This is a genomic window from Streptomyces ambofaciens ATCC 23877, assembly GCF_001267885.1.
GTDB classification, from domain to species: domain Bacteria; phylum Actinomycetota; class Actinomycetes; order Streptomycetales; family Streptomycetaceae; genus Streptomyces; species Streptomyces ambofaciens.
In genome coordinates, this window is record NZ_CP012382.1 from 8,246,129 (window position 1) to 8,302,239 (window position 56,111).

53 protein-coding genes and 6 pseudogenes (2 of these 59 running past the window's edge) are annotated in these 56,111 nt (G+C 69.2%); 33 read left to right on the plus strand and 26 right to left on the minus strand.

From position 1 onward, the window contains the following. The 3 genes from SAM23877_RS35870 to SAM23877_RS35880 form a co-directional block, all read left to right on the plus strand. A protein-coding gene (locus SAM23877_RS35870; protein WP_053125687.1) for an STAS domain-containing protein crosses the window boundary here: on the plus strand, window positions 1-107 show its 3' portion. Its footprint begins 277 nt before the window's first position; the window shows 107 of its 384 coding nt (coding positions 278-384); the start codon falls outside the window, past its left edge; it ends in the stop codon at window positions 105-107. Window positions 108-255: 148 nt separating this feature from the next. Then, complete coding sequence (locus tag SAM23877_RS35875) at window positions 256-498, plus strand: DUF5133 domain-containing protein (protein ID WP_053125685.1); 243 nt, start codon at window positions 256-258, stop codon at window positions 496-498. Window positions 499-787: 289 nt separating this feature from the next. Beyond that, window positions 788-1,477 (plus strand): GAF and ANTAR domain-containing protein, encoded by a 690-nt coding sequence (locus SAM23877_RS35880; protein WP_053125682.1) that lies wholly within the window; start codon window positions 788-790, stop codon window positions 1,475-1,477. 93 nt (window positions 1,478-1,570) lie between these two features. Here the strand turns inward: SAM23877_RS35880 and SAM23877_RS39895 are convergent, their stop codons facing one another. The 9 genes from SAM23877_RS39895 to SAM23877_RS39900 form a co-directional block, all read right to left on the minus strand. Further along, window positions 1,571-2,083 carry an ATP-binding protein gene (locus tag SAM23877_RS39895; RefSeq protein WP_063796808.1) on the minus strand — a complete coding sequence of 171 codons (513 nt, stop codon included), beginning with the start codon at window positions 2,081-2,083 and terminating at the stop codon, window positions 1,571-1,573. A gap of 626 nt (window positions 2,084-2,709) precedes the next feature. Further along, the gene (locus SAM23877_RS35890) at window positions 2,710-3,057 is read right to left on the minus strand and encodes a hypothetical protein (RefSeq protein ID WP_053125678.1); all 348 of its coding nucleotides are present in this window, start codon (window positions 3,055-3,057) and stop codon (window positions 2,710-2,712) included. 743 nt (window positions 3,058-3,800) lie between these two features. Continuing rightward, window positions 3,801-4,079 (minus strand): hypothetical protein, encoded by a 279-nt coding sequence (locus SAM23877_RS35900; protein ID WP_159041950.1) that lies wholly within the window; start codon window positions 4,077-4,079, stop codon window positions 3,801-3,803. 694 nt (window positions 4,080-4,773) lie between these two features. Beyond that, window positions 4,774-5,706 (minus strand): urease accessory protein UreD, encoded by a 933-nt coding sequence (locus tag SAM23877_RS35905; protein ID WP_244902873.1) that lies wholly within the window; start codon window positions 5,704-5,706, stop codon window positions 4,774-4,776. Next, window positions 5,703-6,401, minus strand: coding sequence for an urease accessory protein UreG (ureG, locus tag SAM23877_RS35910; protein WP_053125672.1), 699 nt, complete (start codon window positions 6,399-6,401; stop codon window positions 5,703-5,705). The genes SAM23877_RS35905 and ureG overlap by 4 nt, the downstream gene beginning before the upstream one ends. A gap of 28 nt (window positions 6,402-6,429) precedes the next feature. Then, window positions 6,430-7,104 carry an urease accessory protein UreF gene (locus tag SAM23877_RS35915; protein WP_053125670.1) on the minus strand — a complete coding sequence of 225 codons (675 nt, stop codon included), beginning with the start codon at window positions 7,102-7,104 and terminating at the stop codon, window positions 6,430-6,432. A gap of 76 nt (window positions 7,105-7,180) precedes the next feature. After that, complete coding sequence (locus tag SAM23877_RS35920; protein WP_053125668.1) at window positions 7,181-9,019, minus strand: urease subunit alpha; 1,839 nt, start codon at window positions 9,017-9,019, stop codon at window positions 7,181-7,183. Next, a complete protein-coding gene (locus SAM23877_RS35925; RefSeq protein WP_063796763.1) occupies window positions 9,003-9,665 on the minus strand; it encodes an urease subunit gamma in 663 nt (220 codons plus the stop codon). Before SAM23877_RS35925 ends, SAM23877_RS35920 begins: the two co-directional genes overlap by 17 nt. Before the next feature lie 1,327 nt (window positions 9,666-10,992). Then, window positions 10,993-11,157 (minus strand): hypothetical protein, encoded by a 165-nt coding sequence (locus tag SAM23877_RS39900; RefSeq protein ID WP_159041949.1) that lies wholly within the window; start codon window positions 11,155-11,157, stop codon window positions 10,993-10,995. Window positions 11,158-12,206: 1,049 nt separating this feature from the next. On the opposite strand from SAM23877_RS39900, the gene SAM23877_RS35935 reads away from it, so the two are divergent. The 4 genes from SAM23877_RS35935 to SAM23877_RS39905 all read left to right on the plus strand — a co-directional run bounded on the left by SAM23877_RS35935 (window position 12,207) and on the right by SAM23877_RS39905 (window position 15,514). Continuing rightward, window positions 12,207-13,010: an alpha/beta fold hydrolase gene (locus SAM23877_RS35935; protein WP_053125662.1), complete on the plus strand. Its 804-nt coding sequence runs from the start codon at window positions 12,207-12,209 to the stop codon at window positions 13,008-13,010. After that, on the plus strand, window positions 13,010-14,296 hold the full coding sequence (locus SAM23877_RS35940) for a PP2C family protein-serine/threonine phosphatase (RefSeq protein ID WP_053125660.1): 1,287 nt from the start codon (window positions 13,010-13,012) through the stop codon (window positions 14,294-14,296). Before SAM23877_RS35935 ends, SAM23877_RS35940 begins: the two co-directional genes overlap by 1 nt. 467 nt (window positions 14,297-14,763) lie before the next feature. Then, window positions 14,764-15,252, plus strand: a complete 489-nt coding sequence (locus SAM23877_RS35945; protein WP_053125658.1) for an ATP-binding protein — start codon at window positions 14,764-14,766, stop codon at window positions 15,250-15,252. Window positions 15,253-15,352: 100 nt separating this feature from the next. Continuing rightward, the gene (locus SAM23877_RS39905; protein ID WP_159041948.1) at window positions 15,353-15,514 is read left to right on the plus strand and encodes a hypothetical protein; all 162 of its coding nucleotides are present in this window, start codon (window positions 15,353-15,355) and stop codon (window positions 15,512-15,514) included. Window positions 15,515-15,783: 269 nt separating this feature from the next. On the opposite strand, the pseudogene SAM23877_RS38705 reads toward SAM23877_RS39905, so the two are convergent. The 4 genes and pseudogenes from SAM23877_RS38705 to SAM23877_RS35960 all read right to left on the minus strand — a co-directional run. Further along, window positions 15,784-15,978 (minus strand): annotated as a pseudogene (locus SAM23877_RS38705) (phosphopantetheine-binding protein); the annotation flags it as partial. 145 nt (window positions 15,979-16,123) lie between these two features. Further along, window positions 16,124-17,011, minus strand: coding sequence for a septum formation family protein (locus SAM23877_RS35950; RefSeq protein ID WP_053125657.1), 888 nt, complete (start codon window positions 17,009-17,011; stop codon window positions 16,124-16,126). 96 nt (window positions 17,012-17,107) lie between these two features. After that, a complete protein-coding gene (locus SAM23877_RS35955; RefSeq protein WP_244902872.1) occupies window positions 17,108-17,449 on the minus strand; it encodes a DUF6087 family protein in 342 nt (113 codons plus the stop codon). Window positions 17,450-18,198: 749 nt separating this feature from the next. Then, the gene (locus tag SAM23877_RS35960) at window positions 18,199-20,241 is read right to left on the minus strand and encodes a TerD family protein (RefSeq protein WP_174532277.1); all 2,043 of its coding nucleotides are present in this window, start codon (window positions 20,239-20,241) and stop codon (window positions 18,199-18,201) included. A 575-nt stretch (window positions 20,242-20,816) separates the two neighbouring features. Here SAM23877_RS35960 and SAM23877_RS35965 point away from each other — a divergent pair. The 4 genes from SAM23877_RS35965 (at window position 20,817) to SAM23877_RS35980 (ending at window position 23,988) form a co-directional block, all read left to right on the plus strand. After that, window positions 20,817-21,002, plus strand: a complete 186-nt coding sequence (locus SAM23877_RS35965; protein WP_053125651.1) for a hypothetical protein — start codon at window positions 20,817-20,819, stop codon at window positions 21,000-21,002. Continuing rightward, window positions 20,999-21,700: a restriction endonuclease gene (locus SAM23877_RS35970; RefSeq protein WP_053125649.1), complete on the plus strand. Its 702-nt coding sequence runs from the start codon at window positions 20,999-21,001 to the stop codon at window positions 21,698-21,700. The genes SAM23877_RS35965 and SAM23877_RS35970 overlap by 4 nt, the downstream gene beginning before the upstream one ends. An 868-nt stretch (window positions 21,701-22,568) precedes the next feature. Further along, on the plus strand, window positions 22,569-23,105 hold the full coding sequence (locus tag SAM23877_RS35975; RefSeq protein WP_053125647.1) for a hypothetical protein: 537 nt from the start codon (window positions 22,569-22,571) through the stop codon (window positions 23,103-23,105). Window positions 23,106-23,331: 226 nt separating this feature from the next. After that, window positions 23,332-23,988 carry a class I SAM-dependent methyltransferase gene (locus tag SAM23877_RS35980; protein WP_053125645.1) on the plus strand — a complete coding sequence of 219 codons (657 nt, stop codon included), beginning with the start codon at window positions 23,332-23,334 and terminating at the stop codon, window positions 23,986-23,988. 410 nt (window positions 23,989-24,398) lie between these two features. Here the strand turns inward: SAM23877_RS35980 and SAM23877_RS35985 are convergent, their stop codons facing one another. Beyond that, on the minus strand, window positions 24,399-24,713 hold the full coding sequence (locus SAM23877_RS35985; RefSeq protein WP_053125643.1) for a hypothetical protein: 315 nt from the start codon (window positions 24,711-24,713) through the stop codon (window positions 24,399-24,401). 525 nt (window positions 24,714-25,238) lie between these two features. Here SAM23877_RS35985 and SAM23877_RS35990 point away from each other — a divergent pair. Then, window positions 25,239-28,544: pseudogene (locus tag SAM23877_RS35990) on the plus strand (RHS repeat-associated core domain-containing protein). A 380-nt stretch (window positions 28,545-28,924) separates the two neighbouring features. On the opposite strand, the pseudogene SAM23877_RS35995 reads toward SAM23877_RS35990, so the two are convergent. Continuing rightward, a pseudogene (locus SAM23877_RS35995) lies at window positions 28,925-29,462 on the minus strand (transposase); the annotation flags it as partial. Between the two features lie 357 nt (window positions 29,463-29,819). Between SAM23877_RS35995 and SAM23877_RS36000 the strand changes: the two are divergent. The 7 genes and pseudogenes from SAM23877_RS36000 (at window position 29,820) to SAM23877_RS36020 (ending at window position 34,100) form a co-directional block, all read left to right on the plus strand. Beyond that, window positions 29,820-30,180 (plus strand): annotated as a pseudogene (locus SAM23877_RS36000) (hypothetical protein). After that, window positions 30,177-30,837 (plus strand): annotated as a pseudogene (locus SAM23877_RS36005) (nucleotidyl transferase AbiEii/AbiGii toxin family protein). The pseudogenes SAM23877_RS36000 and SAM23877_RS36005 overlap by 4 nt, the downstream one beginning before the upstream one ends. A 749-nt stretch (window positions 30,838-31,586) precedes the next feature. After that, window positions 31,587-31,955 (plus strand): annotated as a pseudogene (locus SAM23877_RS41665) (RHS repeat-associated core domain-containing protein); the annotation flags it as partial. Between the two features lie 58 nt (window positions 31,956-32,013). Next, complete coding sequence (locus SAM23877_RS36010; protein WP_053141961.1) at window positions 32,014-32,193, plus strand: hypothetical protein; 180 nt, start codon at window positions 32,014-32,016, stop codon at window positions 32,191-32,193. Window positions 32,194-32,212: 19 nt separating this feature from the next. Then, window positions 32,213-32,803, plus strand: coding sequence for an RHS repeat-associated core domain-containing protein (locus SAM23877_RS36015; protein ID WP_244902871.1), 591 nt, complete (start codon window positions 32,213-32,215; stop codon window positions 32,801-32,803). Window positions 32,804-32,815: 12 nt separating this feature from the next. Next, the gene (locus SAM23877_RS39910; protein WP_159041947.1) at window positions 32,816-32,953 is read left to right on the plus strand and encodes a hypothetical protein; all 138 of its coding nucleotides are present in this window, start codon (window positions 32,816-32,818) and stop codon (window positions 32,951-32,953) included. Between the two features lie 601 nt (window positions 32,954-33,554). After that, complete coding sequence (locus tag SAM23877_RS36020; protein WP_079029934.1) at window positions 33,555-34,100, plus strand: AAA family ATPase; 546 nt, start codon at window positions 33,555-33,557, stop codon at window positions 34,098-34,100. 118 nt (window positions 34,101-34,218) lie between these two features. On the opposite strand, the gene SAM23877_RS36025 is transcribed toward SAM23877_RS36020, so the two are convergent. After that, window positions 34,219-34,776 (minus strand): CGNR zinc finger domain-containing protein, encoded by a 558-nt coding sequence (locus SAM23877_RS36025; protein ID WP_053125639.1) that lies wholly within the window; start codon window positions 34,774-34,776, stop codon window positions 34,219-34,221. A gap of 79 nt (window positions 34,777-34,855) precedes the next feature. Between SAM23877_RS36025 and SAM23877_RS36030 the strand changes: the two genes are divergently transcribed. Beyond that, window positions 34,856-35,728: an alpha/beta fold hydrolase gene (locus SAM23877_RS36030; RefSeq protein WP_244902870.1), complete on the plus strand. Its 873-nt coding sequence runs from the start codon at window positions 34,856-34,858 to the stop codon at window positions 35,726-35,728. Window positions 35,729-35,730: 2 nt separating this feature from the next. Then, the gene (locus SAM23877_RS39915; RefSeq protein ID WP_159041946.1) at window positions 35,731-35,904 is read left to right on the plus strand and encodes a hypothetical protein; all 174 of its coding nucleotides are present in this window, start codon (window positions 35,731-35,733) and stop codon (window positions 35,902-35,904) included. Window positions 35,905-36,019: 115 nt separating this feature from the next. On the opposite strand, the gene SAM23877_RS36035 is transcribed toward SAM23877_RS39915, so the two are convergent. Next, complete coding sequence (locus tag SAM23877_RS36035; protein WP_053125634.1) at window positions 36,020-36,886, minus strand: NAD(P)H-binding protein; 867 nt, start codon at window positions 36,884-36,886, stop codon at window positions 36,020-36,022. Further along, window positions 36,883-37,329, minus strand: a complete 447-nt coding sequence (locus SAM23877_RS36040; RefSeq protein ID WP_053125632.1) for a nuclear transport factor 2 family protein — start codon at window positions 37,327-37,329, stop codon at window positions 36,883-36,885. Before SAM23877_RS36040 ends, SAM23877_RS36035 begins: the two co-directional genes overlap by 4 nt. Before the next feature lie 135 nt (window positions 37,330-37,464). Here SAM23877_RS36040 and SAM23877_RS36045 point away from each other — a divergent pair, with 135 nt between their 5' ends. Beyond that, entirely contained in the window at window positions 37,465-38,310 is an 846-nt protein-coding gene (locus tag SAM23877_RS36045; RefSeq protein ID WP_053125630.1) for a helix-turn-helix transcriptional regulator, read from the plus strand. Window positions 38,311-38,675: 365 nt separating this feature from the next. Here SAM23877_RS36045 and SAM23877_RS36050 read toward each other — a convergent pair whose 3' ends face one another. After that, window positions 38,676-39,386, minus strand: a complete 711-nt coding sequence (locus SAM23877_RS36050; protein WP_053125626.1) for an HAD family hydrolase — start codon at window positions 39,384-39,386, stop codon at window positions 38,676-38,678. Between the two features lie 398 nt (window positions 39,387-39,784). Between SAM23877_RS36050 and SAM23877_RS36055 the strand changes: the two genes are divergently transcribed. The 4 genes from SAM23877_RS36055 (at window position 39,785) to SAM23877_RS36070 (ending at window position 42,706) form a co-directional block, all read left to right on the plus strand. Then, window positions 39,785-40,396, plus strand: coding sequence for a ScbR family autoregulator-binding transcription factor (locus SAM23877_RS36055; RefSeq protein WP_053125622.1), 612 nt, complete (start codon window positions 39,785-39,787; stop codon window positions 40,394-40,396). Window positions 40,397-40,429: 33 nt separating this feature from the next. Continuing rightward, the gene (locus SAM23877_RS36060; RefSeq protein WP_053125620.1) at window positions 40,430-41,299 is read left to right on the plus strand and encodes an MBL fold metallo-hydrolase; all 870 of its coding nucleotides are present in this window, start codon (window positions 40,430-40,432) and stop codon (window positions 41,297-41,299) included. Between the two features lie 214 nt (window positions 41,300-41,513). Next, on the plus strand, window positions 41,514-42,278 hold the full coding sequence (locus SAM23877_RS40645; protein ID WP_218922749.1) for a hypothetical protein: 765 nt from the start codon (window positions 41,514-41,516) through the stop codon (window positions 42,276-42,278). A gap of 35 nt (window positions 42,279-42,313) precedes the next feature. Then, on the plus strand, window positions 42,314-42,706 hold the full coding sequence (locus SAM23877_RS36070) for a hypothetical protein (protein ID WP_053125618.1): 393 nt from the start codon (window positions 42,314-42,316) through the stop codon (window positions 42,704-42,706). 212 nt (window positions 42,707-42,918) lie between these two features. Here SAM23877_RS36070 and SAM23877_RS41670 read toward each other — a convergent pair whose 3' ends face one another. Next, complete coding sequence (locus tag SAM23877_RS41670; RefSeq protein ID WP_159041945.1) at window positions 42,919-43,437, minus strand: transposase; 519 nt, start codon at window positions 43,435-43,437, stop codon at window positions 42,919-42,921. Between the two features lie 196 nt (window positions 43,438-43,633). Continuing rightward, window positions 43,634-43,858 carry a transposase gene (locus SAM23877_RS42270; protein ID WP_079029931.1) on the minus strand — a complete coding sequence of 75 codons (225 nt, stop codon included), beginning with the start codon at window positions 43,856-43,858 and terminating at the stop codon, window positions 43,634-43,636. Between the two features lie 221 nt (window positions 43,859-44,079). Between SAM23877_RS42270 and SAM23877_RS36080 the strand changes: the two genes are divergently transcribed. Together SAM23877_RS36080 and SAM23877_RS36085 are read left to right on the plus strand one after the other, a co-directional pair. Further along, a complete protein-coding gene (locus SAM23877_RS36080) occupies window positions 44,080-44,700 on the plus strand; it encodes a GNAT family N-acetyltransferase (protein ID WP_244902869.1) in 621 nt (206 codons plus the stop codon). Between the two features lie 193 nt (window positions 44,701-44,893). Next, window positions 44,894-45,358 carry a hypothetical protein gene (locus SAM23877_RS36085; RefSeq protein ID WP_053125610.1) on the plus strand — a complete coding sequence of 155 codons (465 nt, stop codon included), beginning with the start codon at window positions 44,894-44,896 and terminating at the stop codon, window positions 45,356-45,358. Between the two features lie 393 nt (window positions 45,359-45,751). Here SAM23877_RS36085 and SAM23877_RS39490 read toward each other — a convergent pair whose 3' ends face one another. The 3 genes from SAM23877_RS39490 to SAM23877_RS36100 form a co-directional block, all read right to left on the minus strand. Further along, window positions 45,752-46,168: a carboxylesterase family protein gene (locus SAM23877_RS39490; RefSeq protein WP_107408627.1), complete on the minus strand. Its 417-nt coding sequence runs from the start codon at window positions 46,166-46,168 to the stop codon at window positions 45,752-45,754. A gap of 315 nt (window positions 46,169-46,483) precedes the next feature. Further along, window positions 46,484-47,395 carry a pyridoxamine 5'-phosphate oxidase family protein gene (locus tag SAM23877_RS36095; protein ID WP_107408705.1) on the minus strand — a complete coding sequence of 304 codons (912 nt, stop codon included), beginning with the start codon at window positions 47,393-47,395 and terminating at the stop codon, window positions 46,484-46,486. 96 nt (window positions 47,396-47,491) lie between these two features. Next, window positions 47,492-47,947 carry a VOC family protein gene (locus tag SAM23877_RS36100; RefSeq protein ID WP_053125604.1) on the minus strand — a complete coding sequence of 152 codons (456 nt, stop codon included), beginning with the start codon at window positions 47,945-47,947 and terminating at the stop codon, window positions 47,492-47,494. A gap of 151 nt (window positions 47,948-48,098) precedes the next feature. Between SAM23877_RS36100 and SAM23877_RS36105 the strand changes: the two genes are divergently transcribed. The 3 genes from SAM23877_RS36105 (at window position 48,099) to SAM23877_RS36120 (ending at window position 51,024) form a co-directional block, all read left to right on the plus strand. After that, window positions 48,099-48,671, plus strand: coding sequence for a CGNR zinc finger domain-containing protein (locus SAM23877_RS36105; protein WP_053125602.1), 573 nt, complete (start codon window positions 48,099-48,101; stop codon window positions 48,669-48,671). 570 nt (window positions 48,672-49,241) lie between these two features. Continuing rightward, window positions 49,242-49,757 carry an NUDIX hydrolase gene (locus SAM23877_RS41675; RefSeq protein ID WP_053125599.1) on the plus strand — a complete coding sequence of 172 codons (516 nt, stop codon included), beginning with the start codon at window positions 49,242-49,244 and terminating at the stop codon, window positions 49,755-49,757. A gap of 880 nt (window positions 49,758-50,637) precedes the next feature. Next, window positions 50,638-51,024: a hypothetical protein gene (locus SAM23877_RS36120; RefSeq protein WP_053125584.1), complete on the plus strand. Its 387-nt coding sequence runs from the start codon at window positions 50,638-50,640 to the stop codon at window positions 51,022-51,024. Window positions 51,025-51,028: 4 nt separating this feature from the next. Here SAM23877_RS36120 and SAM23877_RS36125 read toward each other — a convergent pair whose 3' ends face one another. Next, on the minus strand, window positions 51,029-51,505 hold the full coding sequence (locus SAM23877_RS36125; protein ID WP_244902867.1) for a hypothetical protein: 477 nt from the start codon (window positions 51,503-51,505) through the stop codon (window positions 51,029-51,031). Between the two features lie 376 nt (window positions 51,506-51,881). Between SAM23877_RS36125 and SAM23877_RS41680 the strand changes: the two genes are divergently transcribed. Continuing rightward, entirely contained in the window at window positions 51,882-52,346 is a 465-nt protein-coding gene (locus SAM23877_RS41680) for a DEAD/DEAH box helicase family protein (protein ID WP_053125580.1), read from the plus strand. Window positions 52,347-52,555: 209 nt separating this feature from the next. On the opposite strand, the gene SAM23877_RS36135 is transcribed toward SAM23877_RS41680, so the two are convergent. Then, the gene (locus SAM23877_RS36135) at window positions 52,556-55,216 is read right to left on the minus strand and encodes a DEAD/DEAH box helicase (protein WP_079029930.1); all 2,661 of its coding nucleotides are present in this window, start codon (window positions 55,214-55,216) and stop codon (window positions 52,556-52,558) included. A gap of 713 nt (window positions 55,217-55,929) precedes the next feature. On the opposite strand from SAM23877_RS36135, the gene SAM23877_RS36140 reads away from it, so the two are divergent. Continuing rightward, window positions 55,930-56,111, plus strand: partial view of a hypothetical protein gene (locus SAM23877_RS36140; RefSeq protein ID WP_053141967.1) — the 5' portion only. The gene runs 115 nt beyond the window's last position; 182 of the gene's 297 nt are visible here — the first part of the coding sequence; the start codon lies at window positions 55,930-55,932; its stop codon lies off the right edge, out of view.

Consider the following 56,111-nt stretch of genomic DNA (forward strand, 5'->3'; position numbering starts at 1 on the left):
TCCGCGTGGCCGCCCCCGCGCAGCAACTGAAAAGGCTGCTGCAGCTCACCGCGGCCGACACCGTCCTGAAGATAAGGGAGACGGTGGACGAGGCAGCTGCCTGCTAGAACGCCCCGCACCCACCACAGCGCGGCTCTCTCGCCCGGCTGACACCAGCCGGGCACAAAAACGCCCTCACACACAGACAAGGAACCGCCCCCGGCGCCCTCGCCGAGGCGAAGCACCCGACATTTTGCTCGAGGGAGAGATGTCACCATGATCCTTCCAGCGGAGAAGGAGCTGCGGGCCGCTCTGGCCCGGTTCGCCCAGACGCGCATCGACCACGAGGTGTGTCCCACCGGCTTCACCAGCAGGGCACTCGAAGACGCCACCTACACGCTGTGCGTGATGACCGGATCCCGCACCGCCGAACAGGCCCTGCTCACGGCGGACACCCTGCTGGAGCAGTACACCCACCGCACCGGCGACTCGCGTGAGGACGAAGCTCTCGCCGCCTGAACGCAGAGCGGCGCGAGCCCCCCGCAGCCGGCTCCCACCAGAGGTGACCCGCTGCTGAGACGTGCCGGTCGCCTCACGCGCGGAGGCCCTGCCGGCTGCCCCACCGCCTCCCGTGCCACTGCCTCCCCGTCCTACTGCCTCTCCGTCTCGCTGCCTGGCGAGTGACGGTGTGGAGGGCGCGCACCGCCCTATCGCCCCGGCTCAGGCTGCGCATTCGACGGTGGACGTGCCCTGGAACGTTAGGGTGAGCGGAGGGCTCAACGGGCACGCCGAGGCGGGTGGTGGCGCAATGCAGTGGCAGAGGTTCGCTGAGCAGATGGCTGTCCTGGCGCGGGATCTGCTGGAGAAGAAGTCGGTCCAGGAGACGCTGGACGCGATCTCGGTGGCAGCGGTGGATCTGGTCGAGGGCTGCGACGCGGCCGGGATCCTGGCGGTGCGCAAGGGCAGGGCGATCACGCTGTCCTCGTGCGGAGAGATGGTCGAAGCCTCCGACCGTATCCAGGGCGAGCTCGGTGAAGGACCGTGCTACGACCTCGCCCGCCGCGAAAGCGGTGAGCGCACCTACCGCATCACCGACATGACCCAGCCCCAGCCTGGCTGCCCCGCCTACGCGGACGCGGCCCGCGAGCTCGGCATCGGCAGCATGACCGGCATCCTCCTCTACACCGACAAGGAAGACTTCGGCGCCCTCAACCTCTACGCCCGCCGTCCCGGCACCTTCACCCAAGACATCGAGACCGCCGGCTGGATGCTCGCCTCCCACGCCGCCGTCGCCCTGGCCAGCGCCCGCACCATCGACCAGCTCGAACACGCCATGGAAACCCGCCACGCCATCGGCGAAGCCATGGGCATCCTCATGGAACGCCACCGCATGAGCGAAGACGACGCCTTCAACGTGCTGCGCCGCCTCTCCCAGCACCACAACATCAAACTCCGCGAGGTGGCGCACAAGCTCCGCTCCGAGCACGACCGCCCCTGACCAGCATCGACGCTGGTCAGGGGCGGTCGTGCCCTGCGGATGCCCTGTCCGCGACGTACGCCCGGTGTGGGCGAAGCCGCGGCCGTACGGCTTCTACCCCAGAGTGCCGTCGGGCGCTCCGTGGATGTAGTACTGACCGGGAGTGTCGGGGGAACGGGCCTGGTGGAGGGGAACGTCGGCGGTGATCTGTTTTCCTTCACCGGCGTGCTCGACGATCAAGCGGCTGCTGAGGGCTGTGACGATCTCCAGGCCGTGTCCGCCGACGCGATGGGGGTCGGCCGGTCGGGGCTGGGGCATGGCGGGGGAGGCGTCCGACACGGAGATCCTCACGATCCGGCCGTCTTCGGCCGCCTGGACCTCCAGGCGGCCGGGGCCGGGCGCGTGCCGTGCGGCGTTGGCGATCAGCTCGCTGACCACGAGGCGGACGTCGTCGGCGGCGCGGGAGGACACGGTGATCCGGTGGGTGCGGTGCAGGGCGGACAGCAGTGCGTCGGCTTCGGCCCGTGCCCGGGCGGCCGGAGGCGGGGGACCGCTCCAGGCCAGGTGCCGACGCAGAGTGTGGTCCGGTCCCTGCCCGTCCGCCTGCTTCATAAGCGGTTGAGACATGGAGATCGTCACTCTCAGTCGTAAGAGTCTGTGCTTTTTCAGGTCCCGTCTCTCGCGGGCTGAGCACCGTCTACCCACTCCGCCCGGCGTTATGGAAGCCGTCGCCCGGGCACGGGGGTGGCAGGCGGTGACCGGCAGTCCCCCCGGGGGGCCGGTGGCCGCCAGGTGCCTGTGGTCCTGAACGTGTGCCGCGGGCGCCGGCCTGCTCCCGTTGCCGGCCCTCGGCCGGTAACGGGGGACGGTCACACCCGGCCCCGGCGACGGGCACACCTCCGTGCCGGGCATCGCGCACGAGCAGCGCCCAGCGCCATGCCCGGTTCGCGCCGAGCATCCAGACCACCGACCCGCCTGCCGTGGTGGAGTGCCGCGTCCGGCGACCCCGAACTCCTGGCGTTCGATCATGCACGCCCCGACACGAACACACCGACCGGCAGCGAAAGTGCCAACCATTCCCGACACCTCAGGCCGAAGCTGACGCTGCCAGCCGGTCCCGCGCCCGGTCAGGCCAGCACAGACCGCGCTCTCAAAGACGTCCACCCCGGCGGACGCCAGGTGTGCCGTGCCGCAGGCGCACCCTGCCCGGCGACCGCCTCCTACGGCAGCCGCTGCCTGCCGCCGCTCCCCGGCTACAGACGCAGCATGCGCTCCGTGATCTCCCGGTACTGCCGCAGCGCGTGCCGGAACTCCTCCGCCTGCTCCTCGGAGTCCTGGTCCTGCCACTCCGCCCGCAGGACACGTCGACGTTCAGCGAGCGCCTTCGCGAGTTCCGCGGTGGCCTCGTCGAAGGCGCTCTCGGCCGCTTCCAGCGCCTCCCGCGGGGTGTCGGCGAAGTCGAGGAGGGCCTGCCGCAGGCGCTGGGAAACCTTTTCCCGCTCGTCGGCGGGCAGCAGCGGCTCCGGCCCCCGGGCCGGGCGTGCGGTCGATCCGACACCCTTGCCCGGAGGCTGCTGGGCACGTGCCTGGTCATACATCATTCGTGGGCCACATCCCTGTCGCGTCGCGTCGGCCGGGTGCCACCTGGACCCTCACCCGGAACAAGCCGACCCGCAGGGCCCGACCCGAAACGAGCGGGCCCTTGACACCCCTGGCCCGTCTGGCCGGCCTCCACCGTCCCGCCAGTCAACGCCCGGCAACCTTCCCTGTCAACGAACCCCGGGACGGAGAGTTGCGCTCCCGCCGAGGCCGACCGGCTACCGCCTCCTGCCGGCGCGGCCGCGGAGCGCGAGGTAGCGCGATCAACCCTCGTGGCGCGCCGACGCACGAGACGGCAGACGAGGTCGACGAGCGGCCATCTCGCCCCTGTCCGGCAGTACCTGCCCGATCTGGCGGAACACCTGCTCCCGCTCCGCGAACGGCAGGACGAGACGGTCGATGGACGACCGGCATAGTGGCGGGCGCCCCATCGTCACGCGCCTTACGATCACGGACTGCGCAACGCTGGTGAACCATTCCGCCCCCTGCAGCTCCGTGCCCGACCACTGCATCCCGTCCCGTGAGGGGGCCTCTCGGCACTCTGGAGGAACGGTGCGCGCACCGCGCGGACAGCCCCCAGCCGGGCCGACTGGCCGAAACGGTCCGTCGCGAGGCGAACACGCCACCCGGCTCGAGCAGCGCGGCCACGCGCGACCACCAGTCCTGGGTTCATCCAGTGCAGCACCGCTGCCACGTAGAACCAGCCCTGCACGGCGGCACAGATCGGCACACCGCCCCAACCGGCCTACGGGACATACAGGTCCCACACCTGGTGGCCCGGGCCGCCGCTTCGCCACACGCACACGAAGTCCGTCCACCTGCCCTCGGCGATACCCTCGTCCCCGGTGCCCTGACAGATCCACGGGCTGGTGAAGGTCTGCACGTAACCCCATCCGGGAGGGCCGCCGTCCAGGGCTTCGGCCCGGGCGTCATGCGCCGATGCCGAGGCGACAGTGGCGTGCGCCGGCACCGAGACAGCAACGGTCCCCGCCACGGCGGTTCCGACCAGCACGGCGCTGGTCACCAGTAGTTTCTTCGCCCTCACAGCAGTCTCCGATGTCGTTGGTTGACCAGCCCGTATCAGGTTGGCCTTCGCACTTTGGAGACTAGAAGGGAGACCTAAGCCGCTCTCCTGCATTCGAGGAGAATCGAAGCGAGTGCTGTTCCCGAGCCTGGTGCAGGCCGGACAACCGCAGGATGACACCGACGCAATGGCCGCCCCCGTGCGGCCACTGCTTCGGGCCTACGCGGCGGTTCCGTGTCCGGCCTCTCGTGGATCCCCCATCGGCCGCGTCATCCCCTCCTCTGCGGCTGCACGCCGGCCCCGTTCGGTCTCGTCCAGTTCCCAGTGGTGCTGGCACTCTTCGCACCGGACGCCGTCGACCAGCTCCTCGGTTTCCCCGTTCGGGCAGTCGCTCCCGTCCCCACGACCTGCGCACGCCTGCTCTGTTGTATCCGCCATGCAGTCGACCGTGACCCGCATCGGGCCTTGGCCGGGAGAGAGCCTGCGGGGGCGCACGGGCGCGCTGCTCGGCAGATCACCTCAAGCTGCACCACCGCCTCACCCGAGACCGTCAGATGGAGGACTGGATGTCTGCCAACCGACGGGAGAAGGTCCCGCGTTCCGACGCAGCTGCGGGGCGAGAGAGGCTCGGCATCGCGGCCGCGGGCGGGGGCGTGGTGACACTTCGCCTCATTTTCGATCGATTTGCGCACTTTTATGGCGATGTTGGCTCTACCCGAGACAGCTCGCCTTCGGATTCCGGTCTTGGCGGCTCGTAGGCGTAGGCGAGGGCGGCGTCCAGAAGATGGCGCAGTTGGGCGGGGGTCGGGGCGACGGCGGTGGCGATGAGGGCCTGGGGATCGGCCAGGGGAGTCAGTACCGCGTGTCCCTCGGCTGGGTCGTTGCCGATGACGTGTGGTTCCCAGGGAGTGCGCAGGGTGGGGTCGACCAGGAGGAGTTGTCCGGTGGCGCGGTGGGGTCCGAGGACGGCGGGGCCGTCCCATGCCGGTGCCGGGTCGCCGAAGGCGGTGTACTGGTCGAAAAGTGGCCGTCCCCCGCGGCGGACGGTCAGGCGGGTGGTGAGGTGGCCCGGCGCCTCGCCGGAGCGGCCCAGGAGCTGTTCTTCTCGCATGAGCAGGTGGGCGGTGGCAGCGAGGTCGACGGTGAACGTCTGGTGCAGGGTGCTGCCCCGGGTGCTGATCAAGGGCTCGGGGAGCCAGTGCAGGGTCGCGTGGTCGCCCACCCTGACCCGCACGTCGTAGGTGGCCGGTGCGGTGGTGGGGCCGCGCAGGGCGATGGTGGCAGCTGCGCTGGTCACCTCCAGCCGGGCGCCTGTTTCGGCGGTGATGTCCAGGGCGAGCCGGTCTCCGCCGAGCGGCGCGCTCATCGCACCGAGCACGCAGACACGTGCCTGTTCTCCACGGGCCCGTAGCCGGCGCAGGTGAAAGGGGCCGTCGCTGTGCAGGAGCGGGACCATGGTGGTGCGGCCGTTGTGGGTGGCCTGGATCCGGGCGGCGGCGACGACGCCGGACGGGTGCACCGGGGCGGATTCGGCAGAGCGCCGGCCGGGTGGCCCGCTGTCGGCTTTGAGAGTTCCGCCGGCCGGCGTCGGGATCACGGCCGGCGTCTGCGCGGTGGTGTGGCTCACCGGGTGGATCCGTTGGCGTGCCAGGCGGTGAGACAGCCGGTGACCCAGTCGGCGACCGGCTGGACGCCGTCAGGTGCGGTGAGGCTGGTGAAGGCGTAGGGGAGGCCCTTGCGTTGCTTGCGAGTGTCGGCCCTCATGGTGTCCAGGTCGACGCCGACGTAGGGGGCCAGGTCGGTCTTGTTGACGACGAGGAGGTCGGCGGTGGTGATGCCGGGGCCGCCCTTGCGGGGGATGTCGTCACCGCTGGCCACGTCGATGACGAAGACCTGGGTGTCGACCAGTCCACGGGAGAAAGTCGCGGTCAGGTTGTCCCCGCCGGACTCGATGAGGATCAGGTCGAGCGGGTGCAGGGTCTGTTCGAGGTGCTCGACGGCTTCGAGGTTGGCGGAGATGTCGTCGCGGATGGCGGTGTGCGGGCAGGCTCCGGTCTCCACGGCGGTGATGCGCTCCGGTGGCAGGACGGCCTCGCGGCGCAAGAACGCGGCGTCTTCCTGGGTGTAGATGTCGTTGGTGACCACGGCAATGGAGAGCCGGTCGCGCAGGGCGCGGCACAGGGCGGCCACGGTCGCGGTCTTGCCCGAGCCGACAGGACCGCCAAGACCGATGCGCAGCGCGCGTCGGCTGCCGTCGGCGAGCAGCGGTTCGGCGCTGTGGGTGTGACGGTGCGGCATGGTCACGGGGTGGTCGAGATGCACAGGTGCTCCAGGAAACGGTCAGGGCTGGTCAGGAAGCGAAGAGCCGGACGGTCCAGGCGGCGTGCTGCTCACCGGTGATGTCCAGCAGGGGGGCTGACGCGGCGGGCAGGGCGGCGACCCCCTGCGCCGCAGCCTGCACCGCCGCGTCGGCCGCGGCGTCGGCGACGGTGTCGAGTTCGCCGGCGAGCCGCGCCAGGACGCCGGTCGCGTCGAACGGGTCCAGGCTCAGCAGCCGCACGGCCGCGGTCGCCGGACCGCCGACGCTTTCGTAGACGGCGGCCTGGGCGGCGTCGAGCGGGGTGAGACCGGCGGCGCGGGCGGTGACGCCGAGCACGACCGGCTGGTGGGCGCCCTGGGGCCGGTGTCGGGCGAGGTGGTCGAGGTCGGCGCTGGGCCAGGTGGCCCGGGCCGCGCGCATCAGCTGCCGGCCCAGACGGCGTGCGATACGGCGCAGCGCCGGGACGGGGGTGCGGATGTCGGCGGCTTCGTCCAGGGCGAGGGCGTCGTAGCCGTCGGCGGCGGCCGCGGCGAGAGCGGCCGCGACCAGTCCGGCGGTGTGCAGCCGCCCCCGGCAGAACGACTCCAGGCTCGCGGTGTCGTGAACCCGGCCGGACGCGACGGCGGCCTCCATCCCGCCGGAGTGGGCGTGCCCGCCGGCGGGAAAACGGCCGTCGGCCAGGACGAGCAGAGCAGTTCGGCTCATGGGGTGACGGGACCACCTTTCGCACGAAGAAGCCGAGCCGACCGCGCGCGGGCGCGCCACGACCCGGCCGCGAGGGTCAGAACAGGAAGTACCGCTGCGCCAAGGGCAGCTCGGTGGCGTAGTTTCGTCCCACTTCCTGCCCGTCGACCGTGGTGCGGACGTCGGAGGTGGTGGCCCCGCCGATGGTGACGTCGAAAGTGTCGGGATCGATGTCGATCTTCGGGACACCGTTGTTGTGGACCATGTCGGCCTTGGTGATCTCCCGGGTGGAGCGGATCGCGCGCAGGGGCTTGAGCAGCCCGATCTCGACGAGTTCACCGTCCAGGGCGGCCTCGGCCACGAAGTTGAGGGAATTCGCCGCCGGGGCGCGGCCCTCAAAGCCCCACACGGGCCGTGGGAGGTAGGGCTGCGGGGTGGGGATGGAGGCGTTGGCGTCGCCGATCTGGGCGTAGGAGATCTGACCACCCTTGATGACCATGTGCGGCTTGACGCCGAAGAACTTCGGCTCCCACAGCACCAGGTCGGCGAGTTTGCCTGTCTCGACGGAGCCGACCTCGTGGTCGATGCCGTGGGTGATGGCCGGGTTGATCGTGTACTTGGCGACGTAACGGCGGGCACGGAAGTTGTCCGCGTGCGCGTCGTCCTCGCGCAGGTGGCCGTAGCGGGACTTCATGACGTGCGCCGTCTGCCAGGTCCGCATGATCATCTCACCGATGCGGCCCATGGCCTGGGCGTCCGAGGACATCATCGAGATGGCGCCCATGTCGTGCAGCAGGTCCTCGGCAGCCATGGTGGAGGGCCGGATCCGGGAGTCGGCGAACGCCATGTCCGCCTCGACCTCCGGATTGAGGTGATGGCACACGATCATCATGTCGACGTGCTCCTTGACGGTGTTGACCGTGAAGGGCCGAGTCGGGTTCGTCGACGCGGGCAGCACATTGGGCTTGCCGGCAAGGCTGATCATGTCGGGGGCGTGGCCGCCGCCGGCGCCCTCGATGTGGAAGATGTGCAGGCTACGGTACTTCGCCTTCTTGGCCCGGCGGTCCTTCTTGGTCGCGGCGTAGGTGCTCTGCACGAAACCGGCCTCGTTCAGCGAGTCGGCGTGCAGCGCGACCTGGACACCAGTCTCCTCACACACGCTCAGCGCGGCGTCGATCACCGCCGGAGTGGCACCCCAGTCCTCGTGGATCTTGAAGCCGAGGGCGCCGGCCGCGACCTGGTCGTGCAGCGCCTTCCTCGAGACGGTGCTGCCCTTGGCGAGCAGACCGATGTTCACCGGAAAGGCGTCCAGCGCCTCGAAGGTCCGCTGGATGTGCCACTTGCCGGGCGTCACAGTGGTGGCCGTGCTGCCCTCGGCCGGGCCGGTACCACCGCCGATCAGCGTCGTCACCCCCGACGCGACCGCCTCGTGAATCTGCTCCGGACACAGAAAATGCACGTGGGTGTCGACGCCGCCCGCGGTCAGAATGCGGCCCTTGCCGGAGATCACTTCCGTCTCCGGGCCCACGACGAAGGCCGACGCCCGCGGGTCGTCGTTGTCGGGCGGCGTCATGGTTTCCGGGTTGTACGCCTTGCCGATGGCACGGATGCGGCCGTCGCGCAGTCCGACGTCGGCCTTGACCACTCCCCAGTGGTCCAAAATCAGCGCACCGGTGATCACGGTGTCCACCGGCTCGCGGGGGTCGTCGCGGGGGATGTGCGACTGGCCCATCGACTCACGGATCACCTTGCCGCCGCCGAAGACCATCTCGTCGCCGCTGCGCCCCGGGCCACCGCACCAGTCGGCGTCGATGCGCAGCACGAGATTGGTGTCGGCGAGCCGGACCCGGTCGCCCGCGGTCGGGCCGTACAGGTCGGCGTAGCGGGAACGCAGCAATGGGTCCCAGGGCTTGTCCTTCTCAGTCCTGTCCGGCATCGAGGTGCTTCTCCTCTTCGCTCTTGTCGGCCTGGAGCCCGTGGACGATCCGCTCACCGGCGATCGGCACCAGCATCACGGTGCGCTTGTCACCGGGCTCGAACCGCTCGGAGGTACCGGACGGGATGTTCAGCCGCATTCCGTGGGCCGCCTCGCGCCGGAACTTGAGCCCCTCGTTGGCCTCGGCGAAGTGGAAGTGGGACCCCACCTGGACCGGACGGTCCTTGGGATTGCGCACCACCAGCGGCACCGCCGTCGCACCCTCGTTGAAAACCACCCGGTGCTCGTCCTCGTCCGGCAGCAACTCGTGCTTGCCCGGATGCACGTCCACCTCGGCAGACGCCTCATCGAACGGATCGCTGATGGTCACCAGCTTCGTCCCGTCCGGGAACGTCGCCTCGACCTGGACGTTGTCGACCATCTCCGGCACGCCGTCCATGACCTCGCTGCGCTGCAGCACATGGCGCCCGGACTCCATCACCGAATCGACCGTCGCCCCGGCCCGCGCCTCCTCGTAGACGTGCGCCGTCAACAGCGCCATGACCTCGGGATAGTTCAACAGCAGACCGCGCTCACGCCGCCGCTGGGCGACGTCAGCCGCCACGTGGACCAACAGACGCTCCTGCTCATGTGGAGTCAGATGCACGCCGATCCCCCTCTCCTGTTCGTCGCTACACCCACGCGGCAAGCACCACGAAGCGCAAGGAAGATGCCGCCCGCGGTACCTGCCGCAGACCGATCCTGGGAGAGAGGAGAACCCATGGGCCCGGAAACGCACAGGTCAGCCCTGATGGAGTGAACCGGGGGCACAGGGTGCATACGGGGCGCAACGTCCTGCCCCGTGTACGACCGTCCCATCCGAGGACGCCCGACGTGGATGCGCGCACCGCAACTCGATGGCGGACAAGCTTCTGCCCCCGCTCCGGGGACAGCGGCGCGGCCCTCCTGGGTTGGCTCGCGGTCCGCGGCTCCGCCGACTGCCCCTGAGGGCCTGCCGTGGCCCAGGCCGGTACATGGTGAGGCGGCCCCATCCGGGGGCCGGGCGGCCGGGGACGGTGAGGCCGAAGGCCGCCCGGCAACAGACGAGGTCCTCAAGATCGGCTCCCCGGCCGCCGGACAGCGACGGGCCCGCCCACGGCCGGGCTGAGCACCGAGACCGGGCGCGGACCCCGCCGCCGTGGTCATACAGCGAACAACTCGGCCAGGCGAGAACAAGCCGCCACTCATCTGCAGATGTCGGCGACAGGCAGTTCAGGCTGACCACCCTCCCGCGGCCGCGGCCCGCCCCCATTCCCGGATCGCCGGCCGCAGTCACAGGCCCACCGCCCGCACCGCGCCACGGCCGGTACTGCCCCAGACCCCGCTGACGACGGCAGCTTCGCCTGTATGGAAACGACCAGCCGGTCAGCGAAGGGAGCATTTTTCCGCCACAGGCCCGGGAGTGATGTTTGCGAAGGCGGCCCTCGCCCGTCAGCGTGCTGTCTGGAGCAACTCCCTTTCATCACTGGCGGCAAGCCGTAGCGTCTGGTTCGGTCTATCACTGGGGAGGCGAATCGATGATGGAGACCGGCACGGATCCCACCCCTCTGCAGGGGGCCCGGTACCGCAGGTACGTCGACCACATCCAGGGCTGCACCATGTGCGGGCGCACTCGCTGCCCGGTAGGCCAGGCGTTGTGCGCCGCCTACCTCGCCCACGCCCGTTCACCCGTCCGCACAGCCCTGCCGGCTCGCGGGAGCGGCTAGACCTGCCGAGGTGTGCCCACGCCCCAGCGCGGCGGAGCCGGCGGGCTCCCTCCCTGCGGAACCGGGCACGGCAGCCGCTCGCCCACGGGCCGGGTACGACAGGCAGAGTCCACCGCCTGGCGCCTCCTTTCCCGCGGGCGGGTGGAGGGTGTCAGGGCATGAGTGAGAAGACGAGCGCGGCCGTGACGGTGAGTGTGGCCACGGTCAACATCACGTCCCGGATGCGGCTCAGGTGCTGCCGGCACGCGAATCTGCGGCGGTGGGCGTGTACGACGGTGAGGGGTGTGACTGGTGCAGCGCGGTGCACCACGGGCACGACAGCGCGTCGTTCAGCCAGTAGGCCCCGGTCAGTTGGGCGAAGACCGGCTCGCTTTTCTTGCTGCTGCGGATCATGTCTGGACAACGCCGTGCGATGAGGCCTGGTACCGCGGCAGGCTGGACTGTGGTCCTTTCGCTGCCCCCACGGGGCCGGGATTGACGCGGCATCGGCATGCTCGGGCGGCCACACACCATCGTCACCCGGGCAGACGGAACATGCAGAGGGCTGGGAGCGGCTGTGCAGCGCCGTGGGGGAACGAATCACTGCTACAGCCGCCCCATGGCAGGGATGCCCACCGCCGTGGAGGCCAATCCCGGAATCACACGCGTGGCGGAAAAGGGTGCGCCTCACAACGACGGGTCCGAAGAAGCAGGTCGGACTGCGCCCTCGCCTGCTCCGGCGTGGGGCCCAGACCGTACTCGGGATGCGCGGCCGCGAAGTCCGGGAACCGGCCCCTCCATTCCACGGGCCCTGCTGCCCCTGTCGGTCCGGCGCGCGCCGTGTTCGTTCACGCGGCCTGGTCCCAGTCGTCGTGTGTGTCGTGCTGGCCAGGCGTTCCCTGGGACGCCACGCCGATTTCCACCGGCGCGAGCCCGCACTGCCCGAGACCGGGACCACTGGCAACTCCCAGAGCGCACAGGGCGATCGAGAAGCTTGACAACTCGAACACCGACTCCGGCCTGGCGGATGCCTTCCCGGAGGACGTCAGGGAAGCGCGCCAGCGGTACTACATGTCGACATCGCCGTGATCTGGGGGAGTGAGACGGGCCCGGACCGCGGGCGAGGGGATCGGGGCACCGTTGGGGCCCCTCCCGTGCGACAGCACGGCCGCACGCGCCGCCGGGGCGGCCGCGCCACCCCCGATCGGGTCTCCGCCATCGTCAGCCCCCGCAGGGATGCGGACAAGTAAAGCCCACTGGACGCCGTCGCCCCGCCAGGCGAGCCCGGGGCGCCTGGCCCGCACCGTGGGTGCCGTCTGAACCGTGCAGCCCCAAGACGTCCGGGTGACAACCCTGTTCCGTGGCATAGCGGGCATGCACGGTGCAGATGAAAGCCACCGGCCGGGGCACGGGGCGGTCCGTGGGCGTGACGAGGGGTGGACAGGGCCTGAGACAGTGGGGGGATGGATATCGAACGCAGGAACAACGTCACGGTCACCGGTAACCCTCGAGGGCGGGCGGTGGTGCTGGCGCATGGGTTCGGCTGTGATCAGAACATGTGGCGGCTGACCGTGCCCGCCCTGGCCGACGATTACCGGGTGGTGCTGTTCGACTACGTCGGTGCGGGTCGCTCGGACCTGTCCGCGTTCTCAGAGGACCGCTACGCCTCGCTGGACGGTTACGCCCAGGATGTGGTCGAGGTCTGTGAGGCGCTCGATCTGCGTGATGCGGTCTTTGTGGGGCATTCGGTCAGCGCGATGATCGGTGTGCTGGCCACTGGGATGGCGCCGGAGCGTCTCGGGGCGCTGGTGATGGTCGCTCCGTCCCCGCGCTACGTCGACGACGACGGCTACCGGGGCGGCTTCAGCGCCGAGGACATCGACGAACTGCTGGCGTCTTTGGAGTCGAACTATCTGGGCTGGTCGGCGGCGATGGCACCGGTGATCATGGGGAACGCGGACCGGCCCGAGCTCGGTGAGGAGCTGAAGAACAGCTTCTGCGCCACGGACCCGGACATGGCCCGTGTCTTCGCCCGGACTACGTTCCTGTCGGACTCACGGGACGACCTGCAGGCGGTGACGGTGCCGACGCTGATCCTGGAGTGCACCCAGGACGTCATCGCTCCCCGGGAGGTCGGCGCCTTCGTCCACCAGACGATCCCCGGCTCGAAACTGGTCACACTCGACGCGACCGGGCACTGCCCGCACCTGTCCGCACCCGAAGCCACCAATGAAGCGATCACCGACTTTCTGGCGCGCCTGCGGTGATGCGCCGCACTGGGCAGGAGCCCGGCCCGCATGACGCAGACAACAACAGAACACCGGACGCGGCATTCGCCGCGCTGCTGGAGGACAGCGTCGAGGAACTCTACGAAAGCGCGCCCTGCGGGTATCTGTCCACGTTGATGGACGGCACCATCGCCAAGATCAACACCACTCTCCTGGACTGGCTCGGCTTAAAGGGTGAGGCGGTGGTGGGCCGGATGAGGTTCACGGACCTGCTGACCGTGGGCGGCAAGCTCTACCACGAGACGCACTTCGCACCGCTGCTGCGGATGCAGGGCGAGATCAATGGCATCGCCCTGGAGATCAAGCAGGCAGGCGGCGACCGCATACCGGTCCTGGTCTCCTCCGTCGTCAAACACGGCAGCAGCGGAGAACCCCAGCTGATCCGCACCACCGTGTTCGACGCCCGCGACCGCCGTGCCTACGAGCAGGAACTCCTGCGAGCCCGCAAAGAGGCGGAAGAGGCGCGTAAGGAGGCGGAGGCTGGCCGCGCCCGGCTGCAGGACGCCCTGGCTGTACTGCAGCAGTCGCTGCTGCCTGCCACCCTGCCCCCGGTGCCGGGAGTGGCGGCGGCCGCCCACTACCGCACCGCCTCCCCGGACCGGCTCGGCGGTGACTTCTACGACCTCTTCCCCCTCGACACCGATCGCTTCGCCTTCTTCCTCGGCGACGTGTGCGGCAAGGGCCCCCAGGCCGCCGCGGTCACCTCACTGACCCGCTACACCCTGCGCGCCGCCGCCCTGCACGACCCGGAGCCCGTCTCCGCCCTGAGAACCCTCAACCAGGTCCTCCACGAGCGCTACACCGGCGGTGATCCGCGCTACTGCACTGCCATCTTCGGCACCCTCGAACCGGACTCCGCCACCGGGCGGGTCACGGTCCATCTCGCCTCGGGCGGCCATCCCTCGGCCCTCGTCCTACGCGGCAACGGGAAGGCCGAATTCCTCCCTACTCCCGGTGGCCTCCTCGTCGGTGTCCTGCCTGCCGCCTCTTTCACCGCCGCCACCACCGTCCTCGATCCCGGGGACACTCTGGTGCTGTACACCGACGGCCTCACCGAGGCCCGTACTGGCGCGGACCGCACCGCCCTCTACGGAGAAGAGGCCCTGCTCGCATTCGCCGCCGACCACGCCGGCAGACCCGCCCATGACGTGATCCAGGCCTTCACCGGTCTGCTGGACGACTTCGGTGACGGCCTCGACGACGACACCGCCCTCCTCGCCCTCGGCGTCCCCGCCCCCGCCCCTCAAACCGAAACCACCAAATGAGCCCGCTGAAGACCACCACCCACCACGCCACATCAGGACCTGTTGCGGACTCAGCGGCGACCTCGACCACGCCACCGCCGGCGAACTCCGCGAACTGACCACCACCCTCACCCTCCAGCCCGGCCAGCGCCTCGTCTTCGACCTGACCGGTCTTTAGGTCTGCAGCTTCAGCGGCATCACCCCCTGATCGCCGCCCGCAACCACGCCCACACCGCCCACGCCGATCGGTATCGCACTCGCCGCCGTCCCCGACTACACCCTGCACATGCTGCACATGGACGGCCTCGACCCGATCTTCCCCCTCCACCCCAACAGCGACGCCGCCGCGCACCACTGACCCGCGCAAAGCGGCGCCTACCCCGATGGGCGGGCATCGGACGTGTCCGCGGTATGCGCTCACGTCTCCTGGGTACGCGACCGAAGCACAACCCCCCCACTGAACGGCGAGCACACTGAGAGAACCCCACATGGTCGTCACGCTGAGCAAACAAACGGCAGATGGCACGGACAAGGAAACCCCGCTGTACTACGGCGCGACCTGGGACGATGGCGCGGCGCAGGCTGCGGACGCCCGCCGGTCCGTACGCGCCCTCCTCGCCCACGCCCCGCGAACCGGGCACGCCATGGTGCCGCCAGCTCTGGCCATGGACGCCGAGCTGGCCGCCAGCGAACTGATCACCAACGCCATCCGGCACGCTCCAGGCGCCTGCGGGATGACCCTGCGCATGTCCAGGCAAGAGCTGACGATCACCGTGTGGGACAGCTCCACCGAGCAGCCCACGCCGAAGAAGGCCGACCCACACCGCATCGGCGGCCACGGACTGCACCTGGTCCAGACCGTCAGCGAGAAAGTCGTCGTCGCCCTGCGCGCCACGGGAAAACTGATCACCGCTCACCTGCCCGTGACACCGCCAAGCATCGGCAGCCCTCTGCTCCCCTCCGCCATCCCGCACTGAACCAGCCACTTCGCCCTGGCAGCACCCCCGCCCGGTTGAGCGGCGCGGCCATCCTGCGCGGTCTGGTGAGTAGACCCACGCGAGTGGCACTCAGTGTTCGATGAGAACGCGCAATCTTCGCTGCGACAGGAACCCGCCCAAAGGGTGGAAGGACGAGCTGACCGAGCGCTGGAAGACCCCGCGCCAGGACGGCATACCACCGCCGCCCCCGCCCACCCCGGCCCCGGCCGGCTTCGCACAGGAGGCGCTCGACTTCGGCTGACGAGACGACAACGGGGCCGGACAGGATCACCCGCCCGACCCCGCTACTTGCCCACACATCGCCGTTCAGTTCCCTGAACCTCGAATGGGCAGGTGGGCCGTGGACGGAAGTCAAGAGATGAAGGAAGAGCCACCATCCAGCCCGTTTGGCCCCTGGTTCAGAAACCGTCCGGACGTCTCAGAAGTCACCTGACTCGTCAGTGACCGAGATTCCCTGCCAGAAATTGATCCTCACGCCGCCGTCGTTGATCGACTTGTCCCCGGCGCGGGTCAAGGGGCGCTGCCTGTGCCGTGCCAGCAGTGCTCACGGCAGCCAGGAGGATCACAGACGGTACGGCGACCCAAGCGGCTGCTGTGATCTGCGGGATGGCCCTTCCGCTCGTACTCCTCGGGGATTTGCACGCCGAACTCATTCTCCAGAGCGGCCATGAGATCGACGACGGTCAATTCATCGGCTCCGAGATCATCGTGGAAGTCGGAGAAGGTTCACCTTCACCCTGCTGCACTCAAGCTGCTCGCCGATGATCTGCAACCCGCGATCTTCGATGTGCCCCCGCAGGGAGGAGACGCCGATCCGAGCCTGCCGGCCGGCGCCCGCCCCTCAGATGTGTCAGCCCGCCCAGACCTCGGCCTCTTCGGCCGGGACGGTGGTGGCCAGGCCCAGCTCCTTGCGGGCGGCGACCGACTTGTTCGGGTCGATGCCGGTGAACGCCGGGTCGTAGGCGGCGTAGAACGTGTCGGCGTCGGCGGCGTCCGCGGCCTTCTGCCAGTCGCCGGCCGCCTTCGCCAGCGTCGAACGGAGCGTGCCGACCTCGGCGCCGTCGATGCCGTTCAGGCCCTCGACGTGGGCCTGGAGAGCGGCCGCGACAGCCTTGGCCTGCGCCTTGTACCCGGGCAGGTCGGCCTCGACGGTGTCCTTCTCGGACTGGTTCGCCCACAGGGCCTCGTAGACCGCGTTCGACCCCTTGAGGTACGTGAGCTGCTCGGGCTTGAGGGAGTTCGCGGTGTCCAGCGTGCCGTTCAGCGCGCCCTTCGCGGCGGTGTAGGTGCAGCTCACCGAGCGGTCGCCCGTCGCCCAGCTCTCCGCGGTCGGGGTGTAGTAGAAGAGCTCGGCGCCCTTGGGGAGCGCCCAGGTGTCCGGGGCGTACTTCTGCGCCTCGAGCGGGCAGCGGGTGTCCGCGACCGCCGAGACACCGTCGTCGCCGGGGTACTTATTGCCCTCGTCGATTTTGAATTCGCCCACGACCTGGCCTTCGTGCGCCTCGTCGCAGGGCACGATCTCGACGGTGTACGCCGTCCCCTCGGCCTTGCCGGACGGGTTGTAGCAGTCACCGGTGTCCAGCGAGAACACCGAGCGCTGGCGGGCCACCTTCTTCGCGCCGTCCTTGGCGCTGTCGACGGCGTCGGTGACGTCCGAGCACCCCACCGCGCCGATCGCGAGCAGGGCGGCAACGGCGGATATGCCGCGAAGGGAACGATAGGGGGCACGGACAGTCATGACGTGTACATCCTCTTACTGGATCTTTACATGGGGTATGCGGATCGTATGCCATCTCTGCGCCCGGCCGTGGCCCAGTGCCTCGAGGGCAGGCCCTCACCTCATCGCGGCGTCAGACTCGGGACGAGCCGCGAGGGTTGTACGGCACGGAGTCGGCGGCACAGGCCCGGCCAGCCGATCGCCCCGCTGGCGTCGAGTGCTGCGTGCTGGCCGTCGACGGTGTAGCCGGCGCGGGTGGTCAGGGCGAGAAGGACGAGCGGGCCCGCCAGGCCGTGGGCGAGCCCGAGCTGGGCGTGCCTGGATGCCGCGGGGCACGTCAGGATCGACGTGGGTGCCGCGCTGGGTCTCCTCACCGAGCGGAACGGCGCGACGCTCGCCCGGCGCAGGGCGGCGCTGAGCACGGCGGACTGCCCACTCGTCGAGGGGCTCGTCTTCCATGGGCTGCTCCCTCTGTGTCGCCACTTGCCCAGTGCGCCGTCGACGCCGCCTTCGGGGGAGTCCTGAACAACGTGGTGGGGCGGGCCGTGCAGAGGTGGAGTCGGGGAACTCCGCGAACCCGCCCCGTTCACCGGCCGCCTGTTCTTCGTCTGACCGGCCGGTGAGTCTGCCGGCCCGCTCCGAGACGTTCCGGGTCTGTGGGGGAGGCGTCCCGTGCTGGGATGCTTTCCCGACCGACGGCCTCGGCAGGAGGCCGTCGGGGCAAACGGGCTGAGCCCTGGGCGGCGCATTGGGTCAGTTCCTGCAGCAGCTCATTGTGCGCCCAGGCCGTAAAGGGTGCCGTGAACGCCGTACAGGGGCACACTCCTCGCCAGGAGCACCATCTGAGCACGCTGGCACCCGCCGCCTTGTACAGGCTGAACAGATCGGGCGCCCTTTCTTGCACCTTGGTAAAGCTGATGGTCCCAGCGCGTTCACTGCTCTTCATCGAGATCACTTCGCCCGGTTGCACCTGCTCCGCTTCTGAGCAGGTGCAACGGCCGCCTCCTGACTGCACATAGCCGGCTCCCTTGTTCAGCCTGCTGATGGTCCTCGTCGGGATGGGCTCCTCGACACTCTGGCCTGCCTCGTCCCAATGCCACCCGTTACGTGGCGCCGGTGTGAGGTGTCCTCTTGTCGGCGGGGTGCGGGCATGCGAAAGAGAACAGCTCACGGAACCCAGACGCTGGCCCCGCACCTGGATCCTGGCGTCATGCGGTCGTGGCGCGCTCCCGAGATGAAGTCCGGTGCGCTGCCGGGGCGTCGAGGTGGGCGACGACGGTGGTGTAGAAGCGGTGTACGGCGTCGTCGACGCTGCGGATGAAGCCGGTCTCGGCGCTGCCGCGGCCGCTTCCCATGCTTTTGAGCAGGGACAGACGGAACCCGGTGATCTTGGTGCTGTTTTCCTTGGGGAGGAGGTCCGCTGGTTCGGGGCGGAGGCGTTCCAGGGTTCCGCGGGGACCTCCCGTTTCGCTGTCGGTGAGGGTTTCGATATGCAGGTCCGCTGGTGCCTCGGCCAGGCGTCGGACGAGTCGCTTGGCCCAGCTGAGTGGATAGCCCTGCTGGGGGGCGGGGATTTCGATGGAGGTGCGCAGTCTGCCGGTGCGCAGGTCGGCGCTGACGGAGAGCACGCCGGGGGTGTTGTCGATGCGCACTTCCGCCTGGAGCCGTCCGTCGAGGCAGAGTTGGTCCGCGAGGCGGTCTCGGCGTTCCTTGGGATTGGTTCCGCGTTTGGCGCGCTGAACGGGGAGTACCTTCTGCCCGAGTTCGCCGCCCAGCCTGAGGCAGACCTGGCGGATGAGCCGCTCCCAGTTCTCGACCACTTCCAGCGCCCGGGTGTCGCCCTGGCAGAGGGTTTCGTCGTCGATGCCGTTGCGCACGGGGACCCAGGCAGGGCCCATGTTCTGGAAGCCGTGGCATCCGGAGTTGTCGTGCTGCAGGTAGTGCAGCAGTTCTTGCAGCAGCCAGGCGTGCGCGGCGTTGCTCACTCCCTCGTGTCTGATCAGCATCTGCGCCTGATGGGCGACTTCCGCCCAGGACAGATGCCAGAGGGCCACTTTGTGCTTGCGGCGCTTGTCGACTTTGACGTCGACGAGGGGGCTGCCTTCCAGCGCGACATCGTTCGTCAGTGTGATCACTGCCTCGTAACCACGGCGCGCTGCGATGTCCATGTAGGCCTGTACCTGGTCTGGCTTGAGCGGATTGCCGTTGGTCTTCGTTTCGACCAGCGCGGTCCACAACTTGCCCGCTCGTTCCACGCGGATCACCCCGTCCGGGCGCCGCGGGCTGTCACCGTGGGGCAAGGAGACCTCCGTGAACGTCTCCATGCGGCCTGCCGGAGCTCCGAACCCTGCAGTCAGCCTCCTGCTGAACTCTGGCACCTGCGCCATCACCGACAGCAGCACCGAGGTGGCACGCATCTCGCGGTCCCGGTCGCTCTTGAGTACCGAGACGGGGAAAAGTCTGGCCTCCTTCCAGGAGTCGTTCTCCGCCAGGGACTTCTTCACCGTCTTGGGAAGGATGACCTTCTTCTTGGCCGTGCGGGGGCGAGCGGTCGGCCTCTTCGGCTCGGCTGCTTCCGCCTCAGGCCGGCGAGGAGCGGGAATGGCCTCCAGGGCCGCCTTCTGGGCCTGCTCCTCGACCGATGCCGAAGCCGTTGCAATCGCCTGCTCGCCGACTTCGGCGGTGTCGAGCGCTGCTGCCGCCTCCTCAGCCGCGTCGTCATCGATGTCGACACCGAAGTCCGTCGCCAGCCCGGCAAGCCCGGTTTCGTAGCCCTGCCCGACAGCACGGAACTTCCAGTCCTCGCCCCGCCGGTACAACTCGCCGAAGATCACCGCCCCGACCGAGCCGACATCGTCGACGGCGAAGCGCAGGAGACTGTCACCAGCGGCGTCGGCCAGCGTGATCCGTACGTCCTCCAGTTCACCGAAGCGGGCCCCGTCGTACCTGCTCGCCGCGACGACGATCCGGTCAACGCCGGGCGGTACCGCGGTCAGATCGAAGCTGATCCGGTCCTCGCTGCCGTCCGACGTCGGCGTCTTGCCCAGAAGCTGCACGCTTCCATCAGCGGCCACCGGATGGTTGTAGAAGTAGAAGTCGCTGTCGCTGCGCACCTTGCCGTTCGCGTCCAGGAGCAGGACCGACACGTCCGCGTCACCCTCACCCGTAGGGCTGACCCAGCCCAGGCTGACAACCACTGAACCAACGTTGTCGCTCAGATCCGCGAGGGCCACGTTCGAACCCTTGATCATTTCCTGCACAAAGCCCCCAACAGTGCACCTTGGGCATACGGAGGACTCCGTATCACCTGCCCCCATGCGCGACACAAGTGGACGAGTCGCGCGGAGAAAACTGTAGTACGCACAGAGCCCGATCGTGGAGGTTCTGTGAAGCCAGAAGTGCGGTTGAAGCGCGCTAGCTCCGCAGCCACCTGAGACCGCAGCAACTGGAGAGCCTCATGAAACGACTCCTGGTCTTGACACGGCGTCTGCCTATCCGTGGCGTGCTCGGCTGACGACCGAGGCCAGGAACCGGCACCGGCGCGGCGACTCCACGCCCAGTCAAGCGATGTTGGCCACAGACGTGCTCGGTAGCCGGCGCTGGGGGGCCCGCGTCTTGTCTGGCCTGGCCTGTTCTCCCCTTTCTTGATCACCCGGGGTGCTGATGTGCTGACGCTTTGTCAGTGGCTGCTGGCAGCATGGCCTGGTGTGGGGGAAGTTGTGACGAGGGGGAGGCGTGCATGCCTTTAGTGCGGTCGTACGTGCGTTCTGACGGGACACGGGTCCGCGCGCATTCGCGGTGGGCGCCGGGTGCAAGACGAGAAACGATGATCTTCAGCGTGGTGGCCTTGGCCGTGGTCGGCCTGGGCAACAGCAACATCTCCGCGGGCGGAGGGGATACCCCGCGGCCGCTGACCACGGTCCAGTACCCGATCCGCTTCGAGGACGCTCCCGCCGTGCGGGCGCCGCAGCCGCGTCCCACCATCTCGTACCCGATCCGGTGGGAGCGGTGACCCGCCGGAGGCCGCCCGCGCGGCGGCGCAGCCGACGGCCCTCCCGCAGGCAGCAGCAGCGCGACGCCCAGCTGCTCGCCTACGCCGCGGCAGCCGCCGCCGGCATCACGCTGGTCGTGATGGTCGTCAACTGGCTGCTGGCCCACTGGTGGGTCCTCGTCGTTGCCCTGGTCCTCGCCGCCCTGGCGGGCGCCGGCTGGCTCTACCACCGCCAGCAGCAAACCCGCTGGGAGGCGGTGCGTGCCCAGGGCCTGCGCTACGGCCTGCCGCAGCTGGACGCCCTGCACCACACACGCTTCGAGGACGCCGTACGAGAACTCATGCAGCGTGACGGCTGCCGGGATGCCCAGCGGGTCGGCGGCCGCGGCGACCTGGGCGCCGACGTGAAAGCCACCGACCCCTACGGGCGGCGCTGGGTCATCCAGTGCAAACACCGCCGCAACGGCGCTCAGGGCTCACCGGTGGGCACACCCGACCTCCAGGTCCTCAACGGCACCGCCCGCCAGGTACACGGCGCCGACGTCGCAGTGATCATCACAAACGGTCGGGTGACCGACCCCGCCGCCACCTTCGCCAGGCAGCAGCGGCTGCACGTCGTCGACCGCCAGACCCTGGCCGTATGGGCAGCCGGCTCACGCCCCCTGTGGGAGCTTCTGCGGGCGGTGCCGCCCCCGCGCCGCCCGACCTCGCTGAGCTGAACCGTCGCCTACCAGTGGAAGGGACCCGGCCACCCGGTCGGGGCCCCATCCTCTGGAGATACACCAGAAGTTGATGAGACCGGCTGTGCTCGCTGCCGCTCTCCTGGTCCTGTACAAGGTCCGCGCCACCACCGACGCCATCACCGCTCCCCTCACCGAGCCCCGCACACTGCTGCTCGGACGCCACGTCACACGGGCGCCTTGCGCAACACCGGCCGGACCACCCCCTCGCCCGCTCCGCGACCGCCGCGCTCGCGGAGGTCCTGGCGCCGGCGGCGGGCGTGCATCCGTGAACGGGCCGCACGCTGACCGCTGGGTGAGGTGCGCGCGACGTCCTGGGCACGAGCCGACCCCGGCCAGAGGGCAGTACTACGCCGCAGAGCTGTCCGCCCTCGGACTGGCCGCCGAGGGCCGACCACCAAGGCCCGATCACGGTCACGAAGTGACAACACCGCCCCCGACCACGCCCGCAATCCCACCACGGACCTGACCGACAACCCCACCGACAACTGTCCCCACCCGCCCACCACTTGCTGGCATAGCCGCAGGTCACCACGCACACAGTCGCATGGCCGGGAGCCCGGCATCCCCCTCTGCACCCCCTGCGCCGGCCCCGGCCGAAGGAAAAGAGATAGGAAACGGGAAAGGGACGGGGCGGGCGGCGCGGTGCGCGGCCGGGGGACCGGAGCACGGCCTTGGTAGGCGGTGCGCGTCGGCCGGGGCCTCCGCGCTCCGGTGCCGCGGGAGCCGGGCGCTCGAGGAACGCCGAGCGTCGGCCGGAGGAGAACCCTGCGCAACAGCACGGGCAGCGGCTCCCGCCTCGGGCACGGTGGGAAGCGCTGTCAGTGCCCGTTCATAGGATCAGGGCATGCCCGATGCTTTCACCGTCTTGTGGACCCATGACACGTGCCGTGCGCTGCGCAAGGCGGGCCGAGCAGGGGAGCGGCCACCGGTCGCCTTCAGCGGCGTTCACACCTCCCTGCCCGCGTGGACGGGTGCTCGTTCCGGAGACGAGGTGTACGCGCTGCATGTCAACCGGCGCGAGGTGTTCGTGGTGAGCCGGATGCGCGTGGTCGACCGCGAGCGACGCGGCTGCTGCGGCCCAGCTCCCGCAACGTGGGAGGACCCTGCGTATCCCGGGCACGATGACTGGTCGATGCTCGGAGCCGGTGGCTGCGGCGCGCAGGCGGTACACGTGGACGCGACACCCGTACGCTTCGACGTGCCGGTCCCCGGAGAACTGCTCGGGAGGCTGGCCTGGCGCAACCGCCGAGACCAGACCCGCAACCTGAAGTACGTGGTGGACGGCCGCCTCGAGAACTCCGTCAGCCTTCAGGGCTTTTACCGCCTGACCCCGGAGTCGGCGGACACGCTGGCAGAAGCCGTCGGCAGCGCCCTCGCCTGACGGCGGCACATGCGTGAGGAACGGGATCACACCCGCTCCGGCGACCCGGCCTTGTCGGCCGACTACGGCAGCAGGTGCTTCATCCTCTCGGAAGGCAGACCGACCCGGCCGAAACCGATGTTCAAGAGGACGGGAGGCACCCGGCGGACCGCAGCTCAAAGACTCAGGCAAACATCCTCGATGCTGGGGCCACCGGCGAGGAGACGATCCTGATGGACTCACCGACATGACGACGCTGCCGCACCGTTTCCTCCATGCCCTCGACCGGTTCAACGCCGCCCACCCCTGGGACCACAACGCCCACTACCACCGGTGGATCATGCGGCAGCTCCCCAGGAGCTTCGGCACCGCTCTGGACGTCGGCTCCGGCACCGGCGACCTGGCCCGGCTCATGGCCACGCGCGCCGCGGCCGTGGACGCGATCGACTCCGATCCGGCAACCGTCGCCCGCGCCCAGGCGATGACCCCTCCGGACGCTCCGGTGACCTTCACCACCGCGGACGCGCTCACCGGTATCCCTGCTGCCTCCTACGACGTCATCACCTGTGTCGCGGCCCTTCACCATCTGCCGTTCAACGACGCCCTCGCCCACTTCCGCCGGCATTTGGCCCCTGGGGGGACATTGGTGGTCGTCGGGCTCTGGCACGCGCAAACCCCCGGTGACCATCTGCTCAGCGCCGCCGCCCTTCCGCTGAACGCCGCCACGGGATGGATCAAGAACAAGGGCCGCACGGCATTGCCGCCGGCTTCGATGACGGCGCCAGTTCGGCCGGCGACCATGGGCTTCGCCGAGATCGACCGTGAAACCCGGCATGTACTGCCCGGTGCACGACTGCGCCGCCGGCTGTTCTGGCGCTACACGCTGGTGTGGCACCAGCACTGAGCCCAAGGCCAAACAGGCGGTGAATCGAACCTGCCCTCCGACAGGTCTCGCACCGCGCAGCTATCGCATGCCTTCCGAAGGGCTTCCCGCTCGTGTGAACAGAGCCAGCCGCCCCTCTGGTGGACAACACCAACCCTCCTTCCACACCCGGACGCTTCCTCACTGACCCGCACCGACCTCCTCCTGCTCGTACCGGGCACGGCCGCGCCCATGGGCGCACTGAGTGCTCGCGCGCCAGCTATGAGGCATGCTGCGCCGGTACCCGCCGGCCTCATGGCGCTCGGCCAGATCGACGGCGACCGCCCGGTCGCACTGCCCGCGCCCGCAGCCCGCAGCCCGCAAGCACCCGTGTATTCCGGAACCCAGGGCCATGCTGCCCCTGTCGGTCCGCTACGGCGCGCCGTGTTCGTTCACGCGGCCTGGTCCCAGTCGTCGTGTGTGTCGTGCTGGCCAGGCGTGCCCCGGGTGGTCTTTTCGCGGGCACGCAGGACGGCCCACGCCGGTATGGCAAGGCAGGTGAGATACCAGGGCAGGAGCCAGACGGTGCCCCACCACGGTGCCTGGGGCTCGAGGAGCAGGTCGGTGGCGGCGGTGGTCATGCCGGCGGCGAGGCTCCAGCACAGCAGGCGTCCGGTCCGCTGCACGGCGCGGGTGGTCCGGTGCGTGGCGGGGGAGGGGTGGCGGCTTGGGCTGGAGCAGGGCATGCGTCTGCCCAGTGCGTTCATCGGGGAAGAACGTCCTTCACAGCAGGGGTGGTTGCCGCGGGCTGGGGGACCACGCATGCAGGACGAGGAAAGTGTGCATTCCGTGAAGCCGTGCATGCAGGAGAGCCTCACGTCCGCCGCACGCTCTGAGACAACTTGCCTGGACAGCGCTTTCCGTCCATGACCGGCGACGACGGCCACTGAGCGCCGTCCGAGCCCGTAGGAGGCAGGCCTGAACCTGGCCGAAACAAAACACCCGCTGACCTCCCCTTTAATGAAGGAGGCCCAGGTCACAAGGTTTCGGTCAAGGTATCGCCGATGAGTGGTAACAGAACCATCAATTCCGCCCGGACTGCAGGGTGGTCAGGGTGGTTAGGTCCGGTTTGCCGCGCTGAAGCGGCGGGGCTGATTCCGGACCGCATGTCACGGGCGTTCGGGGGGACGCCGCGCCGATTTGTGCACTTCTTGTGACAACTTGTGTGCCGCTGGTGACCGTCTGAGTCACCTGTTCTGACTGCCCGTCTGACTTCCTGTGGGGGGAAGCTGATGCACCCGCGTGCTGGAGGCACGCCGTTTCGGCGTGCCCGGAGAACACACAGAACTGCTCTGATATCGGCGATCACCACGGCTGCCGTGGTGATCGCCGCCGCTCCCGGCTTGGCGGCGGCACCGAAGCCGGAACTCCCGGAGCCGGAGAGCCCGTGGACGAAGCCGACCAAGATCGACGCAGCCGCGACACCGGCCGGCACGATCAAGGCCCCGGACTCGGAGGTTGAGGTCAAGCCGTCGGCCGAGGTCGCGGCCTGGCGGGCGGCGCAGAAGGGCCGTGCCACGGGCGAGGCACCGGCCCAGAGCCCGGCGTCCCGCTCGGCGGCTGCCGCTGCCGCCGCGGCGTCCGACTATCTGCCCGAGGGACAGGGCGAGGTGCCCTGGCATCAGATCCTCGACACCCGCCTCAACGACGCCCTCGTGGCGCGCATGGACATCTCCAACGGCAACCTGATGCTGGCGGCGACGGACTTCGACATCGCCGGTGTCGGCCAGAAACTCCAGCTCACCCGTACCTACAACTCCCTCGAAGCGCCGTGGGGGAAGGTGTCGCAGCGCTGGTGGCAGGCCTACGAGCGCTACCTGCAGGTGGGCGACGGCGAGGTCGACGTCTTCGATGCCACCGGCAACCTGCTGCGCTTCACCGCCAAGACGGACGGCACCTACACCACCCCGGCCGGCTACTCGAAGGACCTGAAGAAGAACGCGGACGGCACCTACACCCTCACCGACCGCAAGTCCGGCACCAAGGACACCTACAACGAGTACGGCACCCTCACCAAGGTCACGGACAAGAACAAGGGCACGATCACCGTCGACCAGCACGACGAAGGCGCGGAGCACAAGGGCTTCAAGCTCACCGAGACCCGCTCCGGCCGCTGGATCGACCTGGTCAAGACCTACCCGAACCAGTGGCAGGCCAAGGACCACACCGGCCGCACCGCCGTCCTCGACCTCGACAGCGCGGGCAACCTCGCCAAGGTCACCGACACCGCCGGCAAAGCCACCACCTACGACTACGACTCCTCCCGCCGCGTGACGAAGGTGACCACGCCCGAGGGCACCGCCACCCTGTTCACCTACGACAGTCACAACCGCGTCACCTCCATGCAACGCGCCACCGAGTCCTCGTCGACCGGTCACACGGGCCCGACCTGGCGCTACGACTACAGCGCGGCCACCCCGGCGGACGCGGGCACGACGACGGTCACTGACCCCGACGGCGACGCCACCAAGTACGTCCACAACGCCGATGGTGAGGTCACCAAGGTCACCGACCCACTCGGTCACTCCCGCCACGCGACGTACAAGAACCACCTCACCCAGACCGCAACTGACGCGATGGGCACCGGCGCCGATGGCACCGGCGGCAACACGACGACGTACGGCTGGGACGGCCGCAACAACGCCATCTCCCAGAAACTGCCGATGGGCGCGACGGCATCCGTGACGGCGTACCAGACGATCGCGGGCACCGAACTGCCCAACGACTTCACCACCGCGGACGGCCGCAAGGACTCGTTCAAGTACGACGCCAACGGCAACACGATGTCGGTGACGACGTCGGGCACCGCCGGCGGCACCCGCGAGTACACCTACAACGAAGCCACCCCCAAGTGCGGCGGCTTCGAGGGCCAGCGCTGCACCGCCGAGGACGGCAACGGCAAGGTCACCTCCTTCACCTACGACGACCAGGGCAACCTGTGGAAGGTGAAGCCGCCGGCGCCGCTGGGGGAGACGACCAACACCTACGACGCGCTGGGCCGGGTGGAGACCGTCACCGACGGCCGTGGCATCAAGACTGTCTACGTCTACGACAACCGTGACCGCGTCCGTGAGGTCTCCTCCACCCACTCCACCGTCACGTTCACCTACGACGGCGACGGCAACGTCACCACCCGCACCGACGCCTCCGGCACCACCACCTGGGAGTACGACAAGCTCAACCGCGAGAAGCGCCGAACCCTGCAAAACGGCGCCCAGACGGTCCTCGCCTATACCCCTGGTGGTGACGTCGACTACTACCTCGATCCGACCGGGACGACGGACTACACCTGGGACAAGGCCGGCCGCCTCGACCACCTGACGGCGCCGGACGGAAAGAAGACCGACTTCGACTACAACAACAACGACAAGCGCACCAAGACCGTCTACCCCGGCGGCACCACCCAGACGGTCACCATCGACAAGAACGGCCGCCCGGAAAAGATCAAGACCACCTCCGGCACCCAGACCTTCATCGACCTGACCTACAGCTACACAAGCGCGGGCAAGGACACCACCAAGATCCGCACCCGCACCGACAACCTCACCCAGTACAAGACCACCTACACCTACGACTCCCAGGACCGCCTCACCTACGCCCTGGAAGCCGACGCAGCGGGCGCCCGGAAGGCGTCGTGGCTCTACTGCTTCGACAAGGCCGGCAACCTCACCAGCCGCGATGGCAGCAAGAACACCTGCCCCGGCGGCACCACATACACGTACAACGACGCCAGCGAGCTGACCGGCAAGAACGGGACCACCACCGGCTGGTCCTACGACAAGCTCGGCAACGAAACCGCCGCAGCCGACACCACCCCGCGTACCGGCGAGTCGTGGACCGACTACAGCCAGCTGGCCGGCATCACCTCGGGCGGCACAACCTACGACCTGGTCCACGCCGGCACCACCAACGCGGAGCGCACCAAGCTAGGCGACACGTGGTTCCACCACACGGCCCTCGGCCTCGCCTCCACGACCACCAGCGGTGTGGACACCGGATTCATCCGCGAACCGGCGGGCACGTTGAACTCCATGACGACTGGGGGGAAGTCCTACTACTACCTCACCGACGCCACCGGCAACGTCCTCGGCCTCGCCGACAGCACCGGCAAGCGGACGCACACCTACGCCTTCGGCCCCACCGGTCTCCCGCGCACCACACCCACGGAGTCCGTTCCCCAGCCGTACCGCTATGCGGGTGCGTAAGCGGACCCGACCGGCCTGTACAAGATGGGCCACCGCTACTACGACCCCACCCTCGGCCGCTTCACCCAACCCGACCCCTCCGGCCAGGAGAAGAACGCCTACCTGTACGCCGAAGGCGACCCCGTCAACGGCATCGACCCTAGCGGCCTTTACAGCATCGACGACCTGGTGACGGATATCAGCATCATCGGTGGGTCTGCCGGTGCCGGAGCCGGTATCGGAGGCGGTGCGTGCTTCTTCGGTCCCCAAGCCTGCGGGGTCGGCGTCGGCATCGGCGGTTTCGTCGGCGGCGCCTTCGGGGTTGGAGTGGTAGTCGGGCGACACATCGCTTAGGAGATGCTCAGGGTGGAGGCGACGGATGATCGTCTCCACCCCGAACAACATAGTAAGAGTGAGGGGAAGTGTGCATGCGAAGCTCAGGAGATTTGCGTGAGAGCCGAACCTGGAAAGTCTGCGTCTGGACGGTACTCGTTCTGTGCATCCTCTCTTCAGGAGCGTCCATCATGGGCGAGCATTGGGGCTTCCTGTTCCTTAGTGTCCTAGGCGTGTCCGCAACAGTATTGGTGCTGGTTCAGTTTCGACGCAGACAGTAGGCCGGGGCGGGCACCGCCCCGTAACTCAACCAACTCAGGAGAAGGGTTCGAATAAGGGCCGGTTGATCGCGCTGCTTGCTGCGATCACCTTCTTTTGGTGTGGCCGGTCTTACAGAACCTAGTCTTCTTCCAGGTCGCGGCCGCGTCCTGTTTGTCGGAGTGCGCGATCACCAGGACGCCGACGAGGTCGACCATGACCTGTCCGTTGGCGTCCGGAGCATCCAGACCCGTTGCCGGACTTCGGACCGTGCGGACCGGATGGCCTGCAGGACCTTCTCGTCGGAGGCGGCGAGGGTGTCGATGAGGCGGGAGACGGTTGGGTCGGAGACGACCGGGCCGAAGACGGCCGGCTCGCACCGCAGCGTCGCGACGTCCGCGAGGCAGTCCCCGCCCAGTGTGACCGCCAGGGCGACGTCCAGCAGGACCTTGCCCGGGTCGTGGAGGGCCTGCGGTTGCGCCACGGCACCAGCACCTGTGATATCGCTTGATCCAGACCGGTCTTGCGGACTGGTTCGACCAGTAGGACCGATCCGGCCTGGGAGCCCACGGCTCGGCCGTCATCATGGACATGGACATGGGGGTAGGACCCGGGGGTAGGCTGCTTCACCCGGAAAGTGCCTCCGACAGGAGCGGGAACAAGGACCTCAGCAATCCTCATTCTCGATGGTCAGAGGCGCTTTCTGCTTACCTGATCGCCTGTCGGACAGCCCGCTTCGTGAAAGCGCAAGGTTAGGCACCCTCGTCACTCCGACACCGAGGCGGAAGTCGCAGCTGACTCCACTGCGGCGGCCGTCCGCGTGACCTGCTGCTCCATGATCACCCGCGCCCGTAAGCAGGGACGGACTCGGGTCTGCAGGGCAGCCGGTTGCCGTCCACCTGGGGCCGGTGCGGGTAGTCGATGCCGCGGCCACTGGATCAGATCTCCCAGGAAGGGTGGTCGGCACCCGACCCGTACGTACGACGGGGGAGCCCCCATATCGGCCATGCCATCGCCCCCAGCAGCCATACTGGATGCATGGACACGACGATCACCGCCCCCCGCGCCGAGGTGCTGCGGGATCGCTACCGTGGCCGATTGCCCAAGCACTTGCAGGAGCTGGCCGGTCCTGTCGAGGGCAACTTGGATCTGCCGCTCCACATCGTCTGGTCCGGGCGGACGAGCTACAGCCTGGACCGTCCGAAGTCCCGAATGACGCTTTACCGGACCGTCCTCGCCGAAGGACTGCGTGAGGACCTGGCGGCCCTCCTGCACCACCGGCTGCTCACCGAGCAGGCCCGTGCTGCGGCGCCTGATCAGCCCCTACATCCGAGAGGTCTGGGAGGACGCCTTCCCTGAGCTGCTCGGCACCGCTCCGGCCGACACGACCGCCGCGTGAAGCTCACTCCGCTCCACGAGCGTCTCCTCGCCGACATCCTCGACCTCGGCTCCCCCTACCCTCTGGTCCTCACCGGCGGATACGCCGTGCAGGCCCACGGCCTGGTCGAACGCTTCAGCCGTGATCTCGACGTCGCCACCGAGAACCCCGCTCCGATGCAGGAGATCGTCGCCTCACTCACAGCAGGCCTCAGTGCACGCGGATGGCGGACCACGCACGTCCAGACCGATCCGCTCAGCGGCCGGTTCCTCGTCACCGATCCGGACACCGGCGAGGAGTGCGAGGTCGACGTCCTCAAGGAGGCGTTCTGGGCTCCGCCCGCCCAGACCCCCTACGGCCCCGTTCTTTCCCTCGATGACGTGATCGGCACCAAGGTCCGTGCCCTCGCCGACCGCGGCACCGTCCGCGACCTCATCGACGTCCAGGCTGCCTCCCGCCACCGCTCCACCGCCGACCTCGAGTCCCTGGGCCGCCGTCGTGCCCACGACGAGTTCAGCCTCGAAGACCTCCGGGACCGGCTGATCGGCGCGGACTGGTACGAGGATGAGGACTACTCGGCGTACGGGGCTCACCTCCCGACAGATCGAAGAACTCAAGGCGTGGGCGCTGGAGTGGGCGGAGGACCTGGGCGCGCGGATCCATGACGAGAACGCCTGAGAGGCAGTCATCGTGTCCATCGGGTGGCCGTGGGCGGGAAGCCTCGGCCAGCAGCAGGACCAGGCCCTCCTGCCTGTGATGGGCCACGGTTGGACAGACTGTGGGCAGGTCGCCATGCCGGCAACGCCCAGCGCACCACAGTCCTGCGATGGAGCCGCGGCCGGGCAAATTGCGGACACCGCTCGCTTGTTGAGCGTGCGTGTTCGCGCTGAACGGCCGTGGCCGCCTTTCACGTTCCCGAGTACCACTCCGCTCACGGCGCAGTACTGCGGGGCTTCATGCTGTGCGGTGCACGACGACGAAGCACTTCAGGGCTTCCTGCGAGCACGGAAGGCCGAGTTCACGCAACCGGTCGGCGGACGAGCGGATGACCCAGGCGTGCTGATGGCCGGCTAGGGCCACGCAGGCGACACCGGCCGCGGCGGAAGGCCGCGAAGGCGGCTGACGTCGGCTACGCGGTCGGCGGTTACCTGGGAGGCGTCGGAATCACTGGCTCATGGCTCTAGGAGGGAAATGATTACTGCGACGTCCGGAATCGGATTCGGCAATCCAGTAGCTACTTGGGCCCTGGGAGGTTTCGTTCTCGTGGCTGCCATCATCCTGGCCTACTGGAGTTACAAGAGGGAAAAGAAGTAGCGGCCCAAGGTGCCTGCCTGGGTTCATTTTTGAACATTGGGCGGGCATCTTTGCTGCCTACGTCAGGAGGAGTGGTACCGACTTCGGCTGTAGGTGAATGGGTCGGCGCAAGAGCGGGCGCGTACGCCGACCCAACGGGTCTGTACGAGATGGAGCACCGCTACTACGACCCCACCCTCGGCCGCTTCACCCAACCCGACCCGTCGGGGCAGGAAACCAACCCCTACCTCTACGTGAGCGGAGACCCTATCAACCCTGCTGATCCATCTGGTCTGTGCTTTTGCGTCAACGCCCTTGGGAAGGCTGCCGGCGGCGTGGTGTGCGCATCGAAGGAAGTAAGGAAGAAGGTCAACAAGGGGGCGACAGTCGATACGGTGGGCACTGCTGTCTGCGCGGCAGCCGCTGGGCCGACGCCCGTCGGTGCCGGTTGCGGTGCTGTAGGGGCTGCAGCCGGTGTCGTGTCCTTCGTGACCATGGAATAGCAAGTTCCTGCGGGTGTGACTCGAAGTCACGCCCGCAGCCGGTCTCTCAGGAGATGCAGTGTCAGACACGAACAACAGGTCGCTACCCCTCGTGATGCTGGCGGTGGCCTGCATCATCGTGGGTGTTTTACTGGTGATTGCGGCTGGTGGAAGCGTGTGGATGTACATCGCCGCAGCAGCGCTGGGGCTGGCAGGAGTCTCTCTGCTGACGAATAGGTTCGGTCTGGGGAGGAGGTAGGTGGGCGGGCCACCGCTTCTTGGCCTCCAGCAGTCCTCGGCCTCGCCGACGCCACCGGCGAGCGCACCCACACCTAACGCACGGCACCGGCAAGCGCACGTCCTACCGATTCGCCGGCGCATACGCCGACCCGGCGCGCCTGTACGACCTGGCGGGTCTGTACAAGATGGGGCACCGCTACTACGACCCCACCCTCGGCCGCTTCACCCAGCCCGACCCCTCCGGCCAGGAAGAGAACGCCTATCTCTACGCGGGCGGCGATCCCATCAACCGCGTCGACCCCAGGGGCCTGGACTTCCTGGGCTGGGACGGCGGCCAGTGGGCCAGAGCCGCAGGCGTCGGCGCCTCAGTCGCAGGGGCGTTCGCGAGCGGTCCGCTCGGCATCGGCTTGGCGGCCGCCTCAGTGGGCCTCGGCGTCACCGGCTCGATTATGCAGGGAAACTCTGTCGGACAGACCGTCGCCACCGGAATTCTAGGCGCGGCGACCGGTGGAGTAGGAGTTCTTGCAGCGTCTGCAGGCATCGGAGGTAAGACCGGAATCGGCCTCGCCGCAGGGTATACCGCGCTCGATGTCGGGGGCGGTATCGGAATCTCGGGCAGTTTCCCGTAAAGAGGAGTTCAAATGGACACCCTGGCCTTCACGCCGATCAACGGTTCCATGATGGCGACCATCATCCTGGGAGTTATCGCCGTGGTCGGAGTTGCCGTGGGGACTATGTTCCGCCAGCGGCGGGACGCGAAGAAGAAGGGTGAGAGGTAGAGCGACGACATGCTGAGCGGAGGGTCGGCAACTGAGCGCCGGCCCTTCGTCCACGCACCTCAGGCATCCTCTTGGTTCCCCGGTGGCGCCACGGGGGCGGTCCTGCTCGTCATTGCCATACTTGCGGTGCTGGCTGGCATCTGCATGGGGCTTTCAAAGCGGCATCGCTGACTCACCGACGCGCTACCAGCCGGTCCTCACCTCGAAAACAGCACCGGCAAGCGCGCCCGATTCGCGGGTGAAGCGATAGCACTCGGGGCGGCCGCTATGTGACTTGTCATCGTATTTTGCTGGCGCACTGTGAGGGCGGGTGTTCGGGCCAGGTAGTGCACGCAGCCACGCTCCCGGAACCAGCGCAACACCAGCACGGCCTGCCGGAACGGTCCGAGCGCCCGCGAGCCGTCGGAGTGCCGATCCGGTCTCGACGCGCGGCCGGCAGACGGCGAGGTGGTCCACGACCTGGCGTGGGACATCCAGCGTGGCAACATAGGCAACCAATGTGAAGCCTTGGGCGGTTACGGACATGATCTCGTGGTGAGGCCTGTCCCGCCAGGGATTTCACGGTAGTTCTGACGCAGGTGCACCACGACAGGGGCCAACAGTGCAGGAGCTCAGTTCCGCAGTCGTGCTCGTCACCGGAGCCATGGCGTCAGGGAAGTCCACTGTCGCCCAGCTGCTGGCCGAGCGGCTCCCACGCTCCGTGCACCTGCGCGGCGACAGCTTCCGGCGGATGATCGTGTCCGGTCGCGAGGAGTTCACGCCCCAGCCGACCGCCGAGGCAACGGCTCAGCTGCGACTGCGCTACCAGGCCTCCGCTGCGGTCGCAGACCTGTACGCGCAGGCGGGATGGACCGTCGTCGTCCAAGACATCGTTCTCGGCGAGCATTTGGATGCCTACCTTGATGCCGTGACCGCGAGGCCCCTGTATCTGGTCGTCCTTGCCCCCCGCCCCGAAGCACTCGCAGCGCGTGAGGCCGGCCGCCACAAGAACGGCTACGGCGGCCCCTGGACGGTCGACCTCCTGGACGACGCCCTACGCCGTGACACCCCGCTCCGCGGGCTCTGGCTGGACACGTCGGACCAGACACCCCACCAGACCGTAGATCAGATCCTCGCTGACCTTGCCACGGCTCGCATCGTCGGCTGAGAGAGCCCGTCAGAAGGCCGCTGAGAGCACCTCATTGGCCGCCGTCCGTGGCGGTACCGGATGACGGACCTGTCCTGCTGCATCTCTGATGCACACCCAAGGCGGGAAGGGGCGGGGGCTATCCGTTCTTGTGCCGCTGGTAGTGACGGGCGACGCGCACGCGGTTGCCGCAGCGGGCGGCCGAGCACCAGCGGCGGCGGGGGTGGGCGGGCAGGAAGAGCAGCACGCAGTCGTGTGCCTCGCACTCCCGGATCTTGGTGACCGCCGGATCGGCCAGAAGTTCGGCGGCAGCCTCCGCGAGCCAGGCGGCCAGGCGCTGGCCTGGTGATCCGTCGCGTCTGCGCGTGGCGGTCACCGCAGATCCGTCCCACGCCAGCTCGCTGATCGAGGGTGCGGCGCGTTGCGCCTCATTGAGGGCTGCCAGGTCGTCAGTCATGGGCTTCTCGCCCCGGCGTAGGTGGGCGAGGGCGCGGGCGGTGTGTTCGCGTACGGCCTGGACGGCGGCCAGATCCGCGGCCGTGACCTGTTCGGGTGCTGCGTCCGGGAGGCGCTCGGTCTGGAGGGCCCACCATGTGCGCAGGTCGTCGGGGGCGGCAAGCAAGTCGCCGGTGGCCGGGCGGGTGTTGACCAGGTCCAGGGCCAGCGGTTCTCCGATCGGAGGTACAAGCGCGCTCATGCAACTAATCCTACATCCCCTCATTAACCCGTTAGTCTGGTCATGTCTAACGCATCCATCGCCAGTGAAGGGATTAGACGTGTCTGTTTCAGTCGCCAGTACCGTCCATCGCCATGTGGAGGTCGACGGGGTCCGGGTCTTCTACCGCGAGTCCCTGCCCGACCGGGCCGACGCTCCCGTGCTGTTGCTTCTGCACGGTTTCCCGTCCGGGTCGCATCAGTTCCGCCGTCTCATCGACGTGCTGGGCTCCCGCTACCGGCTGATCGCGCCGGACTACCCGGGCTTCGGCCACACCCAGGTCCCGGACGGCTTCACCTACTCGTTCGACCGGCTCGCCGACGTCACCGAGGGGTTCGTCCGGCAGCTCGGCCTCGACCGCTTCGTGATGTACGTGTTCGACTTCGGCGCACCGGTGGGCTTCCGTCTCGCCGAACGCTCCCCCGAGTGGATCGCGGGTCTCGTCGTGCAGAACGGCAACGCCTATGAGGACGGGCTGTCGGACGCGGCCCGCGGCGTGCTCCTCGCGGATCCCCAGGAGCCCGGCACCGAGGCTGCGCTCGGCGACCTGTTCACCCTGCCCGGTACCCGCTACCAGTACGAGGCCGGCGTCACCGACCCCGAGCTCCTCACCCCGGACAGTTGGACCCTCGATCAGCACTTCCTGGACCAGCCGGGCCGTAAGGAAGCCCAACGGGCGCTCTTCTTCGACTACCGCACGAACATCGACAGCTACGGACGCTGGCAGGCGTGGCTGCGCCGGAACATGCCGCCCGCCCTGATCACCTGGGGAGCCCACGACCCCTTCTTCCTCGCACCCGGAGCCCACGCCTACCTCCGGGATCTGCCCGACGCTGAAGTCCACCTTCTCGACACCGGGCACTTCGCCCTGGAAACCCACCTGCCGCAGATCGCTCCGCTGATCGCCGATTTCCTCGACCGCACCTGGAAGTGACCGTGCCCGCCCACCCTGATGTGATCGTCGTACGGCGCCGCCCCTGGGGCGTTGCGGGCAGCCTGTTCGCGGCCGTGTCTGCCTGCGGCGCGGTCGACGCGGTCCTCGCCCGGTACATCAAGGACGGCACCGTCGCCGACGCCGACCACGGAGACAGCCCGCGAACCTCGGTGTGACTGAGCACTTCAGCGGGTGCATTGTCAGTTGATCTGACGGGTTGAGCACCATGGGCGGCCGACCTCACGAGCTGGTCCGAGGAGGAGTTCACGCCGGGGCCGGCACAGGTGCCGGTCAGTCTTCGAGTGTCCCGACGTCCGCCCACTGGGGTGCGTGGTCCTGGACGAACTCGGCGAAGGTACGGGGCGGGCGGCCGGTCAAGTCCAGCACCGCGGTGCTGACGCGGGCGTCCCGGCCGGTTCGGATGCCGACGTCGACGGCGGCCAGGGCGGCCGCGAAGGCGTCCGGCATGCCGGACGCACGGTAGGCGTCCGCCTGCTCGGCGACCCCGACGGGCACGACCCGGACCGGCCGGCCGGTGTGGAGGGTGATGATCTGTGCCGCGTCCTGGTAATTCAGCGCCTTCGGCCCGGTGAGCAGGTAGTCACGCCGGTCGTCGGGGTGGCCATACGGCCCGGTCAGTAGCACGGCGGCCACCGCCGCGATGTCTCGAGCGTCGATCCAGCCCACCCGGCCGGTTCCGGCAGCTGTGCGGATCTCACCGCGTCGCCGGATCCCCTCACCCAGCGGGTGAGGGGCCAAGAAGTTCTGCATGAACCCGGAGGGGCGCAGCACCACCCATCCCGGCCGGGCCCGCACGCGCGCGGCCAGTTCCAGCGCGCTGGCGGCACCGGGCAGCACGATGGCGGCACCGAGCAGCACCACCCGGCGCACGCCGAGGCGGTCGGCCTCGGCCAAGAACGGTTCGACCAGCGGCATCGGATCTGTGGTGTCTACCGGAGGCACCAGGTAGACCCGGTCCATCCCGTGCAATGCGGCCGGATGGGTGGCCGGATCTCTCCAGTCGAACCGAACAGCGTCCGGGGCATCGGCCGCTGGGATGCGGCTTGCCACCCGGACCGGCACACCACTCCTGCGGAGCAGTTCGGCCAGGGTGCTTCCGGTCTTCCCGGTGCCGCCGGTGATCAGCACGCCGGTCATCGCGTGGCCTGCGAGCGCAGCGAGCCGAGCAGTTCGGGCAGCGTGCCGGCCGCTGAGGCGGCCGCCAGCGGGTTCCAGTAGTCCCGATAACGGGTGATCAGGCCCTGGTGGGTGGCGAGCACCGTGATGTAGTCCAACTGGTACGGCGCATCGGTGGCCACCGTGCGGCCGCGCGCGGTGAACTCCACCACGATGGTGTCCGGCTGGTCCGTGTGACGCACGGTGAGGGCCGGGATCGCCTGCACGTCCATCAGGTCCGGGTAGCCGGCCAGATATCCCCGGACGGCCTCACGTCCGGTCAGCCGTCTCGGTGAGGCACCCTGGGCGAAGGGGAACTCGGCGGTGCCGTACTCCGCCCACAGATCGGCGACGGCATCCATGTCTTTGGCCAGCAGCAGCTCCAGCAGCCGGCGGAAGGTCTCTTCGGAAGTGCGTGGTGACACGGTGATTCTCCAGCGTTCTGCAGGACGTGTGACCGCATCAGAGTGCGTGCACGAGGCAGTGCCGTGGAACGCACCAGTGAGCCCCGGACCACTGGTCCGTGGCTAAGCCGAGTGCCGCTGTGCCAACCTGGCCGGGTGAGCAGAGCAGATCTGGCCGACTTCCTGCGCCGCCGACGGGAAGCGCTGCGCCCGGCCCAGATGCCGGCCACAGCTGTCCACCCACCCGGCCTGCGTGCCCGGCGTACCCCCGGGCTGCGGCGGGAAGAGGTGGCCGCCCTGGCCGGGGTGTCCACGAGCTACTACGAGCGACTGGAGCAGGCCCGCGCGCCGCGTCCGTCGCCGCAGGTGCTGTCCGCACTGGGCACGGCACTGCGCCTCACCGACACAGAGCGTGAGCACCTGGCACGGCTGGCCGGGCAGATCCCGCCCAGTACGGAAGCCGATCGCGCGCCGGTGCCTGCCGATGCGCACCGACTGCTGCATCGGCTCGGGCCGATTCCCGCCTATGTGGTGAACGACCTGGAGGACATCGTGGCCTGGAACGCTGCGGCGGCCGCGTTGATCATCGACTTCGCGCAGTTGTCCGTCCACGAGCGCAACACCGTGCGCCTCGCCATCCGGTTGAGCGGCACCCTCTGCTCGGCCCCTGCCGGCGCGGAAGGCGACTTCGCCCGGCAGTCCGCCGCCCACCTGCGCGCGGCCGGCGCCCGCCACCCGGCGGACCGTGCGCTGGGCGAGCTGGTCAACGAGTACGCCGCACACAACCCGGACTTCGTCGCCGGCTGGCGCAGCCACGACGTGCACCCCCGGCCGACCCTGCGCAAACGCCTGCAGCATCCCGAAGTCGGCGAGCTGGAACTGGACCGTCAGACCCTGCTCATGCCCGGCACCAGCCTGCGGCTGGTGCTCTACACCGCAGATCCCGGCAGCCCGAGCGCCACCGCACTGGCCAAGCTAGGTCCTTTCGACGCGGCACCGTGACCGCTGGCCCGGGCCAGGTGGGGCGGCAAGGCCCCTGTCCACGAACGCTCGGGAGCCCCAGCCCAGCGGCTGGCAGAGCTGGCAGACCTCTCCGCGGCGGCAGCGTCCCGGACGACTTCCTCGCCGCGATGGACGACTACAAGGACCGCCACCCGGAGCCGGTCGTCCCAGTGATCAAGGCCACGGTCAAGGCGACCTGGGCAAGCTCCGGCGAGCGGACCCGGGGCGAGGGCCGGAAACCCGGGCAGCCGTGGCGCGCCTGGCCCGGCCCACCGCATCAGGTTCTTCCCGCCGCACCAGCGTGCTGCCGTCCGCGGTCACCGGGGGAGTGCGAGCGCTTGGCGTTGGCGGATCTCGGCGGGCTGTCAGGGCTCTCGCGTCCCCCGCGGGCCGTCCAGCGCGTGGGCCCAGGCCAGCAGTTCGGGAGCGTCCAGCGCCGGTAACCACCCGTCGGCCCGGGCGGCGCCGTCGCCCTGTGGCCGGGGGCCGACGCCCAGGACCCGCAGGCCGGCCCGGCGGGCCGCTTCCACACCGGTCAGGGAGTCCTCCACGGCCAGTGCCCGGTGCGGGTGGACGCCGCAGAGCCGGGCCGCCACGGCGTACACGTCGGGGTGCGGCTTGGGGCGCACGCGGTCCCCGGTGTCGGGGACGACGAGGTGCTGGAAGTGCGCGAGCAGCCCGGCCCGTTCCAGGCTGCCTTCGACCACGACTCTCGGGCAGTTGCTGGCCACCGCCAGCGGCAGGCGGTCGGAGAGCAGCCGTACGAGCCGCACCGCACCCGGCATCGTCACCGGTTCGTCGGTGACCAGTGCCAGGAAGTGGTCGAGAAGCGCGGCCGTCAGGTCCTCGGTCAGTTCGGGTTTGTGCACGGACTGCGCCATGAGCCGGCCGCAGTCCTCGTAGTGCAGGCCAAGGGCCTGCTCCGCGAACCCGGGCGGCGGCTGGAGCCCGTGCTCCCGAAAGGCCCGGCTGCGAGCCTCCTGCCAATGGCGTTCGCTGTCCATCAGGGTGCCGTCGCAGTCGAAGACGACGGCTTCGGGCGACCAGTCGAGCAGACCGCGGTCCGAGGTGGTCACTGGAGCCTCCCATGCCTTCACGTGTACGCATGCGGCCTTTCCGTAGCCATAAGGGGAAACGGAAAGATAGCTTCCGCTACGTTATTTTCGTCCAGGCAAATCGGGCAATAACCCTTTTTGGTGACTCGACGGGTGTCGGAAACAGGCGTATGGCCGGGTGGCGGCGACAACCGTGACACAGCCGCCGAGACCGTCAATACCGCTATCTCGCCCATCAGTTGACACACGCCCTAGGCCGCGCCCACCCCGGAGCCCCTTGCGCCCATTACCACTCGCAAGTGTTCGCCTTCGAAAGAACTGCGTAATTGCCCCACCAAAGTGCCTCTTTGGGCTCCGGGCGTACGCTGGCGCACTAAATTCGTGGCCAACATGAGAACAGAGCGAGGGCGGATGGAACGTTGCAAGAACGGGCGAAGGCAACCCGCAGATCACTGCTGGAAGCGGCCGCCCAACTATTCGCTGAACAGGGATACGCGGCCACCAGCGTCAACGACATAAGTGCAAGATCGGGCCGGACCAGCGGCGCGGTCTACTTCCACTACACCGGCAAGGAGGGCATCGCCCTCGCCGTCGTCGAAGACCGGTTCGCCACCTGGTCCCAGCTCGCTGCACCCTACGAAGACGAGACAGTCCCCCCGCTCGAACGGCTCGTTGCCCTCAGCTATGCAATCGCCCACGACCTCGCCCAGGACCCCGTGACACGCGCCGGCGCCCGCCTGTGGGCCGAACGCACCGTCATGACGGCTCCCGTACCCGACCCCTTCGCGCTGTGGACCGCCGCCGCCACGCGACTGCTCGCACAGGCCCGCCTAGCAGGACATCTCAACGAGCGCGTCCGCCCCGCCCGCACAGCCCGGACCCTGGTGCGCGCGTTCTTCGGCCTGTGCACCCTCACCGACGCCCTCGAGGGTACGAACGCCCTCGACGACCGCCTGACCGACTGGTGGCACCTGACCCTGCCCTCCCTCCGGCCGCAACCGCCCCGCGGGAACCTCCCGGCAGCCCTGTGACGCACCCGTGCAAGGCATGGCAGGATCGCGGCCATGTCCCTCAGCGTTCCCCGCCTCTGGATCGGCTCGACCGAGATCATCGCCCTCGCCGACGGCGAGGGCCCGTTCTTCTCCCCGCGCGCCGAGGCCTTCCCCGAGGCCACGGCCGCTCAGTGGGCCGAGGCCGACCGCTACGACCCGGGCGCGGTCGACACCGAGGGCCGCTGGCAACTCCAGTTCCGCGCGTACGCGATCCGCGGCGACAGGGGTCTCACCGTCGTGGACGCCGGGATCGGTCCGGCGGACAGCCCGGCCGGCTCGTGGGCGCCCGTGCCCGGTGCGCTCCCCGAGTCGCTCGCCGCCGCGGGCATCGACCCGGCCGAAGTCGACACCGTGGTGCTCACACATCTGCACACCGACCACGTCGGGTGGGCGGTCGTGACCGAGGCGGCCGTCCCATCAGCGGGCGGCGCGGTGGGCGGCGCCCCTGCGCCTGGCAGTGCGACCAGCGGCCGTCGGCCCTATTTCCCGAACGCCGAATACCTGCTCCAGCGGGCCGAGTTCGACGCCCTCGACGCGCTCAACCCGCAGCTTCGCGAGACCCTAACCGACCCGCTCGCGGCGGCCGGTCGGCTCCGGCTCCTCGACGGGGACACGCCGCTGCGCGCCGGGCGCGCGGTTGCCACGCCCGGGCACACGCCCGGGCACCAGAGTGTGCTGGTCGCCGACGGGCGCGAGCTGGCGCTCGTCACCGGCGACCTCCTGGTGCACGCGCTCCAGCTGCTCCACCCCGAGCTCGCCTACTCGCACGAGACCGACCCTGAGGCGGCCAGGCACTCAAGGGAGCGCATGCTCGGCCGCGAAACCGCCACCACGCTGCACCTGGCGACGCCGCATTTGACGGAGCCGTTCATCTCGGCGTGATCGCGGTCGTCCGAGCCGTTCGGCGCGGGTCAGCCCGCGAGGGCATGCAGACGCTCCAATTTCTCGGCGGTCTCGTCGTCGACGGGACTGAAAACCGTGAGGCGGCAGCTGCCTCCGGACTGGAGCCACATCCGGTCCGCCTGCAGGCGCAGCACGCCCGCTCCGGGCTTCGCATCTGATGCGAGATTCTCGCGCTCGATGCGACCTACGGAGCGTGATGAAATTGGCGGCCAAGGATGGGTTGGCACCGGGGGCCGTGCGGCTGCATCTGGCCCACGGGGTACCGCTGTTGCGGCCGGAGGAGCAGGTCCTCGAGGCGATGTTGGACGGCTGGCGCAACCAGCAGCTGGCGCGGAACCTCGCGCTGTCCACCATCAACGGTCGGGAGCGGAAGGTGCGGGCGTTCGCCGCGCACGCGGATGCCTTTCCGTGGAGCTGGTCCTCGATGCTGGCGGACGAGTGGTTTGGTGACTTGCGGGCGGTCCGTGGCTGCGTCCGCTCGACGCTGCGCGGCTACCAGGTGGCGGCGCGTCTGTTCTGCGATTACGCCACCGACCCGGCCTACGGCTGGGCGGCTGAGTGTGAGCGCCGCTTCGGCACCCATCCGATCCAGGTGGGTCACGAGTGGAATACCGCCGTGCACATGCAGGAGTGCGAGACCGAGGCCCCGAAACGGGCCCTCACCCGAGATGAGTTACAGGCGTTCTTCGACCACGCCGACGACGAGGTGAGCCGGGTCCGCGGACGCGGCCGCAAGGGATGGCTGCCCGCTTTCCGCGACGCGATGCTCCTCAAGACTGCGTACGCCTACGGGTTGCGGCGCAACGAGACGCGGATGCTGGACACGGCCGACTTCGGCCGCAACCCGTCGGCCTGGCCCGGCGAGACGCCCTTGACGCCGGTATCCGTCTGCGGGACGGTCAGTGCGCCGCGCCCGGCTCCCGCCTCGGATACCGTGTCCCTCTACGGGGTGCCATAACGGATGTGACGCCCCCCACCGGAGGTCGTCAGCGTATGAGTTCAAAGCGCAGCAAGAATCCAGCCCTGCCCGTACTTGACGACGCATTCCGACTCGCGTCGGTCAAGGACGCCGAGGAGTCCACCCGTGACTTGGCCGCGCGGCTGGCCACCACCGAGCTGCGCCGCGTTTCCCACCCGGGCCGGGTCACCTGGGAGCCCACCGATCAGGCCGAGCCCGTGCCGGTCCCGCCGACGGTGGTCGACGGTGACGGGGACCTGTGGCTGCGGGACCGGGGCACTGGCACCTGGACCATGCCCGAGTTCAACCCGAAGGAGTTCCCGGCCCGCTGTGGCGAGGTGCTGACGTGGAACGAGCTTGCCCGCGAGTTCGGCCCGCTGACCGCACTGGCCGACGACCGCCGCATCGGCGGCGGCAGGCGTCGCTGACCGCGCAGCTCTGGGATGACCGCGCCCCTGAAGCGCCCTTTACGGGTAGTTGGGAGCTCCAGCTCACCGCCGAGCTCGACGATGGCGGCGAGCAGGTGAGCGTGGTGGTGGCGTGCGACGACCTCGGTGGACCAGCCGGGTAGCGGTCGGCCTTCAGTTGCCGTGGTGAACGCGCGGCCCAGCTCGCCGATCGACTGCTGCCAGTCGGCCAACTACCCGACCAGGCCGCACACCAGCTCATCGACGGCGGCCGCCGGGCCGGGGATCGAAGGCCCGCGCCTTCGTCCCGAGCGCCTGGACCCGCTCGGAGAGACCGACCAGTCCCGTGCCGTTGCCGACGGCCGGCTCGGACTGCGGTTGGCGGTCTGGTCGGCTTTCTCCGGGATGACGCCCCGGATCCGGCGTCGGCGCAGGTAGGCGCGGTTGGCGCGGGAGGAGTACGCCTTGTCGCCGGCGATCGCGTCCGGGCGGGCGCGGCGCCGGCCCGCCAGACCGCGGACCCTGATCTGCTCGACGACCGGGATGAAGCGGGGACTGTCGGCGGCCTGCCCGGGCGTGAGGATGAAGGACAACGGCCGACAGCGGTGTTCGGCCGCAAGGTGGGCCTTGGTGGTCAGCCCGCCGCCCAAGCGCCCCAGCTCGGCCGCGCGAAGCCGGGCCCTGCGGCGGCGGCGCACGCGGCGGCGTTCCTCGTGAGTCGCGTCGTCCGTCTCGTCGGCCGGGTTGGGCACCGCCAATAACGGTTCGTTTTGCCCCTTTGGTGAAGCCCCTTTTGCTCCGCGACGGCCTTCTCCAGGTTCCGCGGCAACTCCGGGTCGACGACCATCCCGGCCGCGTGGTGGTGCGCGCGGGCTACCGTGGAGTCCACGCTGACCAGGCTGAGGTCGACCTGCCCTCGCGTTGCGGCCTCGGCGATCATCCCGTCCATCAATGCCTGGAAGGTTCAGCCGCCGCCCACAGCTGGAACCGACCGTAGACGGTCGACCAGGATCCGTAGCGCTCAGGGACGTCCCGCCACGGCCTCCCAGTCCGGTACCGCCACATCACCGCATCGAAGTGTCGGCGCAGGTCAGGGATTGGCCCGCGCTCACCCAGCGGCAAGAACGGCTCCCCCAACTCCCATTCGGCATCGCTCAGATCACCACGCGTCACACCACCGTTCTACCGGGCCGCGATCGCCCGGCGTCGGCGACCTGAACTCGGAACAGTCCCAGTGGCTACCCGTGGCAATCGCTCGTGGTCCTTGGCCAAGCGACCTGCTCCTATGGTGAATCCTGCGTCTGTTGCGTAAGGTTCATTGCGCACTATCACCTATTACCATTCAGGCGGGGCGGGCGGCGATGCCGGACACCAGGATCAGTGAACTTGTGCGGATGTGGATCAACGGCTGGGTCGTCTCCCGCGGCAGCTCGGACCCGGTCGACGAGCCGTGGGGGTGGACGATCGACGTCGGGCAGCCCAAACACGTTGCCCGACACGTGCTGCCGGAGCCCTCCGAGGCCGATGTGCGCAAGATCGTCGCCGGGACGAGCGCGCCCGGGACGTGGCTGAAGCTGTTCGCCGAGCATCAGGCGGTCCTGCCCTGGGTCGGGCCGGGCTGGCGGCGCGACAGCCCCGGTTTTCTGATGACCTGCCATCTAGTGCCAGAGCGCCATGAGGTGCCGGCCGGTTACACGCTCACCAGTTGGACCCGGGGCGGCGTCAGCCGAGTACTGGTCCGCACGCGCGCCGGGCACTTCGCCGCCCGTGGACAGATCGCCCAGGCAGGCGCCCATGTCGTGGTCGACCAGGTCGAGACCGCCGCCGAGCACCGGCGCAAGGGCCTCGGCGGCCTGGTGATGCGCACGCTGCAGAGCGCCGCGTACGAGACCGGCGCAAAGACTGGCCTCCTGGTCGGCACGCCCGAGGGTCGGGCGCTTTACTCCTCACTGGGCTGGACCATGCGCTCCCCGATGACGAGCCTCTGGTACGAGCCATCGGATGCTGCCCAGTGACCTGAAGATGACACCACTGGCCCACCTCGCCGGACTCCACCTACGCGGTGCCATCCCGTGGCTCCGCAGCCTCCAACCCACCACGTGATCTGAACTCAGAACAGTCCCTAGCCCTGGAGCGCGGCCGTAACTGACGCGGAGACGCCGTGCGCCTCCGCGTCAGTCCCTCCCCCTCGAAAGGACGCACCACCTGATGTGGCCTTCGGTCATCGCCGTACTCGGAACCCTCGCCGGCGCCCTGACGGCAGGACTCCTCCAACACCGCACAGCACGCACGGACCGCGCAGAACAGCGCGCCGACAGCCACCGCCAGGACCAGCTCGCCGCCGTCACCGAGTTCGCGGCCGCTCTGGACGCACACCGGTCGGCCATGTTCCACCGCGAACGGCTGGCACTGAACGAGGCCGACAGCGAGCAGCAACTGGGAGCCCAGACCAAGAGCAACGACACCCGGGCGGCCATCACCGCGCCGCACATCCGCCTCCAGGTCCTGCTCCCCGAGCTGGCCGGTGCCGCCCAGCAGGCCGCAGACGCCACGTACGCGCTGCGCCATGCCACCGACCGCCCCGTGCTGGACGCCCGCCGACAGGCAGCCAAGGAAGCCACCGGAAGCTTCATCTCCGAGGCCGCCACGCTGCTGAAGCCCAGCCCCCGCTGAGTACCTGCTTTCACTCTTGAGTGGCACGTGAGCATCGAGGCCACCGTGCTCCCGTTCCTCTCGCAGGCGCCTGTCATCCTGGGCCGGTGCATGTTGGTCGAACAGGCTGGCGTGGAGGGGTGCGCTTGAGCTGGGCCGTCTTGTTTGGATGGCACATCACCGAGGTCCCGGAACTCAAGATCCCCTTCCCCGGGGTGTGGGAGATCTCCTACCACGCCCGCTCGGCAACCAGCGGGACGCCGGGTGGGGCTCGCGCGAGCCCCACACCGTTGGCCCTCGCTGGGGACTTCGGATCCTTCGTCGAGGGCCTTACTTCCGCCAGCGATTTCGACTGAAGCGCCACCGCGAGACATTCGGCTGACCTCGCGAGCAGCAGGACAGTTCCCGCCCACGTCACGGCAAGGCGAACGTTGCCTGATGCGGCACTGGCTTCCGTGGGTGTTGCGCGACACGCGACGACAAACGGTGACGCGTTCTCTCAGGTTGCACCTGAACGATGGAAGGCGAAGAACGCTCCGGTCCGTATCGCGTTCGGGCCTCGCCGGTGCTCGCGGCTTCTTCCAGCAGGGCGGCCATCGCCGGGTGGTAGCCGAGCTGCGGTGCGGCGGGCCCGGGGGTGAGCGCGGTGTGCATCCCGGCCCACGGCTGTGGCGGTTCGGACCGCACGAAGCGCCGTGGGCCGAACGGCGGGGCCACGTAGGGGGTCCTCAGGAACGCCGCCACCTGGCCTTTCCGCTGCCCGCGGAGGGTGCTGCCAGGGTGGGAACGGTGACGTGCGTGGGGCCTTGCACCGTGATTTTGTCCGGTCAGCCTGTCCGGCCGCCCTGGGCGCGGACAAGTCGTTTTCGCACGGCCGACGCCGGCTGGACAACTCGCACCGGACTGGCCCGGTCTGTCGTGCTCCGGACGGCCGGCGGCCCTCCGCCATCCGGTTCCGCCCTCGCCGGCCCGTCCGGAACCGCGTCATCGGGGTGAGTGGATGGCCGGATGCAGGGTGAGGAGGACGCGTGGGGTGCCGCTCGCCCACGCCGTCGAGGTGGGCACTGCGATTCGGCCGCCGTGTAGCGGGTCAGCCGGCACTGACAGCGGCCGGGGCCGTGCGGGCGGGCGGTCCGCCGCGCGAGGTCAGCGGACCGGCGGGTTGTAGCGGGAGTAGCCGGGCTCGCCCCAGCGCAGCGGGGACGCGCCGGACACCTCGTGCACCGCCTCGACGCAGAACTCCACGAGCCGCTGCGCCCCCGGTGTGCGTGCGATCTCCTCGGCGTCCCAGACGGTCCGGGCCGTCCCGGACAGATGGAGGGCGGTGCCCGTCTCCCAGTCCGGTACGAGGATGCCCGCCGCCGGGTTGACGTGCAGGTTGCCCAGCGTCAGGAACATCGCGTTACCCGTGTAGTCGGGCCAGCGCAGCAGGGTGGCGGAGAGGACCTGGACGAACCCCGGGTTGCCGCCGCGGTGCGAGGCGTCGACGTGACCCGTGTCGGACGCGGTGGTGACGAAGAACGTGTCGGCCCGCCCTACCGCCGCGCGTTGCGCGGCGTCCAGCGCGCGCCCCGTGGTCGCGCGGCGGAGCACCGGCCCGTCCGCGTCCGCCGGGCGGTGGTCGCGTTGCTGGATGTATTTCGGGCAGTTGGAGACGACCTGGTCGAGGGTGACGCGCAGTCCGGTGCCGTCCCGGTCGGCGCGGCCGTTGATCCGCATTCTGCGTCGTGTGGCGGGCTCGATGGCGATCATCCCCACCGGCAGGGACCGTGCCGCGCCGAGGACACCGGCGAGGGGGTCCTCCGGGACGGGCAGTGCATCGATGACCAGGCTGCGCGGGTCGGGGACGCGGAGGAAACCGGGTTCCCCGGTGAGGTGGGTGGCCCAGAGCCGGCCCCCCGGGTCGGCGGCGCCCACCACGATCAGGGGTCGCTCGGCCAGGAATTGTCGGGCGACGGGCGGTACTTCGGCGCGGACGGCGCGGAGCGCCGAAGCGGCCCGCAAGGCGAGGCCGGCCCGCTCCTGCACCGCGAGTTCGCCGGCGTGATAGGTGGCCACGGCGTGCTCCTTCTCGTACATCGGGACAGGGCAGGCGGCGCTCCCGCCCGGCGGGTCTCCCGTCCGGGCGGGAGCGCCGGGGGCGAGCGTCGCGGGCTAGAAGAAGCCGCAGGTCGGAGCGTTCTCGGTCGGGGCGTGAGCGGGGTTTGCGCCGGTCGGCGCGTAGATCTCCAGGCGGGTGCCGTCGGGGTCGGTGAAGAAGATGCCGCCGGAACTGGTGTTCTCGCCGTGCGGGACGACACCGTCGTAGGCGAACCCGGCGCCCAGCCGGCGCAGCACCTCCTCGATGTCCTTGACCTCCTCGACGGTGTCGACCTGGAAGGAGAGGTGGTGCAGCCCGGGCCGGTCGGTGGCGAACGCGCCCTCGCTCTGCTGCCACAGCGTGACGACCAGGCGCTCGTCCCGGCCGAGGAACGCCCAGCGGCGGCCGTCCTCCTTGCCCTGGGCCAGCACCTCGAAGCCGAAGACCTCGCAGTAGAAGGCGAGCGAGCGGTCGAGGTCGGTGACATTCAGCCCGATGTGACCGGTCTGCAGGTTCTTCGCCTTGCCCATGGTCGATCAACCGCCTTCGTCAGGGGCCACGAGATCACCTCGTAACCATTGAAGTGGATATTAAAAGTTAGAACGAAGGGCAGTCAACCGGTGACCATGGAATGACCGGTTATCGTGGGTGGGGTGCCGCCGCGACGAAGGGACCCGCACCATGCCGTCACCCGCCGAGCCCGACCCGAGGCCGCTGACCGGCGAACCGCTCGCCATCGACCTGCTCAACACGCGCTGGATCGACGCCACGGGCCGGCACGACCTCCTCGACTCCCTGGACGGAACAGCACTGTGGCTGAATACGCCCCTGGTCCGCGACGCCCTCGGCGGCGCCCGCGTCCCGGCCGGCCGTGACACGCAGGAGCGACTACGTCAGGCCCGCGCCGCGCTCGACGAGGCGGTCGCCGACCCAGCGCACCCGACGCCCGCCGCCGTCACGGCCGTCAACGACGTGCTCGCCCACGGCCGGCTGCGGCAGGTCCTGGGCCCCGGCGGACCGGCCACCATGCCCGAGGTGGCCAATCCGGCCTGGCTGCCGGGCTGGGCCGCGGTCACCGACTTCCTGCGCCTGATGGCCGACCGCCCGGATCGCATCCGCGCCTGCGGCAACCCGCAGTGCGTGCTGCACTTCTACGACGTGTCCAAGAACGGCACCCGCCGCTGGTGCTCGATGTCCGGCTGCGGCAACCGCGCCAAGGCACAACGCCATTACGCCCGCCACCGCCGCGAATGAGCCGGCGCTTCCGCGCACCGCGGAAGCACCGGCCGCTGTGGGCCCGTCCGACGGCACCCGCCCCGCGGCCGGCCACGACGGCCGGCACCGGACCGGCGGGCGGACGGCGACCCGGCAGGTGTGCGCCCCGGCGCCGATGAGACCGCTTCTTCGGGCCTGGCGCTCGCTTGAGCAGGCTCATCAGTGACTTCCTCGCCCGGGCACTGAGAGCCCCGACGGCGTCAGCCGGCCGGCACGCTTACTGCAATCACCGCGCTCGAAACGGCGGGGAACAAGCGGCCCGTGAGGCGCTCGCCGAGCGCGTGCAGCACCTCCGCAAGGACTTCCACCTCACCGGAAAGAGACCGGCACTCGTCGAGACCACCCGCGTCCGCGACGGCCGGGCCTTGCGACGAGGAGCCGTCCCGTGCCGGTCGGCGATGCGCCGAACTCACCGCCGCGAGGACTCATGATCAGCAGCTTTTCTTAGAGCCAGTAACGGCTTGTGCGACTCGCGTGCTGCATCATCTGCCTGTGCCGCTTGGCCAAGGGCAGCCACCGGACCCCGCCCACCGAAGGAGGGACGCCTCAGTGACGTTCGCCGAACCGTTCGCCCACATCAAGATCCGCGTGGCCGCGGCTCTGTTCAACGGCGACGAGATCGCCCTCATCCACCGCACCAAGAACGGCCAAGACCAGTACACCCTGCCGGGCGGCAACGTCGAACCCGGCGAACCCATCCCACACGCCCTCGCACGCGAACTCGACGAAGAACTGGGCCTGAACCTCGCAGACGCAAGCAGCGCCCCACAGCTGACCTGGATACAGGACGCCATGGTCACCCGCCCCGGCAGCACCCCACCCCGCAAACTCCACCTCGTCTTCCGCGTGCACATCGCAGCCCCCATTCGGGCCCGCTTGCACACCGTCGAACATGACGACATGGCTGGCGTCGGCCACCTTACCTGGAGCCACTACAAGGACGCTGCCAACAAGGCTCTGTTCCCACCAGTCCCGCTCGCCGAACTCGCCGCTCCCACCGCGCCGCTCGACGCCGCCCAGTCCCTCCTGCCGGCCCTGGACGACACCAACTACAACTGGATTTGACCCGCCCCGGATGACGCAGACGCATTGCGGCGGCGATTGAATGCCCTGGTGAGTGACTACTGGACGCCTGCCTATCACGCGGTGGAACACGAGGATGCAGAGGCTGGCCCGGTTGCTGGCCGAGGGTGCCGATCCAAATGAGGTGTCGACAGTCGGCGAGCAGTAAGAATCCTCTGGTCTGGCAAGTCACCTAATGGACGAAAGCGGGGGTCGGGCAGGGTGCGCCCTCCGCTGCATGTCTGAATGCGGATACTTCCATCGTGCCCCGGGGCATGGATAGATGCTCCGCGCAGGCCGCTCCGGCGTCTCACACCCGATGACGGTGAACGAGATGGTCATCGCGCTGATCCGCCCGAAACCGAACCTGGCCCGGGTTGTGGGGGAGCCGGCCGAAGCGGTCGCGGCGCACAGGCCGCTGTGCACGCACCTGACGGGATCGGCACCCTCGCCTCCTACGCCACCGAGGTCGCGCTCCCGGTGAAGGGGCACCTGGAAGAACCCCGCTATCGGCAGCGCCCGCGCCGACGTCGTCCTGACCGCCCCGGAGGCCGGCGTGCCCTTGTTGTTCCTCGAGGTGGACAACTGCACCGAGGACGCCGTCCTCATCGCCGCGCAGTTCGACAAGTACGCCCGGTTCTTCCTGCGGCAGGAGAGGGATACCGAGGTATCGAGAAGCCGGTGTGGCGCACCCGCTGGTCCGCACCCGCGTCCGATGAGTACGAGCGGGTGCACCCTCCGGTCCTGCTCGTCTTCCACCAGGCCGGCCAGCGCTCCGCCAAGAGGCAGATGGCCAGGGTCGCCGACTTCACCCGCCACCACTGGCAAGGACGGTGGCATCCCGAAGGCGGCTATCACTCCCTACGACCGCTGCATCCCGATCGTGGCGACCACGCTTCAGCAGCTGCGCGAACACGGTCCGGCCGGGCCCGCCTTCTGGCGCTTCGGCCGTGACCACCACCAGCCACTGCTGGACGCGATCGGCAATGCCCGCCGCGATGCCTACCTCGCCCGCCGCCAGGCAGCCCGGGAAGAACAGCGGCGCCGTGAGGAACGGGAAGCCGCGCAGCGCGAAGCGCGGCGGCCGGTGTGCAGGGACTGCGGACAGAAGTTCACCGACGACCGCTGGGAGGCAGTCGGCTCCAACCCGGGCTGGGGCAATCGCCAGTCGCACCCGCACCTGTGCGAGAACTGCCAGGATCGCGCCGTCGCAGCACAAGCGCAAGCCGAAGCCGACGAACGCGCGCCGTACCGTCGCCTCGGATGGTGACGGATCAGCCGCACCGGATCGGCCCGGTGTCCAGATGGTATTTCGCTCCGCCTCGGACCAGGGAGCCGCTCAGGCTGATGCACTGTCCCGTCGCGTTGAACCAGGTGTAGATGGGGCCGGCGTAGTAGCGATAGTTCTCCGGGTGCTCCTTCGGCGGATCGATGGCGTAGTCACCGCCCTCGTCGAAGATCGCCAGGGTGATGTTGGAGGCGAGCCCGTCGTAAGGGCTGGACCAGAACTTCGCACAGTTGCGCTTGGTGGAGCCGTTCCAGTAGGTCCGCGCGTAACCGCCGCCATTGCGGCCGGTCGGCCCCTTGGCCCAGTACGTCTTGCCGTCCCAGCTGCCGGTGCACTCCTCGGCAGCGGGAGCCGGTGCCGGAGCCGCCTGCGCGGTGGGGGCAGCGACCAGGCCGAGGAGGAGCGTCATGACTCCCACACCCAGCAACTGCGGCTTGCCTAGCCTTCTCGTCGAACGCTTCATCCGTGTCTCCCCGCGGTCGGACGCCCTCGCCCTGGTGAGGCGAAGCCGTAGTCGGCATGCTCCGGCACATAAGAGGGCTGAGTCCGATGTTTCAGGAAATCTCGTACACAATGTCCGATTCCCGACCCTGGCACGCGATGATGAGGTCGCTCCTCCTCGATCCCCGGACCGATGGACCATCAGCTCCTCTTCAGGTCCGGACAGGGCCATCGGGGTGTGCCGGTCCGGCCGACGGCGAGATGTGGGAGGCACTGGCTCAGGCGGGCGGGAACGTCGCGGCGCTGCACCGGCATCGAAGGCGCCGGGGGCGAGGTGCCCTCCCTGGCGTCGTTGCACCGGGAGCTTGCCGGCAGGGGAGAACGGTGCTCCGGCAGGTGTGGCGTTGCCTGAGGGCGCGCAGCTGGTGGGGACGTCGTCGGTGCGGACGGTGAGCGAGGCGGTCGGGCAGGCGATGGCCACCCAGGACGCGGTATGTCTGTTCGGCGACCCGGGCCGGGGCAAGACCGCCGCTGCGCGGATGGCGCTCAGCGGCGGTACCCCCGGGCTGGAAGGCGGCAAGGGCCTGGTGCTTCAGCGTCGACACGTCCCCGCCCGTGCGCGGAGCAGCATCGCCGCGTTGTTCTGCCGGGCTCACTCCCATCCCCAGTCGGTGAGGAAGTCGGGATGGTGTCGCCATCGCTGCGCGATGGTGGTGAGCGTGTCCCACGCGCCGGCGAGGGCGGGCTCGTTGCCCCCACTCGCGGTATGCCCGTACCTGACCCAGCAGTACGCGTACCGCGTTGTTGAGTGCCTGTACAGCCAGGTCCGTGTCGGAGTTCTCAGGGCGGTTCAGCAGCAGTAGGTCTGTGCGGGAGAAGAGGAACCGGGCCAGTTCCTCGAAGCGTTCCTCTGAGTACTCCTCGTCGGGCCGCTTCGCTTCCTCGCCCCGCTCGTCCACGGCCAGATCCCTTTCCTACGCATGCTTCTCGGCACGCGATGATACGGGGCAGCATCTCGCCGCTTCACTGTCTTCCCAGCCCAGCGATCTGCCAGGACAGCCTCCAGACTCAACTACGCCCACTCCACCCCCAGCTCCCGCAGAGCGTCGATCTGCTCCGCGCTGAGCCTGTCGCGTCTGGCGCGGGTGTTCGATACCCATACGCCGAGCTTCGTCTCGGTCCCGTCAGGCAAAAACTCGACCGCTTTCCGCGGTACCGGACGGTTCGCACCCTCCCGCTCGACCCACTGCGCCAGGGCGGCCAGCCCACGCCGGAACGCCTGCTGGGCCTTGGTCGGCCCCTTCGCCGCGCCCTTGCCCGCCGGGGCGGGAGGTGGTGCCAGAGCGGGGTGCACGCCCAGCTTCGACAGCCGCTCCTGCTGCTCGGGGGACAGCTGTTTCCAGGCCGCTGGCCGGGTCTGTCGCTTCAGCCACCGCCCGATGTCGTCGCCGTCCATCAGTACGCCGGGTGCGATGTCGGGCAGCACCCCGCCAGGCTCGTCCTCCGCCAGGTCGGCGAGATGGCGGTAGTGACGCTGCCAGTCGAGCGACCAGGGACAGTTCCAGTCGCGGTCGATCGCCGCCAGCTGCGCCGCGCGCTCAGCCGCCCGCTTGTGGTCCTTGCCCAGGCCGTCTGTGCGGCGGAGGTTGGCCATGTGCTGCCCGACGGGGACGAGTTCGCCTTCGGCGTCTCCCCAGACCGCGTCCTGCCTGGGCGCGAGGTGTCCGGTGGCCCGGCGGTAGGAGCGCAGCGCCGCCAGCTTCTTCTCCCAGGCCTCTTCGCCGGGCTCCCAGACCATGCCCGCCTCGGGGGCGTCGAGGAGCTTCTTGCGGCGCGGTTCGAGCTCCCCGGCCCGTAGCGCTTTGCGCTGCTGGTGGACCCATCGGCCCAGCGGAAAGGCCCTCGTGACGCCGACCTCGGTCTCCGTGTCGTATGGGATGGCGTAGAGCCCGGTGATCTCATGTTCCTTTCGCCAGCGCAGCAGGGCTTGGTAGCCCTCCAGCCAGACCAGCGATTCGGGCCGGTAGACCCGGGTACGCAGGAACGCCGCGATGGTCGCCGGGTCGCGTGGCGTGGAGAAGTGCAGGAGCGCGGACTCGACCGCACCGTCGACGCCGGCCTGCTCCTGGACCTCGCCGTGGGCCGCGATGATCTGCCCGTCCTCGTCGCGCTGGAGGTGGGTCTTGCGTTCGCCGCTGGCGAGGGCACGGGAGGCGAGCTGCTCCACCAGACGCTCATCATGGCTACGCAGGCCCTGGAGGACGACCACGAGCGGCTTGAAGCTCGCGGAGGCGACCATGTCGGTGGGGTCTTCGCCGGGCTCGAGGAAGACGGGCACGATGATCCGCGCGACCTTCGTGGACCCATCCTTGTTGAGCCGCAGGGCCCGGCCGATGTTCTGCACGATCTCCACCTGCGAACCGCGGGTGTCCGCGAAGCACACGGCCTCCACGCCCCGCTCGCCGGTGATGTCGACGCCTTCCCCGAGGACGCGGCAGCTGGCGAGGAACGCCCGGTGCACGCGCCGGCCCTCTGCGTCGATGCCGTTGGCGAACTGCCTGAGCACCTCGCGTCGCTCGGTGACGAGGTGGTCCCCGCACAGCCACGCCGACCACACCCGCTCGGGCGGTACGTGCCGTCCGGCCTCCAGCTCGTACAGCCGGGCGCCGATCGACGACGCGGGCAGCTCCGCCACCTTCTCCTCCACCTTCGCCAGCTCCTCAGCCGACATCTGGCCCGCATACAGCTCGGCTGCCGTCTTCGGCAGCTTCTGCGCGAACGCGGCGGCCTCCTCGACCTTCTGGTGGAACGTCATGACCGTACGCAGGTTGTACGCCGCAGCGTGCTCCAAAAGTGCGGTCTGCAGCAGCGCCAGGCGCCGGCCCCGCCGCGCCTCCTCGGAATCCCCGGCGACGGGGGAGGGGTCGCGGATCTCGAGGACATCGATCTCGAATCCAGCGAGGATGCCCCGCTCGATGGCCTCCGAGAGCCCGAGCTCGGCGCCGGGGAGCCAGGCTCCGAAGGTGCCGTACGGGTCGTCGGTCATGCTCGCGAGCTCCACCTCCTGGCCGGCCGCGCCCCTCTGCGGGCGGGGCGAGGCGAGGATCCGCGGGGTGGCGGTCAGGTAGAGCCGGTAGTCCGCAGGGATGCGGGCGTTGTCGTGGATCACCGCCCACGGCCGACCAAGATCACCAGCGGTGCCGTGCGCCTCGTCCACGATGGCCAGGTCGAAACCGCCCAGGCGCTGGCCGTAGAGCCGTTCCCCGCCCGCCAGAGCAGCTTCCAGTGGCCCGCGAAACGTCCGCTGGCCCGTCGGGTCCTCCGGGTCCTCGCGGTCCACCAGCGAGGCATAGGTGGCGAACACGACCACGGGCCCGGACCCGGCCCACAGCGCGAGCTGGATCGGATTCGTAGTGGTACGCACACCCAGCGAGCCCAGCACCGGGTCATTCTCCAGCGAACACACCGCCACCATCGGCGCCCGGTGGCCCACCGCCCGCCACGCCTGGGCGGTCTGTGCGAGCAGGTCCAGGGTGGGCACAGTCACCAGGATCCGCCCGCCCGCGAAGCACTCCAGCGCGCTCGCGGCAGCCATGATCGTCTTGCCGGATCCGGTGGCGGACACGATCGTGCCCCGCATCCCTTCCGGGGGAACAGATGATCTTGCAGAAAATCCGACCCATTCCCGGATGCTCTGTTTCTGTTCCACCTGGTGTTCTCGGAGCTGGATCAAAAGATTTCCCCCGGTTCGGGAAGGACCTGCTGGACGGACGTGATCCGGTAGTTACTGCCTTGGTTGAGACCGTCGTCTCCTTTGTGGATGCCCCGCGCCCGTCGGCCTGCTTCGTCGGGGGAGGCGGCCATCAGGTGGACGGTGGAGGCATGGAAGTCCGGACGGCAGCGGCCGGCGTGCACCGGGTATCGACCCGGTAGACACGATGCCGCGCAATCTCCAAAGCTGCGCTCCCGGACCGCTCAGCCTCGGCCCCGTCTGTCACCAACCGCTGCAGACGCTGCTCTTCATAGCGGACTGCACGCAAGTCCTGAGAGGGCACGTACGCGACCACCTGCTCTCTCCATGAGCTGGGCGATCCGTTCCCACTGCAGGCGCCGCAGGTCCGCGATGAACAACTCGCTCAAATGATGCGGTTCCGTAGGGCGCAGCCGCGCACGCCCGACACGTTCCTGCGCGAGGCGTACCTGCACGGACACCTGGTGACGATCGAGTCCAGCGGCTTGTGCTATCACCCCGGCCCGGGCAAGTTCACACGGAAGGTACTCGTAGACCACCACGCGCACCACTTCCTACCGAATGTCCCCCCATTACGCCAATACTACATGCTGCATCACATTGAGAGGCAGACTAGCGACACCCCTCGACAGATCCCCTCCACGAGACTTCATCCGACCCTGATGGGCATCACGCATCGGGGTACACGGTGCCGCATGGCACCGAAGACCGAACGCATCCAGTTCCTGCGGGCCGAGCGCCAACTGCGCCGCATCCGCTCCTTCTACGCAGCAGCCATGGCGCTGTGGGCAGGGTCCGCGGCCTGGACTGGCTGGCAGGCACCCGGGAGCCGACAGATGTGGGTGTCCGTCCTCCTCCTGGCCGTCTTCACCGTTCT

Coding starts and splice junctions, on each gene's coding strand:
- SAM23877_RS35890 (WP_053125678.1), bottom strand. CDS start 3,057: ATGATGTATGACCAGGCACGTGCCCAGCAGCCTCCGGGCAAGGGTGTC.
- SAM23877_RS35980 (WP_053125645.1), top strand. CDS start 23,332: ATGACGACGCTGCCGCACCGTTTCCTCCATGCCCTCGACCGGTTCAAC.
- SAM23877_RS35920 (WP_053125668.1), bottom strand. CDS start 9,019: ATGCCGGACAGGACTGAGAAGGACAAGCCCTGGGACCCATTGCTGCGT.
- SAM23877_RS36105 (WP_053125602.1), top strand. CDS start 48,099: ATGCCGTCACCCGCCGAGCCCGACCCGAGGCCGCTGACCGGCGAACCG.
- SAM23877_RS36070 (WP_053125618.1), top strand. CDS start 42,314: ATGAGTTCAAAGCGCAGCAAGAATCCAGCCCTGCCCGTACTTGACGAC.
- SAM23877_RS35935 (WP_053125662.1), top strand. CDS start 12,207: ATGGATATCGAACGCAGGAACAACGTCACGGTCACCGGTAACCCTCGA.
- SAM23877_RS35975 (WP_053125647.1), top strand. CDS start 22,569: ATGCCCGATGCTTTCACCGTCTTGTGGACCCATGACACGTGCCGTGCG.
- SAM23877_RS39900 (WP_159041949.1), bottom strand. CDS start 11,157: ATGATCCGCAGCAGCAAGAAAAGCGAGCCGGTCTTCGCCCAACTGACC.
- SAM23877_RS35940 (WP_053125660.1), top strand. CDS start 13,010: ATGCGCCGCACTGGGCAGGAGCCCGGCCCGCATGACGCAGACAACAAC.
- SAM23877_RS35950 (WP_053125657.1), bottom strand. CDS start 17,011: ATGACTGTCCGTGCCCCCTATCGTTCCCTTCGCGGCATATCCGCCGTT.
- SAM23877_RS36035 (WP_053125634.1), bottom strand. CDS start 36,886: ATGACCGGCGTGCTGATCACCGGCGGCACCGGGAAGACCGGAAGCACC.
- SAM23877_RS36085 (WP_053125610.1), top strand. CDS start 44,894: ATGTGGCCTTCGGTCATCGCCGTACTCGGAACCCTCGCCGGCGCCCTG.
- SAM23877_RS39905 (WP_159041948.1), top strand. CDS start 15,353: ATGAGAACGCGCAATCTTCGCTGCGACAGGAACCCGCCCAAAGGGTGG.
- SAM23877_RS35965 (WP_053125651.1), top strand. CDS start 20,817: ATGATCTTCAGCGTGGTGGCCTTGGCCGTGGTCGGCCTGGGCAACAGC.
- SAM23877_RS35985 (WP_053125643.1), bottom strand. CDS start 24,713: ATGAACGCACTGGGCAGACGCATGCCCTGCTCCAGCCCAAGCCGCCAC.
- SAM23877_RS35945 (WP_053125658.1), top strand. CDS start 14,764: ATGGTCGTCACGCTGAGCAAACAAACGGCAGATGGCACGGACAAGGAA.
- SAM23877_RS35915 (WP_053125670.1), bottom strand. CDS start 7,104: ATGAGCCGAACTGCTCTGCTCGTCCTGGCCGACGGCCGTTTTCCCGCC.
- SAM23877_RS36100 (WP_053125604.1), bottom strand. CDS start 47,947: ATGGGCAAGGCGAAGAACCTGCAGACCGGTCACATCGGGCTGAATGTC.
- SAM23877_RS39910 (WP_159041947.1), top strand. CDS start 32,816: ATGGACACCCTGGCCTTCACGCCGATCAACGGTTCCATGATGGCGACC.
- SAM23877_RS35960 (WP_174532277.1), bottom strand. CDS start 20,241: ATGATCAAGGGTTCGAACGTGGCCCTCGCGGATCTGAGCGACAACGTT.
- SAM23877_RS35955 (WP_244902872.1), bottom strand. CDS start 17,449: ATGGAAGACGAGCCCCTCGACGAGTGGGCAGTCCGCCGTGCTCAGCGC.
- SAM23877_RS36080 (WP_244902869.1), top strand. CDS start 44,080: ATGTGGATCAACGGCTGGGTCGTCTCCCGCGGCAGCTCGGACCCGGTC.
- SAM23877_RS36060 (WP_053125620.1), top strand. CDS start 40,430: ATGTCCCTCAGCGTTCCCCGCCTCTGGATCGGCTCGACCGAGATCATC.
- SAM23877_RS39895 (WP_063796808.1), bottom strand. CDS start 2,083: ATGTCTCAACCGCTTATGAAGCAGGCGGACGGGCAGGGACCGGACCAC.
- SAM23877_RS36025 (WP_053125639.1), bottom strand. CDS start 34,776: ATGAGCGCGCTTGTACCTCCGATCGGAGAACCGCTGGCCCTGGACCTG.
- SAM23877_RS35880 (WP_053125682.1), top strand. CDS start 788: ATGCAGTGGCAGAGGTTCGCTGAGCAGATGGCTGTCCTGGCGCGGGAT.
- SAM23877_RS35875 (WP_053125685.1), top strand. CDS start 256: ATGATCCTTCCAGCGGAGAAGGAGCTGCGGGCCGCTCTGGCCCGGTTC.
- SAM23877_RS36125 (WP_244902867.1), bottom strand. CDS start 51,505: ATGAAGCGTTCGACGAGAAGGCTAGGCAAGCCGCAGTTGCTGGGTGTG.